Here is a 55619-nt window from a genome sequence, read left to right as displayed (position 1 = left end):
CCGCATCCTGAAGGTGACCCGATGAGAAGGCAGCTGCGCCCCACCGACGTCAAGCGGCTCAACCGCACCTGGCGCAGGAACACCGGTAACCGCCTCGGCCTGATCATCGAGTCGGTCACCGGCCCGTTCAACATCGGCTCGATCTTCCGCAGCGCCGCCGCGTTCGGCGTCGACCAGATCTGGCTGGCCGGCAACGCCACCCCGCCCACCAACCCCAAGGCGGGCAAGACCGCCCTCGGCACCGAGCGGCTGGTCACCTGGCACGAGCCGATGCCGGCCACCGAGGCCGTCAAGGCCGCCAGGGAGGACGGCTACGCGGTGCTGGCCATCGAGCTGACCGCCGAGGCCGTGCCGCTGCACCGGGCCGGCCTGGCGCGCGACGTGTGCCTGGTGGTCGGCAGTGAGGACCACGGCTGCTCCCCCGCCCTGCTCGACGCCGTCGACGGCGCCTGCTACATCCCGCAGGTCGGCCGGGTGGGCTCGTTCAACGTCGCCGTGGCGGCGGCCATCGCGCTGGCGGAGGCGCGCCGTCAGGAATGGCAGAATCTCCCCGATTCGTAACCTCACCGTTCACCCGGGAAGGGCATACTTCCTGTCGTGCCGATCCGCCGATTCGCCTTCCTCGACCATCCGGCTCCGCTGGCCTTCGCCCACCGCGGAGGGGCGCTGGAAGGAGCGGAGAACTCCATGGCCGCCTTCGAGCGGGCGGTCGAGCTCGGGTACGTCTATCTGGAGACCGACGCGCACGCCACCGCCGACGGCGTGCTGCTGGCCTTCCACGACCACACGCTCGACCGGGTGACCGACCGGCGCGGCCGCATCTCCGAGCTTCCCTACCGGGAGGTCAGGCACGCCCGCATCGGCGGGGTGCACGAGATCCCGCTGCTGGAGGACCTCCTCGGCACCTGGCCGGAGGCACGCTTCAACATCGACGTCAAGGAGGCGGCCGCCATCGCGCCGCTGGCCGAGGCGGTGCGCCGCACCAACGCCTACGACCGCATCTGCCTGACCTCGTTCTCCGACGAGCGCCTGGTGCTGGCCAGGGCGGCGCTGGGCCGTGAGGTGTGCTCGGCGCTCGGGCCGCGCGGCGTCGCCGCGCTGCGCGCCGCCGCGACCACCTCCGGCTACGGCCGCCTGCTGGCGAGCCTGTCGCGCGCCGGGGTGCCCTGCGCGCAGGTGCCGATCGGCTTCCGCGGGCTGCGCGTCACCACGCGCGCCCTGGTCCGCACCGCCCACGCCATCGGCATGCAGGTGCACGTGTGGACCATCAACGACAGCGCGCGGATGGAGCGCCTGCTCGACCTCGGGGTCGACGGCATCATGACCGACGACCTCACCGGCCTGCGCGACGTGCTGCGACGGCGCGGCGTGTGGCATCCCGGCCGCCAGGTCGCCTGAGGGCGCGACACCCTTCTCCGTAGACCCCCACCGGGCGGCCGCCTCCCCGGCCGCAGAGAGCGACACCAACGATGCCCGAACCCGCACCCCCAGCCGCTCTTGACGACTCCCCCACGGCGCGCCGGCGCGAGCAGCGCGGCTGGTACGTCTACGACTGGGCCAACTCCGCCTTCTACACCACGGTCATCTCGGTCTTCCTGGGCCCGTACCTGATCCCGGTGGCCAAGATGGCGGCCTGCGCGCAGGACTTCCCGTCGGTGGCCTCCGCCACGTGCGTGGACACCTTCGACCAGCTGGCCGCCGCCAACCCCGGCCTCGGGTACGTCGACGTCTTCGGCGCCGACATCCGGCCGGCCGCGTTCTTCGGCCTGATCACGACGGTCGCGGTGTTCCTGCAGATCCTGTGGCTGCCCATCGTGGGCGCGCTGGCCGACCACACCGGCCGCAAGCGGGAGATGCTCGGCGGGTTCGCCTACCTCGGCGCGCTGGCCACGATGGGGCTGTTCTTCGTCGAGGGCGACCGCTACATGCTGGGCGGCGTGCTGTTCGTGCTGGCCAACCTGGCCTACGGCTCCTCGATCGTGGTCTACGACTCGTTCCTGCCGCAGATCTCCAGCGCGCAGGAGCGCGACGCGGTCTCCTCGCGCGGGTGGGCCATCGGCTACCTCGGCGGCGGCCTGCTGCTGGCGCTCAACCTCGTGCTGTTCCTGCAGCACGAGAGCCTCGGCCTGGACGAGGGCATGGCGGTGCGCATCTGCATGATGTCGGCGGGCCTGTGGTGGGCCACGTTCACGATCGTGCCGCTGCTGCGGCTGCGCAACCGGCCCGTGCCCCGGCACGAGACCACGGCGCTGGCCTCGGTCGGCGGCAGCTTCCGCCAGCTGTGGCGGACGCTGTCCGGGCTGCGCCAGTATCCGCTGACGCTGCTGTTCCTGGTGGCGTACCTGGTCTACAACGACGGCGTGCAGACGGTCATCGGCAACAGCGCGGCCTTCGCCTCCGAGGCGCTCAAGCTGGACCAGACCGTGCAGATCACCGCGATCCTGATGGTGCAGTTCGTCGCGTTCTTCGGCGCGCTGCTGCTCGGCCGGCTGGCCCGTACGTACGGCACCAAGCGGACGGTGCTGGCCAGCCTGGTGCTGTGGACGGCGATCGTGGCCATGGGCCTGTTCGTGGCCGAGGGGCAGGCGCTGCAGTTCTACCTGATGGCGTTCGCGATCGCGATCGTGCTGGGCGGCACGCAGGCGTTGTCGCGGTCGCTGTTCTCGCTGGTGATCCCGAAGGGGCGGGAGGCCGAGTACTTCAGCCTGCTGCAGATCAGCGACAAGGGGTCGGCGTTCATCGGCTCGTTGACGGTCACGATCGCGCTCCAGCTGACCAACAGCTACCGCATCGCCATCGTGTCGATGGTCATCTTCTTCGTCGTCGGTTTCGTGCTGCTGGCCCTGACGAACCTGCCCAAGGCCATCCGGGCGGCCGGCAACGAGGTGCCCGACCGCGTCTGACCGCGAGACACTCCGCGGCCCGGAAGAACGCCCGGAAGAACGCCCGGAAGAACACGGTCACCGATCCATGGCGAGAGCACCGCTCTTGACACGAGCGTGCCGAACGGAGAGCATTGCTCTCGTATTGGAGCGATGACCTCTTCAAGGAGCGCCGATGGCCACCCGACCCGCACCCTTGCTCACCGCCGCGGCCTTCGCCGTCGGCGGTGTGCTCTTCTTCCTCTATCCGGCGATCCGTCCCTCAGGCGACGACGCCGTGGCGATGGCCTCCACCGGCTGGGTGGCCGGGCACGCCGCCGCCATGGCCGGGTTCGTGCTGCTCGGCCTGGCCGTGCTCGGGCTGCACCAGCTGCTCGGCGACCGCCTGTCACTGCGGGCGGCGGCGATGACCTGGGCGGGCGCGGGCCTGACGCTGCCGTACTACGGGGCCGAGGACTTCGGCCTGAACGTCATCGCCCAGCGCTCCCTGCGCGACGGCACGCCCGCGCTGATGGAGCTGGCCGAGCAGTTCAGGTACGGGCCCGTCGCGATGCCCATGTTCGCCGCCGGGCTGCTGCTGCTGGCCGCCGGAACCGTCATGGCGGCGGTCGCCGTGTGGCGCTCCGACGTGCTGCCGAAGTGGAGCGGGACGGCGCTCGCGGTGGCCTTCGTGCTGTTCGTCCCGCAGTTCTTCGGGCCGTACCCGCTGCGCGTGGCCCACGGCGCCCTCGTCATGGTCGCCGGCCTCTGGATGGCGGCCGTCGTGGCCCGCTTCCGCGGATCGCCGGGCCCGTCGGCCCGCGTAACCCCTGTACGGGCGGCCCATCGGTGATCTCGTGAAGAACCGAGGCCCCAAGCGCGATTGGATCACCTCACGGATGGGAATCCCATCACGGTACCAAGCGTTAACCACCGTGGGAGACAGACCCCCCACGCAAGGGGGCCCTGTAGGAGGCATTTAAACATGGGCGAGCGCGCGCTTCGTGGCACCCGGCTCGGGGCAACCAGCTACGAGAACGACCGTAACACGGATCTGGCCCCACGCCAGGAGGTGTCTTACACCTGTCCCAAGGGCCATCGCTTCGAGGTTCCGCTTGCCGCTGAGGCTGAGATCCCCGCGACGTGGGAGTGCCGCATGTGCGGCGCCACCGCGGTACGCGTGGACGGCGAGCAGCCGGAGTCGAAGAAGACCAAGCCCCCGCGGACGCACTGGGACATGCTCCTGGAGCGGCGGTCCATCGAAGACCTCGAGGAGGTGCTCAACGAGCGGCTCGCAGTCCTGCGGGCCCAGCGTCGCAAGAGCGCCTGATTTCCTCTCACGGTGAAACCCCCGGGCAGCCCGCCCGGGGGTTCTGCTTTTCTCTCAGCTGACCTCTCATTCTCAGCTGACCTCTCAGCTGACCAGGGCCTGCGTCGCCGACTCCTTCAGCCGCGCGTTGGCCCACCGCGCCTGGCGCAGCGTCTGCGGATGGCAGCGCTGGGCGAGCGCGAGCAGTTCGGCCTGCCGGGCGCCCTGCGCGGCCTGCGCCAGCAGCTCCCAGTCCAGCGACACCCCGGACGCCACCCTGTACAGGTGCCGCAGGTCGGCCAGCAGGAGCAGCGCGGGCTCGGGGCGGCGGCCCAGCCACTCCGCGGCTTTCTCCCGCAGCCGGTCCACCGGCCCGTGGTCGCCGGACGGCGACGGGTCGAGGTCGAGCCCGTAGGCGCGGCCGATCTCGGCGAGGTCGCGTACGTGGTCGGCGCACCAGCGGGCGAGGTCGCGGGCGACGTGATACGTCTCGTGGTCGGCCTTGTGCCGCTCCGACATCCGCAGCAGCACCTGCCGCAGCTCGTTCTCGGAGCGATGGAGTTCGCGCACCACCAGGTCGAGCTTCACGCCGCGCCTCCTTCCCGCACTCGGCCCGACACGCGGCCGGCTCCCGGTTCCTGTCCCGACTCCCCCGCCAGCGCCTGCGGGCCGCCGGTCGTGGCCGGCACGCCGGTGCCGGCGGGCCGGGCGGCCGCGGTCGTCGGCGCCGCGGACGGCCCGCCGGCGCCCCGCTCCACCAGCGTGACCCGGGCCGCGGCGGTCTTGAAGAGCGGCTGCTTGGAGACCGGGTCCCAGTCGGTGGTCGTCAGTTCGTTAGCCGCCCTGCCGGACCGCTCGTCCTCGGGCCGGTGCCCGCCGGGCCGGTCCCAGTAGCCGTAGTGGAAGGGCAGGAACACCACCCCGTCGCGCATGCCGGTCACCCGCAGCCGCGCCCGCACGGCGCCGCGCGACGTCGCCACCTCCACCAGGTCGCCCTCCGCGAGGCCGAGGCGGCGCGCGTCCGCGGGCGACAGCTCGACCCACGGCTCCGGGGCCGCCCGCTGGAGCTGGGGCACGCGCGCGGTCTTCGTCCGGGTGTGGAAGTGGTAGACGGTGCGGCCGGTGATGAGCCAGAAGGGGTGCTCGCCGCCGGCCTCCTCGTGCGCAGGCAGGTACTCGGCGGCCTTGATGATCGCCCTGCCGCCGGGGTTGAGCGCGCGGTACTCGGTGTCCGACAGCGGTGCGCCGGTGACGAGATCGTGCCCGAAGTCCTCGCAGTCGCCGGGCGCGCTGCGGAACCGGCCGTCCGCGTACAGGCGCTCGGTGCCGTCCGGGTTCCGCGCATCGCACGGCCACTGCACACCGCCGCCGCGGAGCAGCTCGTACGTCAGCCCGCTGTAGTCGCACGGCCGGCCCCGCGAGCACTCCTTCCACGCCTCGAACGCGCCCTCGGCGTCGTGCCACTTCACCAGCGGCGCGCCGTCCTTGTCCGTCAGCTCCAGGCGGCGGGCGAGATCGAGGAGGATGTCGAGGTCCGGACGGGCCTCGCCGGGCGGATCGACGGCCTTGTCCGACAGGTGGACCGTGCGGTCGGCGTTCGTCAGCGTGCCGGTCTTCTCGCCCCACGTCGCGGCGGGGAGCACCACGTCGGCCATGAGCGCGGTCTCCGACGGGAAGATATCCTGGACGACGAGGAACAACCGCTCCTGCTCCAGGATCGACCGCACGCGGGCCAGCTCGGGCAGCGACACGGCCGGGTTGGTGCCGGTCACGTACAGGAACCGCAGCGACCCCTCCTCGGCGTAGCGGAGCATCTGCATGACGTGCGTGGGCGGCGCGTAGTGCGGGATGACCAGCGGGTCGACGTTCCAGACGCGGGCCAGGTCGCGTACGTGGTCGTCGTTCGACCAGTTCCTGAAGCCCGGCAGGTCGCCGTCGGCGCCGCACTCGCGGGTGTTCTGGGCGCTCGGCTGGCCGTTCATCTGCAGCACCCCGCAGCCGGGACGGCCGAGCATGCCGCGTACGAGGTGGATGTTGTTGACCTGGACGGCGGCGGCCGTGGCCTGGTGGGACTGGTAGAAGCCCTGCAGGACGGTGGACAGCAGCCGGTCGGCGGTGCCGATGATCCGGGCGGCCTCGCGCAGGTCGTCCACCGGCACGTCGCAGAGGCGGGCGGCCTCCTCGGCCGGAAAGTCGCGCACCCGCTCGCGCAGTTCCCCGAAGCCGACCGTGTGCTCACGGATGTAGCGCTCGTCGATCCAGCCGTTGGCGATGATCTCGTGCAGCAGGCCGTTCATCAGAGGCACGTTGGTGCCGGGCCGGTTGGCCAGGTGCACCGCCGCCGCGCGGGCCACGGCGGTCTCGCGGGGGTCCACGCAGACGAGCCTGGGCGGGTTCGGGCCCGCCAGCCGGTCGAGGACCCGGCTCCACAGCACGCTCTGGGTCTCGGCCATGTTGTGGCCGTACAGGGCGATGACGTCGGCGTGGTCGACGTCGGTGTACGAGCCGGGCTGCCCGTCACAGCCGAAGGACTCCTTCAGCGCGGCCGCCGCCGTGGCCGTGCACAACCGGGTGTTGCCGTCGACGTGGTTGGTGCCGATGCCGCCGTGGGCGATGAGGGCCAGCGTGTAGTACTCCTCCAGGAACAGCTGGCCGGTGGTGTAGAAGCCGATGGCGCTGGGCCCCTGCTCGGCCAGGAGTTCTCTGGCGCGGCCGGCCACACGGTCCATCGCGGTGTCCCAGTCCGTCTCGACCAGGCGGCCGTGCTCGCGGATCAGCGGGCGGCGCAACCGGTCGGGGGACTGACCGGCCTGCCACCCGTACAGATCCTTCGGGCCGAGACGGCCGCGGTTGACACGGTCCCCGGCGCGCCCGCGGACCCCGGCGATGCGGCCATCCTTGACGGCGATGTCGAGAGCGTCGCCGTTGCTGTGCAGGATGGTCGCGCTCGGCACCCAGCGATCCACGTCATGCTCGGCGAGCCCCTGTTCGAGGAAGGAGTCGACGCGCACCGGCCAGGTGTCGCCCGGCCCGTACGGCGTCCGCGTCCCCCATGGCTCGGCGATCCTGTCGACCTGTGGCATGCGTCCTCCCGGGAGTCGTAGATCCCGGATCGCATGCCCGCGGACACCGGCCCCATACGTACGCGGGGCGCGAGAAACCGGAGGAAAGGCGTCAGGAGTCGCGGTCCTCGCGGATCACTTCACCGTGCACCACGCGCCCGCCCTGCGGCGCGCCCGCGTCCGGGGAGCCCGCGGAGGGCGGGAAGCCCGCGGACGGCGGGAACATCCCGGCGTACGGGGAGGCGGCCGCCATGCGCTTGACGCGGCGCTGGAAGAACCACGCGCCCAGGCGGCGCATCGCCGGCCGGGTGAACGGCAGCACGCACAGGAACCCGAAGATGTCGGTGAAGAAGCCCGGCGTCAGCAGCAGCGCGCCGCCCACGAGCACGAGCCCTCCGTCGGCCAGCTCGCGGTCGGGCATGCGCCCGGTCTGCAGCGCGCTCTGAAGGGCGCGCCAGGCCCTGCGGCCCTCGCGCCGCACGATCCAGGCGCCCAGGAGGCTGTCGGCGATGAGCAGGGCGACGGTGAGCGGCCCGCCGATCACCGAGCCGATCTGGATGAGCAGCCAGACCTCCAGGACGGGGACGACCAGGAAGGCCAGGAAGAGCAGCAGCCGCATCATTTCCTCGTTTCCGCACGCGCGTGTCATGGACAACAACGCGCGGACGCCCCGATGCGTTCCGGCGGCGAGGCCGTCGGTCAGTGGCGGTTGGCGCCTTTGATACGCCCGGGCAGGCCCGTGACGCCCCACAGGCCGATCCGCCACAACGCCTCGGACATGACCTTGCCGCTCATCTTGCTCTTGCCGACCGTCCGCTCCACGAACGTGATCGGCACCTCCACCACCCGCAGCCCGTGACGGGACGTCCGCAGCGTGAGGTCGACCTGGAAACAGTAGCCCTGCGACTCGACCCCGGCCAGGCCGACCTTCTCCAGGGTGGCGGCGCGGTAGGCGCGGAAGCCGGCGGTCGCGTCGCGCACCGGCAGGCCGAGCATGACGCGGGTGTAGATGTTGGCGCCCTTGGACAGCAGCTCGCGCCGCTGCGGCCAGTTGACGACCCGGCCGCCGGGCACGTAGCGGGAGCCGATCGCCAGGTCGGCGCCCTCGGCCACCGCCTGCAGCAGCTTGGGCAGCTCCTCGGGCTGGTGGGAGCCGTCGGCGTCCATCTCCACCAGCACGTCGAAGCCCTCGCCGAGGCCCCAGCGGAAGCCGGCGATGTAGGCGGCGCCGAGCCCCTGCTTTCCGGGCCGGTGCAGGACGTGCACCTGGTCGTCGTCGCCGGCGAGCCGGTCGGCCACCTCGCCGGTGCCGTCGGGGCTGTTGTCGTCGGCGATCAGCACGTGGGCGCCGGGCACCGCGGCCCGCACCCGCTCGACGATCGCCGGCAGATTGTCACGCTCGTTGTAGGTGGGCACGACGACGAGCACCCGGCCGAGAGTCTCCATCATCCGTCGTTCCTCATATCCGGTCGCCTCGCCGCCTGCCACGCCACACGGCGGCTCCCACCGCCGCCGCTCCCATCACCATCAATGCCCATTCGGGAAGGGCGCCCACCTTCGTGGCGATCGTTTCCTTCGTGCGCACCGGAACCGTCACCACGTTCATGTCCGCGACCAGCTCCTCGGTCTGCCAGGAGACCTTACCGTCAGGCGTGACGTACGCCGAGATCCCCGTCGTGGCGGCGGTCACCACGGCCCGGTTGTGCTCGACGGCGCGCAGTTTCGACATGGCCAGCTGCTGGGACGGCAGGTTGGACAGCGCGTAGCTGGCGTTGTTGGTCTGCACCACCAGCGGGGTGCCGCCGGCCCGCACGGTGCCGCGCACGGTGTCGTCGTAGGCGACCTCGTAGCAGTTGACCGCGCCGATCGTGACCGGGCCCAGCTTCAGGTCGCCCGGCCGGTTCCCCGGCACCGACTGCCGGCCCACCAGGTTGGCCCGCTCCGACAGCGCCAGCACGATGTCCTTGAACGGGGTGTACTCCCCGAACGGCACGAGGTGCTGCTTGTCGTAGTAGGCGCCCGGCCCGGTCACCGGGTCCCACACCAGGCTGCGGGTGGCGCGGTTCTCCTCGCCGATCGCCACGACGGCGCCGACGAGCGTGGGCACGCCGACGTCGCTCACGGAGTCCTGGATGATGGCTCGGGCGACCGGGTCGCGGTAGGGGTCGATGTCGGTGGAGTTCTCCGGCAGCACGACCAGGTCGGGCTTGGGCAGCTTGCCCTCGCGTACGGCCTGGGCCAGGCGCTTGGTCTCGTTGGCGTGGTTCTTCAGCACGACGGCCGGCTCGTCGCCGAGCGCGTACATGCCGCGGCCGGGGACGTTGCCCTGCACGATGCCGATGTTGACGCTGCGGCCCTCGTCGCCGTATGCGGGGATGGCGAGCCCCAGCACGGGCACGGCCAGGGCGAGCGCCAGCGGCACGGCCCTGCGCACCGCCCGGCCCCGGGACAGGACGGCCATGGCCAGCAGCGCGCCGCTCAGGGCGACGGCGAACGACACCAGCGGCACGCCGCCGAGCGCGGCGTACGGGGTGAACATCGACTCGCCCTGGCTGAAGGCCGCCCGCGCCCACGGGAAGCCGCCGATCGGCACGAGACTCCTGGCCCACTCCATGGCGACCCACAGGCAGCCGTACCACAGCGGCCAGGCCCGCAGCCGGAACACGAGCGCGGCCAGGGGCGCCATGGCGGCGTAGAAGACGCTCTCGATGCCGACCAGCATGAACCAGACGTCGTCGCCGATCGAGCGCACCCACGCGAGGGTGGGGAAGAGGAAGACGGCGGCGGCCAGGTAGCCGAGCCAGGCGGCCCGCTTCGGGCGGGTGCCGTACAGGCAGGCCGCGATGAGGCCGATGCCGAGCGGGGCGCACGGCCACCAGTCGAGCGGCGGGAAGGCCGTGAAGAGCGCCAGCCCTCCGGCGACGGCCGCCGCGATCCTGCCGGGCAGCACCCACCGCGACTCCCGCTCCCCCGCACCGGCCGAAGTACCGCCCTGACCGGTGTCGCGGGACACGGGAGACGGCGTGTCGTCCTGGGCGCCGGCCGGGGGTGCGGGAGTGTCGCCCGCCGGGTCCGGCCCGGCCGCGGGGGGAAGGCTCGTGCTGTCCTGAACCACTCCGGGGTCTCCTCGCCACTTCGCAACGCCTGCTTGCGAAAACGCTACCGCCCCGCGGCGGCGCTCAGGTCGGCGCCCGCGCCGGATGATCGGACGGGAATCGGGCGGGAACAGGCGGCAGGGTGATCCCGCTGCTGACGGGACCACCCGGCGCACAGGCGGGTCCTGCGCACGAGAACGGGAAGAGGGCCCGGAAACCCTTCGGACCGGACCCGTCTCGTCGGCGGCGAGCGCGGAATTCCGTTGTCTACTGGGCTCCCGGGCCCGTCCCGGGTCCAACCCCCCGCCCGGTTGGGGTGCCCCGACTCGACGGACCGACGGCCCTGCACCTGGCTGTGTGGACGAAGTCACGCTCCGTCACGGACGCAGGATCCGGCGATGTCAGAGACGGCCAACCGGCCAAGTCCCGTGCTGGACTGCGCAGCAAACTACCGACTCCACCTCAGATGTCAACCGTGTCCCGATCAGCAGAAACATCAAGTTTTCGCAGGTAGGACATGTTCGGCCGGTGGCTTTAAACCCGGTCAAACCCCATTTGCGGACAGCGTCGAACGGCTTGGCAAGTCCCGCAGAGCGTCCGACAGCGGCTCCTCGTGGACCACCCCGAGCCGCTGTGTCGCGCGCGTGAGGGCGACGTACAGGTCGCTCGGTCCGCGCGGCGACTGGGCGGCGATGAGGCCGGGCTCGGCCACGACCACCGAGTCGAACTCCAGACCCTTGGCGTCGGCCACGCCGAGGACGGCGACCGGCGCGTCGAGGGCCTCCGCTCCCCCGGCCCGGCCCGCGCCCGGTCGTACGACCACGGCGCCGGGCACCGCGCCGGCGACCTGCTCGCCCAGGTCGGGCAGCAGCGCGTCGGGCACCACGACGGCGACCTTGCCGCCCTCGCCGACCTCGGCCTTGACGATCTCGGGCAGCGCCGCCAGCGGCGCCGACCAGGGCCGCGCGCCGGACTCGCGCACCGACGTGGGCGCTTCCAGCGCGGGGTCGACGGTGGCCAGGACGCGGGCGGCCACCTCCATGAGCTCGACCGGCGTGCGGTAGTTGACCGTCAGCCGCTCCTGCCTCCAGCGCCCGGCGACGTACGGGTCGAGGACCTCGCCCCACGAGCGGGCCCCGGCCGCCGAGCCGGTCTGCGCGATGTCGCCGACGATCGTCATCGACCGGGTGGGGCAGCGCCGCATGACCGCCCGCCACGCCATGGGCGACAACTCCTGGGCCTCGTCCACGATCACGTGCCCGTACGCCCAGGTGCGGTCGGCGGCGGCGCGCTCGGCGGTCGTCAGGCGGGGGCCCTCGCCGCGCTGGCGCTCGGCCAGCCGTTCGGCCTCCATGACGTCGGACAGCCCGGTCAGCTCCAGGACCTCGCGGGCGTAGGCGAGCTCGGCCTCACGCTCATGCTCCTCGGCCTGCCGGGCGGCGGCCAGCTCCTCCTCGGCCTGGAGCGCGGTGGCGCGCAGCACCTGCTCGTCGATCTCGCCGAGCAGATCGGCGGCCTCGTCGAGCAGCGGCACGTCCGAGTCGGTCCACGGGCCGCCGTCGCGGCGCAGCAGGGCGCGTTCGGCGGGGGTCAGTGCGGCGGCCGCGTGGTCGAGGCGCTCCTGGGAGCCGTACAGACCGAGCAGGAGACGCTGGGGCGTCAGGTACGGCCACAGCCGGTTGAGCGCCGCCTTGACGACCGGCTCGGTACGCAGGTCCTCGCGCAGGTCGGCGAGGTCGTCCTCGTCGAGCAGCCCCTTGCCTATCTTGCGGGCCTGCTGCCTGGCCAGGGCGTTCAGCAGCGAGCGCACGAACACGGCGCGGGCCTGGTTGTGCGGCCGGCGCGACCGGGTGGCCTTGCTCTTCGCGGCGTCCAGCATGGCGCGGTCGATGGTGAGCGTGACGCGGCCGAGGGGCAGCTCGATCGGCTTGCGCGGCACCCGCTGCCGGTCGCGGACGGCCTTGGCGATCACGCCGGTCATCCGCAGGTCGCCCTTGAGCGCGGCCACCTCGGGGCGTTCGCGGGCGGTGGCCGTCACGCCCGGGTAGAGCTCGCCGACGGTGGACAGCAGCACGTCGGTCTCGCCGAGCGAGGGCAGCACCTGCTCGATGTAGCGCAGGAACGTGAGGTTGGGGCCGAGGATGAGCACGCCGCGGCGCTCCAGCCGCTCCCGGTGGGTGTAGAGCAGGTACGCCGCCCGGTGCAGGGCCACGACGGTCTTGCCGGTGCCGGGGCCGCCCTGCACCACGAGCACGCCGTTCAGGTCGCTGCGGATGACGCGGTCCTGCTCGGCCTGGATGGTGGCGACGATGTCGCGCATGCGGCCGGTGCGGCGCTCGTCGAGCGCGGCCAGCAGCGCGGCCTCGCCGTTGAGCGTGGCGCGGTCGTCGTCGGTGAGTGAGTCGAGGTCGAGCAGGTCGTCGTCGACGCCCACGACGCTGCGGCCCTTGGTCTGCAGGTGCCGGCGCCTGGTCACGCCCATCGGAGCGGCCGGCGTGGCTCGGTAGAAGGGCTGCGCCACCGGCGCCCGCCAGTCGATGAGCAGGCGCTGCTGGTCGTCGTCGGTGAGGCCGAGCTTGCCGATGTAGAGGCGGCCCTCGTCGGCGTGGTCGAGCCTGCCGAAGACCAGGCCGCGCTCGACCGCCCACAGCCGGGCGAGGCGGGTGGCGTACATCTCGGCGAACGTGTCGCGCTCCGACCTGTTCTGCATCGTGCCGACGGCGCCGGTGGCCAGCACCTCCTTGAGCTGACTCTGGGTGCGCTCGCGCAACGTGTCGAGCCGCTCATAGAGGCGGGTGACATACTCCTGCTCTCGGGCGAGCTCGGTTTGACGAGCCGCCACCTGACCATTAATGTGGTTAATGGGACACTCCGGGCCATTCTGCTTGTTGTTACGACAAACGATGACATTAGCATGCCCGTCGCGGCACTCCCATCACTTTCCCCTTTCCGGACGAGCGCTCGCACCCCTTGACCGGCCCGCACGGATCTTTTTATGGTCGTCTCCCGTATGAGGAAAGTTTCCTCATACTGACCCGACAGAGAGACGCCGTGACCGTACCGGTTCCGGGGACCCCCAGTCTGCTACGCGCCATCAATGATCGCGCCGCCCTGCGGGCCCTGCTCGAACGCGGCCCCCTGACCCGTCCCGAGATCGGCGCACTCACGGGGCTGTCCAAGCCGACGGCGTCCCAGCTGCTGCTCCGGCTGCGGTCGGCCGGGCTGGTGGTGCTCGACGGCGTGCGGGAGGGCCTGCCTGGCCGTACGGCGGAGGTCTACCGGATCAACCCGGCGGCGGCCTACGCCGGCGCGCTCGACGTCACCCCCGGCCGCATCGAGGCCCGGGTGGCCGACATCACCGGCACGGTCGTCGGCGAGCACACGCTGCCCACCCCGCATCCGCCACGGGGCACGCTGGTCGACCGGCTCGCCGCGGCCCTGCGCGGCGCCCGCCCGCCGGACCGCCTGCGCCGCGTCGTGATCGGCGTGCAGGCCGCGATCGACCCCTCTACCGGCGCCCTGGGTACGCCGCCGCCGAGGACGTGCCCGGCTGGCAGATCCCCGGCCTGGTTCCGGCGCTGAGCGCGGGGCTCGGCGTCCCGGTGGACGTGGAGAACGACGTCAACCTCGCCGCCGTGGCCGAGCGGGCGCACGGCGCCGCCCGCGGCCGGGCGGACTTCGTGCTGCTCTGGGCCGACCAGGGCATCGGCTCGGCGATCGTGCTGGGCGGGCGGATGCACCGGGGCGCGACCGGCGGCGCGGGCGAGGTCGGCTACATGCCCGCCCCTGGCGCGCCGACGGCCCGCGAGACCGGCCGTTACGGCCGCCATGGCCTGCAGGCGCTGACCGGCGGGGCCGCGGTGCTGGCGGTGCTGCGCTCGTACGGCGTGCCGGGCGCGGACTTCCGCCAGGCCGTCGCCAACGCCGCACGGGAGGCCGAGGGCAGGTCGCTGGCGGGGTTGCGGGACGTGGCCGCCCGGCTGGCCGTGGGGCTGGCCGCGATCACCTCGGTCGTCGATCCCGCGCTGATCGTGCTGACCGGCGGCGTCCCGCTGGCGGGCGGGGAGCTGCTGCGCCGGCTGGTCGAGGAGGAGCTGCACGCGCTCACCATCCCGCGGCCGCCGGTCCGGCTGTCCGCCGTCGGCGGCAATCCCGTCCTCGCCGGGGCCCTCAGTGTCGCACTGGACGCCGTGCGGGAGGAGGTGTTCGGCTCGCCGGTCCCCGCGTGAGGAGTCCTAGGCACGCAGACCACGCCCAGGCCACGACCAGGGCGACGGCCGTCCAGGAGGAACGCCGCGCCGGTCAGCGTCGGCGCACCCCGCCACGGCCGCTGGGGTCGCCGTTCCACAGGACGTGGGACAGCACGGCCGCGAGGAGCAGGTAGCCGAGCACGACCCCCTCATCCGGCGTCCTGGTCTACAAGGTCGACTCGGCCGCGTGGACCGGCTCCGGGCCCTTACGGGTCGTGCACGCCGGACCTGATCACCCTCGGGGCCCGGTCAGGCGATGCCGTCCTGCCGGGCCTCCGGCTCGCCGGCCTCCTCGGAGGGGGCCAGCTCAGGGGCGCGGTGCTCGTACGGGGTGCTCAGCACGACGGTCGTGCGGGTCGAGACGTTGGCGGAGGCCCTGATCTGCTGCAGCAGGTCCTCCAGCGCCACCGGCGAGGCCACGCGCACCTTGAGGATGTAGCTCTCGTCGCCGGCCACGCTGTGGCAGGCCTCGATCGCCGACAGGTGCGCCAGCCGTTCCGGGGCGTCGTCGGGCGCCGCGGGGTCGATCGGCTTGATGGACACGAACGCGGTCAGTGGCAGCCCCACCGCGTCGTGGTCGATGATCGCGGCGTAGCCGCGGACGACTCCGCGCTTCTCCAGGCGGCGTACGCGCTGGTGGACGGCCGACACCGACAGCCCGGTCTCCCTGGCCAGGTCGGTGAAGCTCATGCGGCCGTCGCGGGCCAGCAGCGTGACGATCCGGCGGTCGATCTCCTCCATCGGTCAAAGGTAGCCGGTCATGGTCATGACATGGTCCCGACCGGGGCGACGCCCCTGCGCATCGCGTGCTCCATCAGCGTGATGAGCACCTCTCTGCCGGAGTCGCGGCGGCGGGCGTCGCAGCGCACGACAGGGATGCCGGGCTCCAGGCCGAGCGCCGAGCGCACCTGCCCGACCGTGAACGGGTCGCTGCCCTCGAAGCAGTTGAGCGCCACGATGAACGGCTGGTCACGCTTCTCGAAGTAGTCGACCGACGGGAAGCAGTCTTCCAGGCGGCGGGTGTCGGCCAGCACGACGGCGCCGAGCGCGCCCAGCGCCAGCTCGTCCCAGACGAACCAGAAGCGCTCCTGGCCCGGGGTGCCGAACAGGTACAGCATGTAGTCGTTGCGCAGCGTGATGCGGCCGAAGTCCATGGCCACGGTGGTGGCGAGCTTCCGCTCGACTCCGGACAGGTCGTCGACCTGGGCGCCGGCCTGGGTCAGAGCCTCCTCCGTGCGCAGGGGACGGGTCTCGGAGACCGCGCCCACCATGGTGGTCTTGCCGGCGCCGAACCCTCCCGCGATCAAGACTTTGATGGCGGTCGGCAGCCGCCAACGGTCATGACGACCGAATTCCATTCAGCACCGCCCGTACATTTCCGCGCATGTACAACCCCACCCCTGAGGTGCCGTGGTCAGTGGTACGTGTCAAGGCGCGTCGAGATCCACTTGCCTGGCACCGAGACACCCTAGCAACGCCACATTTCCCACTCAAGCCGCATTTCTTTACAAGAATGAAATGTCCCTATTTGTCGGTTTAAGCGTGGCAGTTGAACGTACCAAGAAGTTAAAAGTCAAGAGAGCCTGTCAAGCTAGGACCACCGCAAACCGGAAATTCCGGTGAACCCGGCACTGAACCCCATCTGCCGCTGCAAGTAGGCGGCCGTCCGAGGGCTGTGCTCGCGGATCTGCCCGACGAGGGCGTCCGCCTCGCGGGCCAGCCGCTCCATCTCCGCGGTCACCTCGCCGCGGCTCACGCCCAGCGCCAGCACGTTCAGGTCGCCCCAGCTGACGTCCCTGCGATAGGAGGCCACGTCGCCGAGCAGGAGCAGGTAGCGCTGCACGTGGCCGCTGACGGCGCGCAGCTCGTCCAGGTGGGCCCTGGCCCAGTCGTCGGCGGTGTAGATCCAGTGCGAGACGTCCACGAAGCACGATCCCCGGCTGTCCGCGTTCTCCAGGAAGCGGTCCAGCGTCGGCAGGGCGCCCGTGTCGCGCCACACCCACGCCCTGGCCATGCCCGCCAGCGTCCGGGCGAGCTGGTCGCGCCAGAGCCCCCGCAGGTCGTGGAAGGCCTTGACGGTGGCCAGCTCGTCGCGCAGGTCGGCGAGGAAACGGGTGATCGCCGAGCGCGGCACCGCCCCGTCCGCGACCGACAGGCACTCGCGGGTCAGCCGGTTGACCTGCTCCCGGGTGGTGGCCGTGTGGTCGACCAGCCGGTCGAGGGCGGCGACCCACAGGGCGGTCCGGTTGAGGATCTTCAGGCGGTCGGCGGCGGCCCAGGGGGCGCTGAAAGCGGAGGCCAGCGTGAGGGCGGTGAAGAAGTCGCTGCGGAAGGCCGCCACGGGGAACAGCCCGCCGTACATCTGGGCGCAGCGCCGCAGGTCCCTGCCGCACTCGGCGGCCAGCGCGCACGTCCGCCCGAGCGCGTACGCCTCGCCCAGCTCGTCGTCCGGCATCTAGGGCCGCTCGATCTGCTCGCGGATCATGGGCGAACGACCCCCCATAAACGGATATACACCTGTGGCGGGAATTGTTTCATGATCACGTACTATCGATCAAGGTATCAGCAGCGTGACTGATCAGTCCGTTTCGCTCCCCGTGACCGACAGCTCCGCGCCGAGGCGGCCCCAGACGGCCGTGGCGTCGTCGTGCGGCTTGCCCTGCACCGGCCCCCTGGCCGTCTCCAGCTCGCGCACGGAGCCGATCACGGCCGCCGGCCCCCGCTCCGCCAGCAGCGCCAGGACGGACGCCCAGCTCCACCCGTACCACTCGACCAGCCGGGACACCCCGTCGGTGAAGACTCCGGCACCGCGCAGCGCGCCGGCGTCCACCTCGCCGGTGACCGCCTCGCGGGCGGCCTCCGGGCGGGCCGCCGCCACCCAGAACCCGCCGGGCGCGTTGCGCATCCGGCGTACCAGCTCCACGCTGTACGGCCGCCCGCCCGGCAGCCGTTCCAGCCGGTCGTCGGCCACCACCCGCAGCCCGCCGTCCGCGAACGCCAGCACCACCGGCGAGTCGCCCAGCACGAGGTACTCCACCCGCCCGGAACGTACGCGCACCATGGCCACGGTCGCGGACGGCGAGTCGGGGTTGCCCAGGTCGCAGGTGCCGGCGTGGGCCCGCGCCGTGCGTTCGATGGCCGCCTCCAGGATCGCCGCCGGCGACCCGCCGTCACCGACCGACAGCGCGGCCGCCAGCTCGCCCCCGAGCCGCCCCACGAGCCACGCGACGTCGTGGACGCACCCGGACTCGACCCCGCCGGCCGCCGTGGCCCCGTCGAGCACGACGATCCAGGACGGCCCGGCTACCACCAGGTCCTCGTTGGGCCGCCCGGACCCGGGCCGGGTGGCGTACGTGATCTCCGCGAACATGACAGCGACTCTGCCACGGCGCCTAGGGTGGCGGCGTGACAGCCCTCCAGCGCGCCCTCACCGACCCGCCCCTGCGCCCGCTCCCGCCCGAGGCGGCCGGACTGCTGCGCGACCTGGACGCCCCGCCCCGCCTGGCGGCCCACCTGCGCGCCGTCCACGACGCCGCCTGCGAGATCCTCACCTGGCTGACGGCCCGCCATCCGGAGGCCGCCGTGGACGGCGACGCCGTGCGCTACGGCGCCGCCACCCACGACATCGGCAAGTGCCTGCACCCGGGCGAGCTGACCCGCCCCGGCTCGGCGCACGAACGCGCCGGCCACCGCCTCCTGCTGGCCCGGGGCGTCCCGGAACGGCTGGCCCGCTTCGCCCGCACCCACGCCGCGTGGACCGAGCCGGACGCGACGTTCGAGGACCACCTGGTCAGTCTGGCCGACAAGGTGTGGAAGGCGAAGCGCGAGCCCGGCCTGGAGCGGCTGGTCGTCGACCGGCTGGCCGGCCGTGAAGCCGGCCCTGAAGCCGGCCCTGAAGCCGGCCCTGAAGCCGGCGCTGCCCCGGCCTGGCAGGTGTTCATGGAGTTGGACGACCTGCTCACCGGCATCGCCGGCCGCGCCGACGCCCGGCTCGCCTTCCAGAACGGCTATCCCGTCAGATGACCACCAGCTCGCGCGTGGTGTTGTTGAGGCGCTCGACGCCGTCCTCGGTGCACACGACGATGTCCTCGATGCGGGCGCCGTGCCGGCCGGCCAGGTAGATGCCCGGCTCCACCGAGAACGCGAACCCGGCCTCCAGCGGCTCGCCGTTGCCCGCCACGATGTACGGGTCCTCGTGCCCCTCGATGCCGATGCCGTGGCCGGTGCGGTGGATGAAGTACTCGCCGTACCCGGCCTCGGCGATGACGTCGCGCGCGGCGGCGTCGATCGACTCGCAGGACACCCCCGGCCGCACGGCCGCGCAGGAGGCCTCCTGGGCACGGTGCAGCACCTCGTAGTACGCGGTGAACTCCGCGGGCGGCTCGCCCACGCTGTAGGTGCGCGTGGAGTCGGAGCAGTAGCCGTTGGGCAGGTGGCCGCCGATGTCGACCACGACCGGCTCACCGGCCTGGATGACGCGGTCGGAGACGTCGTGGTGCGGGCTCGCGCCGTTGGGCCCGGAGGCGACGATCACGAAGTCGGCGGCGGCGTGCCCGGAGGCCAGGATCGCCTCGGCGATGTCGCGGGCCACCTCCCGCTCGGTGCGCCCGGCCCGCAGGAACTCCGGCACCCGCCGGTGCACGGAGTCGATCGCCTCCCCCGCCTCGCGCAACGCGGCCACCTCGGCGGGCGACTTGCGCATGCGCAGCTCGCGCAGCACGCTGCCGGCCAGCACCTGCTCGGCGCCCGGCAGGGCGTCGCGGAAGCGCAGCGACGCCATCGCCCACATGCGGTCGGCCAGGCCGACCTTGGCCGCCCTGCCCAGCCGCGCCGCGGCGATCGCGTACGGGTCGTCGGTCTCGTCCCACGCCACGAACTCCAGCCCCAGACGGGAGGCCGGCGAGGCCTGCGCGGCGGGCAGCTCCAGCCGGGGCACCATCATGTACGCCTCGCCGGAGGCGGGCACCACGAGGCACGTCAGCCGCTCCAGCTGCTTGGCGTCGTAACCGCTGACGTAGCGAAGGTCGGGACCGGGCGTCAGCAGCAGGGCGTCGAGGCCGGCCTTGGCGGTGGCCTCCTGCACGGCGGCCAGACGGGACACGGGATACAGGTCTGAGGACGTCACAGGCTCAATCTACTCGTAATCGCGCCGCCTAAAATCCGCGAAAAGGACTCACAACACGGCCGCCCATCACCACGCTCCGCACATCATCGACCACGTATTGTGGGGCCAATTGTCCAGTTCCACTGCGCTTTGAGAGTGAGACATGGTCGACGTCATTGGCGCGGCGGGGCTGCTCGGGGCCGAGACCGACGCCGAGATGCTCGCCGTACGGCTGGCGCACGCCCAACGGCTCGGCAACATGGGCTGGGCGGAGTGGCACCTGCACACCGGCGAGACCACCTGGTCGGAGCAGGTGTACGCCATCTTCGGTCGCGACCCGGGCCAGGGCCCGATCGCCTTGCCCGACCTGGCCGAGCACGTCGAGCCCGGCGACGCGGCCACGCTCGACCGGCTGCTCTGGTCGGTGCTGCAGGGAGAGGAGCAGGTGCAGGCGGAGTTCCGCATCCGGCGCCGCCCCGGAGACCTGCGCGACCTACGGGTGGTGCTGGAGCCGCTGGCCGGCCCGGGGGGCCCGGTCGGCATGCACGGCGTCATCCAGGACATCACCGGCCGCCGCCGCGCCGAGCGCATGGTCTCGGAGTCGCGCCGCCAGCTTCTGGAGGCCCGCGAGCAGGCGGCCGAGGAACGCCACGTCATGCTCGCCCTGCGCGAGGCCATCCTGCCCGCGCCCGCCGGCTGCCTCGACCTGCCGAACACCGGCATCGCGGTGCGCTACGTGCCCGCGGAGAAGACCGCGAACCTCGGCGGCGACTGGTTCGAGGCCGCCCAGGCCGCCGACGGCCGCCTGCTGCTGGCCATCGGCGACGTCTCCGGCCACGGCCTGCCCGCGATCGCCCGCATGGCCCAGCTGCGCCACGCCCTGGTGGGCCTGGCCATGACCGGGCAGGCCGCCAACCGACTGCTCGACTGGCTGAACGAGCTCGTCCTGCACCAGCTCACCGACACCACCGCCACGGCCGTCATCGGCCACCTCGACCCGGAGACCCGGGTGTTCGCCTGGGCCCAGGCCGGCAACCTGGCGCCCATCCTGGTGCGCGACGGCGCGGCCGCCCATCTCGGCCAGCCGCGCGGCGTGCTGCTCGGCGCCGTCTCCGGGCGGCCGTACGAGCTGGCCACGACGCGGTTGCTGCCCGGCGACGTGCTGCTGATGTTCACCGACGGGCTGGTCGAGCGGCGCACCCGCGACATCGAGGCCGGTCTCGCGCTGGCTCTGGCCGCCGCCCGCCGGATCCGGGGCGAGGACCTCGACGGCGGGCTCGACCGCCTGCTCGCCGACATCGGCGGCCCCAACCCGGAAGACGACGCGTGCCTGCTCGGGGTGGGCATACTGGGCTAGTGCTGATGCTTCTGGACACCCCGTCCCTCTACTTCCGCGCCTTCTACGGAGTCCCGGAGTCGATCAAGGCTCCGGACGGCTCCCCCGTCAACGCGGTACGCGGCCTCATCGACATGATCGCCACCCTCGTGCGCACCCACTCCCCCACCGAGCTCGTGGCCACCATGGACGCCGACTGGCGGCCGGCGTTCCGGGTCGCGGCGATCCCGACGTACAAGGCGCACCGGGTGGCCGAGGGCGACGCCGAGGAGGTGCCCGACGCGCTCGTGCCGCAGATCGCGGTGATCCAGGAGGTGCTCGACGCCGTCGGCATCGCCCGCCTGGAGTCGCCCGGCTACGAGGCCGACGACGTGATCGGCACGCTCACCCACCAGGCCTCCGGCGCGGTCGACATCGTCACCGGCGACCGCGACCTGTTCCAGCTCGTCGACGACTCGCGGCCGGTGCGCGTGCTCTACACCGCGCGCGGCATCCGCAACCTGCAGATCGTCGACGAGGCGTTCGTCACCGCCAAGTACGGCATCCCCGGCCGTTCGTACGCCGACTTCGCCACGCTGCGCGGCGACCCCAGCGACGGCCTGCCCGGCGTGCCCGGCGTCGGCGACAAGACGGCCGCCGCCCTGATCACCCGCTTCGGCACGCTGGAGGCGCTGCTCGACGCCCTCGACGCGGGCTCGGCCGACGGCTTCCCGGCCGGCGGCCGCACCCGCCTGGCCGCCGCCCGCGACTACCTGCGGGCCGCCCCCGCCGTCGTCGCGGTGGCCCGCGACGCGCCGCTGCCCGCCGCCGACCTGACGCTGCCGGCCAAGCCGCGCGACCCGGAGGCGCTCGTCCGCCTGGCCGACCGTCACGGTCTCGACAGCCCGCTCAACCGCCTGCTCGACGCCCTGGGCGGCTGAGACTCAGCCCGCCAGGAACGCGCGCACGGCCTGCTGCGCGGCCTCGGTGAGGCGGGCGTGCACGAGCGCGTTCTCCTCGCGGTCCGTACGCACCTCCACCACCCGCGGCCCCTCGCCGCGCAGCGCCTTGGGCAGCTCGCTGACGTCGCCCACCAGCGTGTACGGCGTGCCCGTCGCCGCGGCGACGTATCCGAGGTCCACGCCGTGCGGCGTGCCGAAGACCCGCTCGAACGGGTCGCGCACGGCCGCCTGCGGCAGCAGCGAGAAGATGCCGCCTCCGTCGTTGTTGACCACCACGAGGCACAGGTCGGGCCGCGGCTCGCGGGGCCCGAGCACGAGCCCGTTCTGGTCGTGCAGGAACGACAGGTCGCCCATCAGCGCGTACGACGGCCCGTTGTGGGCCAGCGCCGCCCCCATCGCGGTGGACACCAGCCCGTCGATGCCGGAGGCGCCCCGGTTGGCCATGAGCCGCAGGCCGCGCCGGGGCCGCATGGCCTGGTCGAGGTCGCGGATCGGCATCGAGGAGCCGCAGAACAGCAGCGAACCGTTCGGCAGCGCGTCCGCCAGGTCGCGGGCGATGCGCGGCTCGCTGGTGCCCGACAGGCCGAGCACCTCGTCCACCGCCCCTCTGGCCGCCCGGTCGGCCTGCCGCCAGGCGTTCAGCCAGCTGTCGTCGCCCGCGGCGACCGGGATCTCCACGGCCTGCGCCACCTGCGTGGCCGAGCGGGTCGGGTCGGGCCAGCGGTCGAGGCCGGGCGCCACCACGATGTGCTCGCCGGCCTGCCGCAGCCAGGCCAGCAGCGGCTTCGACAGCCCCGGGCGGCCCAGCGTGACGACCACGTCGGGCCGGTAGGCGCCGGCGAACTCCGGCGTGCCGAGCAGGTGGTGGTAGGTGGAGATGGCGTGGTCGCCGTAGCGCCCGCCGCCGTTCGGCTCCGACAGCACCGGCCAGCCGGCCATGCCGGCCGCCGCGACGTAGCGGCGCACGTTGGCGGCGCCGTCGCCGACCACGAGCACGCCGCGCCGGGTGGGCGGGAGGTGCAGGGCGACGGGCGGCGGCGCGACCCGGGCGCGCACCCACGGCCCGCCCGCCGCGCCTTCGAGCGGCTCGCACCAGCTCGGGTCGCCGTCGGGGACGAGCGGGTCCCTGAAGGCCAGGTTGAGGTGGACCGGTCCCGGGTCGTACGGGCCGGCGGCGCGCTGGTAGGCGCGGCAGGCCAGCGACCGCCAGTAGGCCACCTGGCCGGGCCGGTCCTCCGGCACGCCGACCTCGGCGAACCAGCGGGCCGCGGCGCCGTACAGCTTGAGCTGGTCGATCGTCTGGTTGGCGCCGGTGCCGCGCAGCTCGGGCGGGCGGTCGGCGGTCAGCACAAGCAGCGGCACGCCGGACTCGGCGGCCTCGATCACGGCCGGGTGGAAGTTGGCGGCGGCGGTGCCGGAGGAGCAGATCAGCGCGACCGGCCGCTCGGAGCGCCTGGCCAGCCCCAGCGCCAGGAACGACGCCGAGCGCTCGTCGATGCGGACGTGCAGCCGCACCCGCGACTCGGCGTGCAGCGCCATGGCCAGCGGGGCGGAGCGGGAGCCGGGCGCCAGCACCACATCGGTCAGGCCGCAGCGCACCAGCTCGTCGATCAGCACCGTGGCGAGCGCGGTGGCGGGGTTCAACGTGACGCCTCCTGCATCCGGCGAAGCCACTGGGGAGATTCGATCTCAAATGCCGACAAATGCTGAAAATTCACCGGGGGACGGCGGACCGCCAGCTCACCGTTCACCGGCACCAGCGAGTCCTCCACGACGTCGCCCGCAAGCAGGGACATCGTGCCGAGCCCGCACGCGTACGGCAACGACGGCAGCGCCGCCGCCAGCGCCACCCCTGCGGCCAGCCCCACGGACGTCTCCACGGCGCTGGAGACGACCGCGGGCAGCCCGCACGCCTCCACCACCCGCAGCGCGTCGCGCACCCCGCCGAGCGGCTGCACCTTGACCACGGCGATGTCGGCGGCCTCGGCCGCCCGCACCCGCAGCGGATCCTCCGCCCTGCGGATGGACTCGTCGGCCGCGATCGGCACGTCGCACGCCCGGCGCACCGCCGCCAGCTCCTCCAGCGTGGCGCACGGCTGCTCGGCGTATTCCAGGTCGAAGCGGTCGAGCCGCTTGAGGCGCCGCACGGCCTCGTCGACCTCCCAGGCGCCGTTGACGTCGACGCGCAGCTTGCCCGAGGGGCCCAGCGCGTCGCGTACGGCCTCCACCCGGGCCACGTCGTCGTCGAACGTCTGACCGCGCTCGGCCACCTTCACCTTGGCCGTGCCGCACCCGGAACGGCGCACGATGTCGTAGGCCTGCTCGGGGTCGACCGCGGGTACGGTCGCGTTGACCGGCACGCGGTCGCGCACCGGCTCCGGCCAGCCCTCGAAGGCCGCCTCACGGGCGCACGCCAGCCAGCGGGCGCACTCGCGCGGGCCGTACTCGGGGAACGGCGAGAACTCGCCCCACCCCGCCGGGCCGTGCAGCAGCACCCCTTCCCTGACGGTCTGCCCCCGGAACCGCGTACGCATCGGGATGCGGAAGACCACGGGAGAACGCGTCACGACCCTCCCTGCGCCTGTGTTCGAAACTGTCGCCACTAACCTTACGAGCATGTGGAGGAACCCGTCGCATCCGGACCGCCCGCTGCACGCCCTCGTGCAGCCTCCGGGCCCCGCCCTCTTCACGGCGATCCGCGAAGCGCTCGACGGCGACGGCCCGGCCGTGCTCCCGCTGTCACCCGGCCACTCCACCGGCGCGATCGCCTCGCTGCGCCCCACCCACGCCGACGGGCAGCCGCTCGACGGCGGGGCCGGCGTCCCCGATGACGTCGCGGTCGTCATCGCCACCAGCGGCAGCACCGGCGCCCCCAAGGGCGTGATGCTGTCGGCCACGGCGCTGCGGGCCTCAGCGGCGGCCTCGCTGCGCCGCGTCGAGGCCTCGAAGGGCGATCGCTGGCTGTGCTGCCTGCCCGTCGCCCACGTCTCCGGCCTCCAGATCCTCGTCCGGGCCCTGCTGTCAGGGAGCGAGCCGATCATCCACTCCGGCTTCGACCCGCACGCGGTGCTGTCCTCGGGCGCCGACCACGTCTCGCTCGTGCCGACCCAGCTCCACCGGCTGGTCGAGCTCGGAGCCGACCTGTCGGTGTTCAGGACGATCCTGCTCGGCGGCGCCACGCCCCGTGCGGGGCTGCTCGATCAGGCCCGCGACCTCGGCGCACGGATCGTCACGACGTACGGGATGAGCGAGACGTGCGGCGGCTGCGTGTACGACGGCCTGCCCCTTTACGGCGTAGATCTCAAAATCGGCGACGACGGCCTGATCAGGATCTCCGGGGCGGTGCTGTTCTCCGGCTACCGCTTCGCCGACCCGCCCATGCCGCTGGACGGCGGCTGGTTCGTCACCTCCGACCTGGGCGAGCTCCACGGCGGCCGGCTGCGCGTGCTGGGCCGGGCCGACGACGTCATCAACACCGGCGGCGAGAAGGTCGTGGCCGGCGCCGTGACCGCCGTCCTCGCCACCCACCCCGAGGTGGCCGACGTGGCCGTGATCGGCACGCCCGACCCCGAATGGGGCGAGGCGGTCACCGCCGTCGTGGTCCCCGTCAGCCCCGACACGCCCCCCACGCTTTCGCAATTGCGGGCATATTGCCGCGATAGGCTTCCCCCGCATGCGGCGCCCCGCGGCCTGCGGCTGGTTCCCCAGCTGCCCCTGCTGCCCAACGGCAAAACCGACCTGATGCGCCTGAGGGCAGGAACCTGACGAGTTGCGGCTGCGTCATAGAGGGAGAAGGAGGGAGCCTTTTATGGACGAGACCCGCAAGATGTGGGCATCCGCGGCCATCGTCGGCGTGATCGTCGTCGGGGGAGCCTCAGTCGCGGCGGCCGCTTCGGCGGGCAAGCTCGACCAGGTGGCAAGGGAGACCCGGGCCGTGGTGGAGAAGGCCCCGCAGGGCTCGACGACCCCGTCCGCAGGGCCGTCGGAGGACGACATCGTCGTCTCGACGGAGGTCAACCCCAACCCCGGCGAGGTCCTCGAACACTGGACCGACGAGCGCATGGAGCACGCCGAGCCCATGCCGATGCCGGTGATCACCTTGGACGAGGAGCAGCTCGCGGAATAACTCCGGGCCGCGCACGGTTGGCACAGTGGGCGTTCTGTCCCTTTTTTACCCTGCAACGTGCGCACGGGAACAAATGACGGCGATTGGCGTTATTGCTACTGGTGCGCCGTGCGAGCAACGAAGCCGCCCCACCACAACAAGCCTGATCGCTTCGACTCCGTACGGAGGAGGTGTCCTCATGCCCAGAACCGCCGTGGCGACCCCACCAGTAACTCTCGACCAGCTCCTTGAACGAGGGCGAGCCCAGGGTCACCTTTCTCTGGCGGAGCTGCGTGACGCGTTCGCGAAGACAGGCATCAGCCCCTCTGAAGGCCGCACCATCCTGCGGGAACTGTCAGAGGCCGGCGTGAGCCTGGCCGCCGAGAACGAGGCGTCCCCCAGCACTGCCCCCAGGAAGACCAGCCAGAAGAACACGGCGACGACCAAGAAGACCTCGCGCTCGAAGACTACCGGCCGCAAGGCCGCGGAGGCAAAACCCGCCGACGCCGCCAAGGGCGTCACCCCATCGGAGCCCAAGCCCGAGCACCTGGAGGACGTCCCCGACGACGTGGCGCTCACCGAGGACGTCGACAACGAGCAGATGGACCTCGACGACACCCAGTCCGTCATGGGCGACTCGGTGCACACCTACCTGAAGTCCATCGGCCGCCGCACGCTGCTCACCGCGGCTCAGGAGGTCGAGCTGGCCCGCCGGATCGAGGCAGGCCTGTACGCCGAGTACAAGCTGGAGACCCAGCCCGACCTGCCGGAGTCCCTCAAGGGCGACCTGTACATGGTCGTGGAGGACGGCAAGGAGGCCAAGGACCACATGCTGGAGGCCAACCTCCGCCTGGTGGTCTCGGTGGCCAAGAAGTACACCGACCGCGGCATGTCCCTGCTGGACGTCGTCCAGGAAGGCAACCTGGGGCTGATCAGGGCGGTGGAGAAGTTCGACTACACCAAGGGCTTCAAGTTCTCCACGTACGCCATGTGGTGGATCAGGCAGGCCATCCAGCGCGGCTTCGCCGACTCGGCGCGGACGATCCGGCTGCCCGTGCACGTGCTGGAGATGCTGTCGAAGCTGTCGCGGATCGAGCGTGACATGCACCAGCGCCTGGGCCGTGAGCCCACGCCCGAGGAGCTGGCCGTCGAGCTCGACAAGACCCCCGACCAGATCGAGGAGCTGCTGCGCACGAGCCGCCAGCCGATCTCGCTGAACGCCACGATCGGCGAGGACGGCGAGACCACGATCGGCGACCTCATCGAGGACGTCGACTCGCCCGAGGCGTCGGAGATCGTCGACCGCCAGCTGCTGGGCGACCAGCTGCGGGGCGTGCTCGACAACCTCTCGCCGCGCGAGTCGAAGATCATGGCCCTGCGCTTCGGCCTGGTGGACGGCAAGCCGCACACCCTCGACGAGATCGGCAAGCACCTGGGCCTGACCCGGGAGCGGATCCGCCAGCTGGAGAAGGAGTCGCTCTCCAAGCTGCGCCACCCGAGCAACACGCGCCCGCTGCTCGACTGGGCCAGCTGAGACACCGAAGAGCCCCGGCCTCCCCGGCCGGGGCTCTTTCACGTCCTGGGACGCTAGCGGGTGGCGGGGACCGGGCGCGGGATCCTCGGGATGCCCCACATCCGGTTCTCCTCGCGCAGCGTGCGCAGCCGCTCGACCTCGGAGGTCCACATGGCCCCGGCCGGCGTGGCCTTGGCCTTGCGGCGCGCGATGCGGTCGTCGTAGGACTTCACGCCGAACGTGGCCCGCTGGCCCGCCTCCGCCGCCCGCAGCGCCTCGGTCAGCGCCTTGTCGAAGGCGATGCCGGCGGCCATCAGCTCGAGGTCGTCGGCCCCGGCCGCACGCAGCTCACGCAGCGTCGCCTCGGCCTCGCGGGCCTTGTCGAGCAGCTCGGGGAACCCCTTGGAGATCTCCTGGTCCGCGTGGTAGCGGACCTCTGCCTCCCGGCTCACCCGCGGACGGAAAAACGCCATCGAACCGGCCCCTTCACGCTGTACGTTCACTCGTTCACCGGCAAGGGTACGCCGTCGCGCGACACGGGCGGAAATCGCCCCGGAGCGACCGCCTTTACATAGTAAGATGATCACCATGCCCGCCAAACGACCGTCCGTCCCCCTCTCCCGCGAGCGCATCATCGAGGCCGCGCTCCACATCGCCGACAGCCAGGGCCTGCGCCGGCTCACCATGCGCCGCCTGGGCGACGCCCTGGAGGTGGAGGCCATGGCGATCTACCACCACCTCCCCCGGGGCAAGGAGGCGCTGATGGACGCCCTGGCCGAGCACGTCACGGCCGTCCACGTCGAGCCGGGCCCCACCTGGCAGGAGACGGCCAAGGCGTGGTGCAGGGCGGGCCGTGAGCTGCTGCGCGAGCATCCGGGCGTGCTCGCGCTGGCGCTGACCAAACCGCCCAAGGGCGCCACCGCCGTGGCCGTCAGGGAGCAGACCGAGCAACTGGCCGAGGCTGGCCTGGACAACGCCGCCGAGGCCGTACGCGCGCTGCGGGCGTTCGTGTTCGGCAGCGTGGCCGTCGAGGTGCAGCAGTCCGGCTGGGCCGACCCCGAGGTCGACCAGTGGGTCAGGCGGGACGAAAGAGCCGATATGGACTTCGAGCGCGGACTCGACGCTTTGCTCAAGGGATTGCAAACGTGATGCGCGTGTCGCGCTTGGCCCGTTATCCTGCATAAGGCACGCTGTGTCAAAGGTCACACGTTCCGGGGATCCTCCTGTAACAGTCAAAAGGGGCTATGTCCGAACGCGTGGCACGCGTCGCACACTTGCCAGGAACAACCCGAGCCAGGCTCCCACCCCAGGTCACCGGGAGCACCCACGAGATATCCGGAGGCACGATGATGTGCCCGCACGACCCACCCTGTCCGGACGCCGAGGCACCGGACCGCGAGGCGGCACGCACCCTCGCCTGCCACCCCGAGCAGGGGTGGAGCCTTCTCTGCAACGGCGTCGTCCTGTTCGAGGACACCGGTGAGCTGCTGCCCAGCGGCATCGTCATCGCGCCGCACCGGCCCGTGGCCGGCGCGGTCTGATCCACCCGGAGGCGATCCCGGCTACGCGTAGCGGGTGATCCACTCCGCCACGATCTCACCCACCCGGGCGGGGTCACGCTTCAGGTCGTGCCCCTCCCCCGGCAGCACCACCAGGCGCGCGGCGTCCTCGGCGTCCGGCACGCCGAACGGGTCACGGTCCCCGTTGACGACCAGCACGTCCACTCCGGCGCCACGCAGCTCGCCGGCCCGGGAGCGATCCGGCTTCCCCGGCGGGTGCAGCGGGAAGGCCAGCGCCACGACCGCCACCGCGCCGACCGCCTTCGCCGTACGGCAGGCGACCCGCGCCCCGTTGCTCCGCCCGCCCTGCACGACGGGCAAACCGGGCAGGCGCGTACGCAACTCGTCCAGGACGGCCTCCCACGCCTCGTCCTGCCGCGCCGGCGAGCCGGGCGCCCGCGCACCCGCCACCCGGAACGCCTGGGTCACCCTGGCCACACTGGCGCCCACGGCGAGCGCGGCGTCGCGGACGGCCAGCAGGTCGGGAGCGTCGACGCCGCCGGCCGACCCGTGGGTCAGCACCAGCAGCAGCCGCGGCCGCGCGGCCTCGTCGATCTCGACCAGCGCCGGCCCCCGCGGCGTCATCACCTGCATGCCAGCACCGTACCTGGGGAGGATGCCAAGTTGGCTCTCAGGTCTGATGACGGCGAGGCTCCCAGGCTGGATGATGCACTCATGCCAGACACACGCCCGCTACGGGACGAGCTGCAAGCCACTCTCGACGCGCGCCGCGACCTCGGCCCCGACTACGAGCCCGCGCTCATCGACTCATTCGTCGACCGCATCGACGCGACGATCACCGCCCGCGTACGCGCGGAGCTCGACCACCACGGGGGCGCCCCGCGCAGGAAGCCGCCGGCCTCGCAGCTGATCCCGCTCGCGCTGGGCTCGATGGGCCTCGGCATCCCGCTGACGGCCATCGGGGCGGCGCAGGCAGGGGGGGTCGGCCTGTTCATCGTGTGGCTGGCGATCGTGGTCATCAACGTGGCCGCCGCGGTGGCGATCATCCGCCGCACCTGAGACCGGTCAGGCGTCGCGCTGGTAACGCAGCCGCACCTCCGCGGCCAGCGTCTCGTCCTCGTGCTCCAGCCCGTACGTCCAGACCCGGTCGGCGTCGTCGGCGCGCCCGCGCAGCGGAAGCGTGCGCGCCAGCAGCTCGATCGCCAGGGCGCCCGTGCGCGGGTCGGCGCCGTCCTCCAGGCTCTCGGCGAACTCGGCGCAGGCCAGCTCCAGATGCGCGATACCGAGCTGGACGCGCAGCCCCGGCATCTCGTCCGCGGGCGCGAACTCCAGGGCGTCCAGCAGCACCTCGGCGGCCGCCCCCGGCTCGCCGTGCTCCATCATCAGGTCGGCGAGCTGCTGCGCCGCGTGAGCGCCGACCCCCTCGTCACCTGCCTCCATGCTCGTCTCCATGGCGGCGCGGAACTCCCGCTCGGCCTCCTCCAGGTTCTGCGCCCGCACGGCCAGCCGGGCCAGCGCGAGGTGGGCCAGCGGCACGTACGCGGCCGTGCCGACGCCCAGCACGGCCTGCCAGGCGGCCCTGGCCTGGTCGTCGCGCCCCTCGCGTTCGAAGCCCTGGGCGAGGTGGCAGGCGGCCTGGGCGGCGAACTCGGGATGCCCGGTGGCCAGCGCGGTGCGGGCGGCGGCCCTGGCGGCCTCGACCTCGCCGCGTTGCTCCAGCACCACGGCCAGCCCGACGGCGGCCTGCGCCCGGTCGGGCTCCTCGTGGTCGGCGGCGAGCTCGGACAGGATGGCGGCGGCGCCCTCGAGGTCTCCGCGTTCGGCGAGCAGGCGGGCGGTGTCGAGGGGCGAGGTCTGCAGCTCTGATGACGTCAAGGAGGCTCCTCGGGGCGACGGTCGCCCCGAGCCTAACGATTTCCGGCGATCATGTCTGCCCACTTGCCGCCGAAGGACTGGCCGGATCGGTCGCCCCGGCCGGTCCTTCGGCGCGCGGGCTCAGTCCTCGTACGCCTCGAGGGGCGGGCAGGAGCAGACCAGGTTGCGGTCGCCGTAGGCCTGGTCGATGCGGCGCACCGGCACCCAGTACTTCCCGTCGCGCAGCGACGGCACCGGGTAGGCCGCCTCGCTGCGCGTGTACGGGTGCGGCCACTCGTCAGCGGTGACCGCCGCGGCCGTGTGCGGGGCGTTGCGCAGCGGGTTGTCGCTCTTGTCGTAGTCGCCGGAGGCCACCTTGGCGATCTCGCCGCGGATGGCGATCATGGCGTCGACGAACCGGTCGAGCTCGCCGAGGTCCTCGCTCTCGGTCGGCTCGATCATGAGCGTGCCGGCCACCGGGAACGACATGGTCGGCGCGTGGAAGCCGTAGTCGATGAGCCGCTTGGCCACGTCGTCCACGGTGACGCCGGTCTCCTTGGTGATCTGGCGCAGGTCGACGATACACTCGTGCGCCACCAGGCCGCCGCGGCCGGTGTAGAGCACCGGGTAGTGCGGGGCCAGGCGCCTGGCCAGGTAGTTGGCCGACAGGATGGCCTGCTCGGTGGCCGCCTTGAGGCCCTCGCCGCCCATCATCCTGGCGTACGCCCACGAGATCGGCAGGATGCCCGCCGATCCGTACGGGGCCGCCGAGACCGGACCGACCGGGGCGCCGTCACGCAGCGGGTGGCCGGGCAGGTAGTCGGCCAGGTGCGCGCGCACCGCGACCGGGCCGACGCCGGGGCCTCCGCCGCCGTGCGGGATGCAGAAGGTCTTGTGCAGGTTGAGGTGGGACACGTCGGCGCCGAACGCGCCCGGCTTGGCCAGGCCGACCAGGGCGTTGAGGTTGGCGCCGTCGACGTACACCTGGCCGCCGGCCTCGTGCACCTTCTCGCAGATCTCGGTGATGGTCTCCTCGTACACGCCGTGCGTCGACGGGTACGTCACCATGATCGCCGCGAGGGCGTCACGGTGCTTGGCGATCTTGGCGTCGAGGTCGGCGAGGTCGACGTTGCCGTTGTCGTCGCAGGCCACGACGACGACCCGCATGCCGGCCATGACGGCGCTGGCGGCGTTCGTGCCGTGGGCGGAGGACGGGATGAGGCAGACGTCGCGCTCACCCTGGCCGCCCGCGCGGTGGTAGGCGCGGATGGCCAGCAGGCCGGCGAACTCGCCCTGGGAGCCGGCGTTCGGCTGGATGGAGACGGCGTCGTAGCCGGTCACCTCGGCCAGCCAGCTCTCCAGCGTGCCGATCAGCTCCCGGTAGCCCTCGGACTGCTCCTCCGGCGCGTACGGGTGGATCGCGGCGAACTCCGGCCAGGTGATGGGCTCCATCTCGGTGGTCGCGTTCAGCTTCATCGTGCAGGAGCCGAGCGGGATCATGGAGCGGTCGAGGGCGATGTCCTTGTCCTGGAGCTTGCGCAGGTAGCGCAGCATCGCCGTCTCGGAGCGGTACTGGTGGAAGACGGGGTGGGTGAGGTAGTCGCTCTCGCGCAGCAGCGTGTGAGGCAGCGCGTCGGCGGCGCCCTCGATGTCCACACCGGCGGCGGGCGCGCCGAAGGCGGCCCACACCTCGGCGATCTCGGCGGCGCCGGTCTTCTCGTCGCAGGAGACGGAGACGTGGTCGGCGCCGGCCTGCCAGAGGTTGACGCCCCGCTCGGCGGCGGCGGCCACGACCTCAGCGGCCCGGCCGGGCACGCGGGCCAGCACGGTGTCGAAGAACTCGTCGTGCACGACCTCGACCCCGGCCCGGCGCAGCCCGTCGGCCAGGACGACGGCGTACCGGTGCACCCGGTGGGCGATGCGGCGCAGGCCCTCGGGGCCGTGGTAGACGGCGTACATGCTCGCGATGACGGCGAGCAGGACCTGGGCGGTGCAGATGTTGCTGGTGGCCTTCTCGCGGCGGATGTGCTGCTCGCGGGTCTGCAGGGCCAGCCGGTAGGCGGGGCCGCCGTCGGCGTCCACCGACACGCCGACCAGGCGGCCTGGCAGCTGCCGCTGCAGCCCCTCGCGTACGGACATGTAGGCGGCGTGCGGCCCGCCGAACCCGAACGGCACGCCGAACCGCTGCGAGGAGCCGATCGCGATGTCGGCGCCCAGCTCCCCTGGGGCGGCCACGAGCGTCAGGGCCAGCAGGTCGGCGGCGGCCACGACGAGCGCGCCCGCCTCGTGCGCGGCTGCGGCCACGGCGCGGAAGTCGCGCACCCGCCCGGAGGCGCCCGGATACTGGACGAGCACGCCGAAGCACTCGGGCAGCTCGCCGTCCAGCGCGTGCTCCACGATGGTGATGCCGAGCGGCTCGGCGCGGGTGGCCAGCACGGCCTTGGTCTGCGGCAGCGCGTCGGCGTCGATCACGAACACCGAGCTCTTCGACTTGCCCGCCCGGCGGGCCAGCGTCATGGCCTCGGCGGCGGCCGTGCCCTCGTCGAGCAGGGACGCGCCGGCCACCGGCAGGCCGGTGAGGTCGGAGACGACGGTCTGGAAGTTCAGCAGCGCCTCGAGACGGCCCTGCGAGATCTCCGGCTGGTACGGCGTGTACGCGGTGTACCAGCCCGGGTTCTCCAGCAGGTTGCGCCGGATGACGGCGGGCGTGACGGTGTCGTAGTAGCCCAGGCCGATCATGGAGGTGAGCACGCGGTTGCGCCCGGCCAGGGCGCGCAGCTCGGCGATGGCCTCGGCCTCGCCGATCGCGGCGGGCAGCTTGAGGCTGTCCTTGGCCCTGATGGCCTCGGGCACGGCCACCGCCACCAGGTCCGCCACGGACTCGAAGCCGACGGCCTCGAGCATGCGCTGCTGCTCGGACTCCGAGGGCCCGATGTGCCGGGACGAGAAGGGCGGTGCGGTCAGGTCGGTCATGGAGGTGCCTCCCGAGGCTATGGAGACCGGCGCCAGGGCGCGGGCGAGTGCCGGATCTCCCCCTCTGTCAACGGGACCTGAGAGCTTCACCCCGGTGGGGCTTGCACCGTCGGTGAGGCGCGTCTGGCGGACGCGCCTGCTTTCCAGAGTTGCCTCGCCCAGCGGTACCGGATGCCTGAGAGATTCCGGGGAGGGTTGCTCCTTCGGCGCCCCGGGATCAGTGCCCGGGGACTCTCCCGCACGGGGTCGTCAGCCTTACCCGTCCTAGATTACTACGGTGCGCCGGGATAGTGAGGATCGGCCGGGTTCGCCGGCCTGTCGCGGGAGCCCGGATCAGCCGATGCGGCGAGCGCGGCGCCGGCGGGCGAGTTCGTCAGCGGGGTGGTCGGCCGGGACGGTGTCCTCGACCGCCGCGCGTTCCCCCGGCAGCTCCGCGAGGGAGCCCTCGACCTCTCGCCAGACCCGGCCGAGCGCGATGCCGAACACGCCCTGGCCGCCCTGGAGCAGGTCGATCACCTCGTCTGCGGAGGTGCACTCGTAGACGCTGACACCGTCGCTCATGAGGGTGATCTGCGCGAGGTCGGCGACGCCGCGGTCACGCAGGTGCTGCACGGCCGTGCGGATCTGCTGCAGCGACACTCCTGTGTCGAGGAGCCGCTTGACGACCTTGAGCACCAGGATGTCGCGGAAGCTGTAGAGGCGCTGCGAGCCCGAGCCCTGTGCGGCCCTTATCGTGGGCTCGACCAGGCCCGTGCGCGCCCAGTAGTCGAGCTGCCTGTAAGTGATGCCGGCCGCCGCGCAGGCCGTCGGCCCGCGGTATCCGATGTCGTCCGGCAGCGTCGCCGGCTGCTCGTCGAAGAGCAGGCCCTGCTCCCCGGCACGCTGCCGCGCACTCTCGCGCCGCACCGGATCTTCCTGGCCGGCCGTCTTACCCTCGCCGCTGCTGACCGCCACGCGGACCTCCGGCTTTCTCTCATCCCGTGGCCTGATCTGGGGGTTTGTAAAGTGCGGCCACGGGTTTCACTTGCACCGTAGGACCGTGACCATGCTCAGTCAACGATCCGGCTCGGCGCGTCGTGAAGCGTAAATGCACTGAAATACCTACCCCGCGCGGCCGAAGTCCTCGGGAGTGATCGTGTCAAGGAACTCCCTGAACTTCTCCACCTCGTCCTCCTGGTCGTCGGGGATGATCACACCCGCCTCCTGGACGACCTCCTCGCTGGCGAAGATGCGCGCCCCCGTGCGCAGGGCGAGCGCGATGGAGTCGGACGGCCGGGCGCTGACCTCCACGCCGTTGGAGAAGACGAGATCGGCGAAGAAGATGCCGTCGCGCAGCGCGACGATGTTGACCGCCCGCAGGCCGACGCCGAGGGCGCTCAGCACGTCGCGGAACAGGTCATGAGTGAGTGGCCGCGGCGGCGGCTCCTCCGCCTGGGCGAGGGCGATGGCCGTGGCTTCGGTCATGCCGATCCAGATGGGCAGGAACCGTTCCCCGTGTGCCTCCTTGAGCAAGACGATCGGCTGATTTGTGGGCATCTCAACTCTTACGCCCACGACCTCCATCTGCAACACGGGCTGCTCCGTAATCCTGACCGGTCACCCGGCACAGCTCTTCGAACATCGCTTCTGGCTGATTGGCTCTTCGTTTCAACGTAACACCCGCAGGGCCCGGAATGTGCCCCCGCCTCCCAGCTCGCCCCGGCCTCAACCTCCGAGGACCGACCGGACTCCCGTGCGCACAAGGGACGCGTGCAGATCGAGCAGGAGCGTGGACAGCTCCCTCGCCGCCTCGTCGGCCTCGCCGATGGCGCCGGGGGCGCGCCGCTTGAGTATGGGGGCGACGGTCTGCTCGACCAGGCCGCACTCGCGCTCGGCCGCCGCCTTGACCGCGCGCAGATGACGGGCGTGCAGGCCGAAGCGGGACAACGAGCCGACGGTTCGGGCCACGGTGAGGGCCTCCTCGTCGTAGCGGCGGGCCACCGGGGCGAGCAGGCCGTAGTCTTCGAGCTCCCCGAGGGTCTCCTCGTCGATGCCGGCGGCCTCCAGCAGCTCGGCCCGGCTGAGCCTGACCTCCTGCTTGTCCTGCAGCACGCGGGGGCGGCCGAAGCTCTCGGCCATCTTGTCCTTGATCACCCGCAGCGGCAGGTAGTTGTCGCGCTGCTCGGTGAGGATGAAGCGGAGCTGCTCGACGTGCAGGTGGGTGAACTTGCGGAAGCCGGACGGGCTGCGCTCGGGCTCGATCAGGCCCTCACCCTCGAGGAACCGGATCTTGGAGACGGTGACATCGGGGAACTCGCCCTGCAGCAGGGCGAGCACCTCCCCGATGCTCATGTGCGAGCGTGCGGCCTGTGAGCTCATGCCGCCTCCCGCAACGGCTCCCCCACTGGGGACGTCTCCATGGGTCGCTCACTCCGCCCGCTCATGCGCCTGGGTTGCCGCGCATCAGGAAGAGAAGGCGGAACTTGCCGATCTGCACCTCGTCTCCGGAGTGCAGCGGAACCTCCTCGATCCGCTCGCGGTTGACGTAGGTGCCGTTGAGGCTGCCCACGTCGCGCACGGAGAACTGGCCCCCGCGGTGCCGGTAGAACTCGACGTGGCGGCGGGAGACCGTGATGTCGTCGAGGAAGATGTCGCTCTCCGGGTGGCGCCCGGTCGTGGTCAGGTCTTTGTCCAGCCTGAAACGGCTGCCCTGGTTGGGGCCCCTGGTCACCGTGAGCAACGCCGCGCCGGGCGGGAGCTGCTCGACGAGCGCCCGCTCGGCCAGCAGCATGTCGCCTGTCTCAGCCTCGTACGCCTCGATTCCCGCGACGGAGATCGTCGACGTGGTGTCCCCGGAGACCTCGGGTCTGGTCAGCGGTGACCCACAGCGGGAACAGAAACGGGCATCCTCGGGGTTGGCGTGCCCGCACTGCGTGCAGTAGACGCTCGGCATCGATCGGCTCGGCCTCCTACCGCGAAGACACGGTGCTTTCGGGCGCGCCTGCCTTCGCTCTTTCACGTTTGCGAATGCCGCAACTTACGCTGATCAGCGGCAAAGGTCAAGGCGGGGCGCTGGACTCGGGTGTCGGACGCAGACAAAGTTACCGCTGCGCCCGCCCCGTGGTCCATGCCGCCGCGCGTTTCAACATTACGATCTTGCGGCACTCCGCGCGCACGTCGCGGGCATGGATTTTTCCGGGATCAGGTGGCGGCCTGCTCGACGATGCGGGCCCAGCGTTCGAGCAGGGTCTGGGCGGCGTCCACGTCCCACGCCTCGGCCCACAGGTCGGTGACCGGCTCGGCGGCGGCGGGCAGCACGAGCACCCAGCTGCCGTCGTCGCGGGCCACCCGGACGCCGTCGGTGGTGTCGATGCGGCAGCCGTCGGGCTCGGCCTCGGCGGCCTCCATGACCGAGCGCATGACGGCGCCCTTGGCCGCCCACGGCGTCGGCACGGCGCGTTTGAGCAGCTTGACCTCGGGGATCCGCGCGTCGATCTGGCTGAGCGACAACCGGGTGCGGGCGACCAGGCCGAGCAGCCGCATGAACGCGGCCAGCCCGTCGATGGCGGGGCTGAACTCCGGGACCACGAAGCCGCCGCGCCCGTCAGCGGCGAAGATCATGTCAGGGCCGGCGGCGGCCGAGGTGAGGGCGTCGAGCGAGGTGGTGGTCCACTGCACCTGGACGCCGTGGAAGCGGCAGACCTGCTCGGCGACCCGGGTCGTGGTGACCGGCAGGGCCACCCGGCCGCCCTGGCGTTCGGCGGCGACCAGGTCGAGCACGACGAGCAGGGCGCGTTCCTCGCTGATCAGCTGGCCCTTCTCGTCGACGAGGGCGATGCGCTCACCGACCGGGTCGAACCGCACGCCGAACGCCGCCCGCGAGGAGCTGACCAGCTCCGACAGGCGTTGCAGGTCGCGGCGGCGGCCGGCCAGCGTCTCGGTGGGCGAGACGTCGTCGAGGCGGGCGTTGACGGTGAGCACCTCGACGCCGACCCGCCCGAGCAGCGTGGGCAGCACGAGCGAGGAGGTGCCGCCGGCACAGTCGACGACCACCTTCATGTCGCGCACGCCGCTCACGCCGACGTGGGTGAGCAGCTCGTGGGTGTAGTCCTCGACGGCCCTGGACGGGTAGGTGAGCTCGGCGATCTCGCCGGGGAAGGCGCGGCGGAACTCCTGGCGGGAGAAGACCCGCTCCAGCTTGCGCTGGGCGGCCGGCGGCAGGTCGGCGCCGCGGCCGTCCATGATGACGATGTCCACGCTCTGCGGGTCGCCCGGGGTGGTGCGCAGGGCGATGCCGCCGGCCGCCGACTCCCTGGCGGTGTGGAAGCGGGTGACGGGCATCGGGGCGGCCTCGAGGTCGAGCACGTTGATGGCGCTGGCGGTCAGCGCGGCGTTGACGGCCCGCTTCAGCGCCCTGGCGGCCAGCGAGCAGTCGCGGGAGGTGACGACGTGGGCGCCCTTGCGCAGGGTGGTGGCGTACGCGCTGGCCAGGCGGACGCAGAGCTCGGTGGTGATCTCGACGTTGACCAGGCCGCTGACGCCGCGCGGGCCGAACAGGTTGCGCTGGCCGCGCGACTCCCAGATGACGCTGGTGTTGACGACCGCGCCGGCCTCGATGGTCTTGAACGGGTAGACCTTGACGCCGCTGGAGACGTACGCCTCGGCCTCGATGACGCACTCGTCACCGATGACGGCGTTCTCCTCGATGCGGGCGCCGGCCATCACGTCGGTGCTCTTGCCGATGACGCAGCCGCGCAGGTGGGCGCCGGGGCCGAGGTAGACGTTGTCGTGGACGACCGCGCGGTGCAGGAAGGCGCCCTCGCGGACGACCGCGTTGTTGCCGAGCACGGTGTACTCGCGCAGCTCGGCGCCCGCCTCCACCTTGGCGTAGTCGCCGACGAGCAGCGGGCCCTTGAGCACGGCGTCGGGGTCGACCGAGGCCGAGTCGGCCACCCAGACGCCCGGGGAGACCTCGAAGCCGCCGATGTCGAGCTGGACCTTGCCCGACAGGGCGTCGGCCTGGGCCTTGAGGTAGCTCTCGTGGGTGCCGACGTCCTCCCAGTAGCCGTCGGCCACGTAGCCGTAGATGGCGGCGCCGCCGGCGAGCAGGGCGGGGAAGACGTCGGCGGACCAGTCGACCGGTACGCCCTCGGCGACGGCGTCGAGGACCTCGGGCTCCATGACGTAGATGCCGGTGTTGACGGTGTCGGAGAAGACCTGGCCCCACGTGGGCTTCTCCAGGAAGCGCTGCACGCGGCCGGACTCGTCGACGATGATGATCCCGAATTCGAGCGGGTTGGGGACGCGTTTCAGGCCGATCGTCACCAGCGCCCCATTTTCCCGGTGAAAACGGATCATGTCGGACAAATCAATATCCGTCAGGGCGTCGCCGGAGATGACGAGGAATCGGTCGTCGCGGAGCCGGGCGGCGGCGTTCTTGACGCTTCCCGCGGTGCCGAGGGGGACGTCCTCGGTGGCGTACTGGAGGTGCATGCCGAGCTCGTCGCCGTCGCCGAAGTAGTTGCGCACGAGGGCGGCGAGGAACTGCAGCGTCACCACGGTCTCGGTCACGCCGTGCCGCTTGAGCAGGCGTAACACGTGTTCCATGATCGGGCGGTTGGCCACGGGGAGCAGGGGCTTGGGCTGGTTGGCGGTCATCGGACGCAGCCGAGTGCCCTCCCCGCCCGCCATGACGACCGCCTTCACCCGATCACTCCTTCTTGGCCGCGATTACGAGTTGTCGCACCTGTACCACATACAGCACCCCCGCCCACCAGTACAGGCCCGTTCCCCAGAGTGCGAATGCCCACCCGACGATCTGGGCTATATCGGCATACCACCCAGCATGGGAGGCAAGGAAGAGGAGCGGGAAGGCGTACATGAGGTTGAACATGGCCGCCTTGCCCAAAAAATGCACCTGAAGTGCCCTATATCCGTATTTGCGGAGTACGAGGATGGAACATCCGACGAAGGCCTCGCGCAGGAGGATGGCGGCGACGAGCCACCAGGGGATGATCTCGCGCACCAGCAGCGCGAAGATCGTGGAGAACACGTAGAGCTTGTCGGCGGCCGGGTCGATGAGCCGGCCCAGACGGCTGGTCTGGTTGAACGCGCGGGCGATCTTCCCGTCGAGCCAGTCGGTGAAACCCGCCACCGCGAGCACGCCGATGGCCCAGCCGTCCTCCCTGGGCCCGAGCACGAGCCAGAGGAACACGGGCACACCAAGCAGGCGCAGGAAGCTCAGCAGGTTGGGGACCGTCCAGATACGGTCCTCGGCGGAAGTTTCACTCACGCAGCAGACCCTACTGCGTGGAACTCGGTCTCAGCGGTCTCGGATGGGCACATCTGTTCCATCCGTTTCCGCTGGTGATGTCCGGTTTCTTGACCGGAACGGGTCAGGCGGAGCCCGGCGGAGCTCGCTCAGCCGCGTACGGCCTCCAGGAACGCCCGGATCAGGGCGGAGTCCTTGACCCCTGGCGCGGTCTCCACACCGCTGGAGACGTCGACGCCCCACGGGCCGGCGGCGGCGATGGCCTCGCGGACGTTGGCCGGGTCGAGGCCGCCGGCCAGCATCCACTGCCCCGAGGGGCGGCCGCGCACCGCGGCCCAGTCCCACGGCTGACCGGAGCCTGCGTGGGGGGCGTCGACGATGAGCAGGTCTTCGTCGTAGGCTCCGCAGCGCAGCTCGGCCTGGGCGTCCACGGCCCGCACGAGGCGGACGCCGAGGTCCTTGAGCGCGGTGAAGTCGCCGTGGGGATGGCGGCCGTGCAGCTGGACGCCTCGCACCCCGGAGGCCAGCACCGCCGCGCGCACGGCCGTGGGGTCCTCCCCGCGGAACACGCCGACGGTGAGGACGTGTGCGGGCACGAGGGCGGCCAGCTCGGCGGCCCGCTCGGGCGTGACGCGGCGCGGGCTGCGGGTCATGACGAACCCGATGGCGTCGGCTCCGGCCTCGACGGCGGCGGCGACGTGTTCCGGCTCGCTCAGGCCGCAGATCTTCACATACACGCCTCCGACCTTAGCGGCGGCGGGCGGCCGCCGGTGACCACGCCCAGATCAGCACCGCGGTGATGAGGCCGAACAGCGCCACCCCGTTGGGCACGTGCGCGCCGAGCCACATCCAGGTGACGTGCTGGGCGCCGCCGATGAGGAACAGCGCGACGCTGGCCAGCGCCGGCCAGCCCGCCCCGCGTCCGGGACGCCAGACGAGCACCGCCAGCACGGTCTGGACGAGGGCCAGCAGGTGCACGACCATGCCGGCCATGAGGTGGCTCTCGAGCATCGAGTCGGACTCCACCGACTGGCCGGCGAACGAGGCGGCCACCAGCAGCGCCGCCGCGTGGGCGGTGACGGCGACGCGCAGGCCGTAGAGCAGCCCGGAGGAGGCCTGGCCGCCCGGCTCGGTGCGGGGGGCGGCGGCTGTTTCTCGCATGATGATCCTTTCGGGGACTGTCAAGGACCACATGGTCGCCGCGCGGACCCCGGCCGGTCGTCAGCCTGGGGGATGACCCGCCGCTACACCTCCGGGCGGACCCGCCCCGATCAGCCGCCGCGCCTGGGACGTACGGGGCGGAAGGAGGCGTCGACGAGGCCGGTGCGGTGGGCGACGACGGCGGCCTGGATGCGATTGCGCAGGCCCAGTTTCTCCATGGCCGCGGCGATGTGGGTCTTGACCGTGGTGACGCCGACGTGCAGCTCCTCGGCGATCTCCGCGTTGGACAGGCCCGTGCCGACCAGGGCGAGCACCTCCAGCTCGCGCTCGGTCAGCCCCGGGGGCGCCGACGGGGCGGCGGCCTGCTCCTCCGCGTCGAGGAAGCGCTCCACGACGCGGCGCAGCACTGACGGGGCGAGCAACTGCTCGCCGGCCGCGGCCCTGCGGACGGCGTCGACCATGCGCTCGGGGTCGTCGTCCTTGACCAGGAAGCCCACGGCGCCGGCGCGCAGCGCGGCGTAGACGTTGCCGTCCTCGGCGAACGTGGTCAGCACCACGATCCTGACGCCGGGCCGGGCGGCGAGCACCCGCCTGATCGCCTCCAGGCCGTCGACCCGCGGCATGCGCAGGTCCATGAGGATCACGTCGGGCAGGTGGCGCTCGGCCAGGCGCACGGCCTCGGCGCCGTCCTCGGCCTCGGCCACGACCTCCATGTCGCCGGTGGCCTGCAGCAGCATGCGCACGCCCGCGCGGACGAGCGCCTGGTCGTCGGCCACGAGCACCCGGATCACGCGGCGCTCCCCGAGGGCAGCCGGCTGGGCAGGTGGGCGGCCAGCAGCCAGCCGCCCTCGCCGTCGGGGCCGGCGCTGAGGGTGCCGCCGAGGGCGCGCACCCGCTCCCGCATCCCGGCCAGACCGCGCCCGGAGGAGGGCAGCCGCTCGACGACCGTGGGTGGGCGGCCGTTGCGGATCTCGACCTCCAGCCCCTCCTGCGTGGGGACGACGGAGACGCGGACCCGGGTGCCGGGGCCTGCGTGTTTGAGCACGTTCGTGAGTCCTTCCTGGACGATGCGGGCCGCGGAGGCGCGGGCGATGAGCGGGGCCTGGTCGGCGGCCGGGTCGAGATCGAGGTCCACGACGAGGCCGGCGGAGGCCATGCGCTCGGCGGACTCGCGTACGACGTCGGCGGGGTTGGCCGGCAGGTCGGGCTGACGGTCGGGGTCGCGCAGCAGATCGAGCAGGTCACGCAGGTCCTGCAGGACCTGGTGGCCGGTCTCGCGGATGTCGTTGAGCGCGTCGGCGACGGGGCCGTCGGGGGCGGTGTAGCGGGCGGCGCCGGCGCGCAGCACCATCGCGCCGACGTGGTGGGCGACGATGTCGTGCACGTCGCGGGCGATGCGTTCGCGTTCGGCGAGCTGGTCGGCCCGCACCTGGGCGACGGCGGCGCGCGCGGCCTCCTCGGCGCGCAGCCGCTCTGCGGCCACCGCGGCCCGGCGCACGCCGAGGTAGCGGCCGATCGCGATGGGCGTGGCGACCAGCGACATCAGCACGCCGACGCGGAAGGCGGTGATCTCGGTGTCGTCGCCGACCACGGCGATGGCGGTCAGCAGGCAGCCGGTCAGGTACGCCGCGACCGTCCACGGCCACGACTGCACCCGCATGGCGAACACGCCGATCGCGATGAGCGTCAGGATCACGCACGTGTTGACGGCGTCGTCCAGATAGGTGTCGGCGCAGACCAGCAGCACGCCCTGCAGCAGGAAGACCAGGCCGGGCAGCCGGCGGGCGATGCCCAGCGACAGGCCGCCGACGACGGCGAGCAGGCCGACCACCCAGACGGGCAGGCTGCCGGAGTGCCAGGTGGTCCACGTGCTGAGCACGGTGATGGCCACGCCGCCGGCCGCCAGCAGCGCGTCGGGGGTGACATCGCGCTCGTCGAGGCGTTCGGCGGAGCTGCGCAGGTACGCGCCGAGCACGGCGGGGAAGACGGGCAGCAGCACGGAGTACACCCACATGTTGCCGGTGGGCGCGGCGCCGGGGTCGGCGACGTTGAGCGCGGTCGCGACGATCGTGGCGACGACGGCGAGCACGGTGGCCCGCGCCTTCGAGCGGAATCCGGCCACGCCGAGCGCCACGCACACGAGGATCTGCGCGGTGTTGGAGGTGAACGAGCCGATCTGGTCGGTGAGGGCGAGAAAGGCGGCGAGGTAGAGGGTGACCGGGACCGGCCAGCGGCGTACGAGACCCATGGGCAGGCCGACCAGCAGCGCCATCGGGATGTTCGCCTCGGCGGGCAGGAATGAGGTGTCGCCCGCGTTCGCCGTGGTCAGCAGGTCGAGGCTCATTCCCGAGGCCGCGAGCAGGACGTCCAGCGGCACACCACGCCAACGCATGGACACAAGGTATCCGCCGGGCGTGACCGGCTGATCCCCCGCGCGGAGGACCCCGCCTCCTCCAAGTGGCCGGACATCCGCCCGGAGGGTGGAGCGATCTACCCCGATCTTGCTCTACGTTCGGGTCATGTCGAACGACACCGCAGTTTTCCTCGGACAGTTCCTGCGCTCCCCCGGCACCATCGGCGCGGTCGCTCCCAGCTCCCGGCGCCTGGCCGCGGCCGTCTGCGCGCCGATCCCCGAACGCGGCGAGCCTGTCGTGGTCGAGCTCGGGCCCGGCACGGGCTCGTTCACCTCCGAGATCCAGCGGCGGCTGGGCGGGCGGGGCCACCACCTGGCCGTTGAGCTCAACGACAAGATGGCGCGCCTGCTGTCCGAGCGTTTTCCGGCCGTTGACGTCGCGCACGCTGACGCGGCGAAACTGAGCCAGTTGCTCGGTGAGCGCGGGCTGCGCTCGGCCGACGTGGTGGTGAGCGGGCTGCCTTGGGCGGCGTTCCCCGACGGGTTGCAGCGGGATCTGCTGACGGCGGTGACGACGTCCATGACGCCGGGAGCGGCGTTCACGACGTTCTCCTACATCCACGCCATCCCGCTCAGCTCTGCGCGGCGTTTCCGTGCGCTGCTGGCCGAGCGGTTCGAGGAGGTCGTGCACGGGCGTACGGTCTGGCGCAACACTCCCCCGGCCTTCGTCTTCACCGCACGTCGTCCCCGCTGACGGCACTGGATGGGGGTCCGGCCGCCCGATCGGCGCCTGGATCGGGTGGCCGTACCATCGCCGGGAAGCTCCCTGCTCAACTCCCTGGCGGGTCTTGTCCCGGGTGTCGCGGCGGGCTCATGCGCCCTCTCGTGCCCCCGGGCGTTCGGGTGGCTGACCTCCTCCTCGGCCGTCTCAGCGGATCCACCGTCATGAGGGCTCGCCTACCCGGGTGCGGGGGAAGCACACGCGCCGCTCAGCCGAACGACGGGGGCCGCTTCTCGCGCAGCGCGCGCACGCCTTCGGCCACGTCAGGGCCGGTGAAGCCGAGGAACTCCATCGCCAGGGAGGCGTCGAACGACGGGCCGGCCAGGCGCAGCCAGTTGTTCAGCGAGTATTTCGTCAGCCGGATGGCCTCCTGCGCGCCCGCGGCCAGCCTGACGGCGATCTCCATCGCCTTGGCGGGCACCTCGTCGTCGTCGACGCACAAACTGACCAGCCCCATGCGCTCGGCTTCCTCGCCGGTGACGGGCTCGCACAGCAGCAGGTGGTATTTCGCCTTGGCCAGGCCGCACAGCAGCGGCCAGACGATCGCGGCGTGGTCGCCCGCCGCCACCCCGAGGCGGGTGTGGCCGTCGATGATGCGGGCGGTGCGGCCGGCGACGGAGATGTCGGCGAGCAGCGCGACGGCCAGGCCCGCGCCGACGGCCGGGCCCTGGATGGCGGAGACGATCGGCTTGGAGCAGTTGAGTACGTTGTAGACGAGGTCGCGGGCCTCGGCGAACACGCGCAGCCGGGTGGCGTGGTCGCGGGTCATCTCCTCGATCATCGACAGGTCACCGCCGGCCGAGAACGCCCGCCCCTCCCCCGTGACGAGGATCACCCGGACGGAGTCGTCGCGGTCGGCGTCGCGCCAGACCTCGCTCAGCTCGCGGTGGGCGGTGGCGTCGACGGCGTTGAGCCGGCCCGGCTCGCTGATCGTCACCCGCAGCACGCCCTCGGCCGGGGTGTCGGTCCTGAGCTTGGCGTACGGGCCCGTCACCACGCCTCCCGCAGCCGGCGGGCGACGTAGTCGCGGGCCTCGGTCGCCTGGTCGAACAGGCCGGGCAGGACGAAGAAGCTGTGCACCGCGCCGTCGAACCTGCGCAGCTCGGCAGGCACCCCCGCCTCGGTCAGCCGGTGGGCGTAGCGCTCGCCCTCGTCGCGCAGCACGTCGTATTCGGCCGTCACGACGGTGGCCGGGGCCAGGCCGGACGCGTCGGGCAGGCGCAGCGGCGACAGGCGCGGGTCGGCCGGGTCGGCGCCGGGGGCGTACTGGCGGGCGAACCAGGCCATCTCCTCGGCGTCGAGGCCGTAGCCCTTGGCGAACTCGGCGTAGCTCGGCGTGTCCATCGCCACGTCGAGCACCGGGTAGACGAGCACCTGGTGGGCCAGGCGCAGCCCGGCGTCGCGGGCCTGCCAGGCGGCCACGGCGGCCAGGTTTCCGCCGGCGCTGTCGCCGATCACGGCCACGCTGCCGTTGCTCTGGTAGAAGGCGGGCCGGGCGAAGATGTCGCGCACGACCGTCCAGGCGTCGTCGGCGGCGGCCGGGAACGGGTCTTCGGGGGCCAGGCGGTAGTCGACCGACACGACGACCGCGCCGGTGCGGATGGCGAGGTCGCGCCCGGCGGCGTCGTTGCGCTGGACGCTGCCGAAGACCCAGCCGCCGCCGTGGAAGTAGACCACGACGGGCAGCGGCCCGTCGCCGGGGTCGGCGCGGTAGATGCGGACCGGGACGCCCTCGGCCAGCTCGTCGCGGACGAGCGGCAGCTTGGTCAGCGGGCCACGGTGGAGCGCCAGGGCGTCGCGCGCGCGCATCTCCCGGATGGCGGCCAGGTCGAGCGTGGCCAGGTCGGCGTTGAGATCCGACGGATACCGGGCGAGGTGATCGCGCGCCTGGGGGTGCAGCGGCATGATCGAAGCCTATCGGGCCGCCTCGACGAACGCATCGAAGAGCCGATTGTCGTCACCGCGCTCAGGGTGCCACTGGACGCCCACGCCGAAGCGGTGGCCCTGCAGTTCGACGCCCTCGACGATCTGGTCGTCGGCCCAGGCCACGGCCAGCAGGCCGCTGCCGAGGCGGCGTACGGACTGGTGGTGCGGCGTGGTGACCTCGACCTTGTCGCCGACGGCCTTGCCGAGCTTGCTGGAGACGCTGACCTGGATGGTGTGGCCGCCGCCGGGCTCGGCGTGGCGGTCGTCGCCGAGCACCTCGGGCAGCCACGGGATGAGCGTGCCGCCCTGAGCGACGTTGAGGACGTGCATGCCGCGGGCGATGGCCAGGATCGGCACGTCGGCGCGGACGGCGGCCCTGGCCAGGGCCAGCTCGAACCGGTCGCGGTGGGCCTGGGGCTCGGGCACCCGCTCGTCGGGCTCGCCGTTGTAGGTGTCGGCCCCGACCTCGACGCCGCCGGCCAGGACGACGCCCCGCAGGCCGCGTACGTAGTCGTCGACGGCGTGCGTGCCGAGCGGTGGCAGGACCACGGGCGCGCCCCCGGCACGCGAGACCGCCTTGGCGTAGGAGGGCGGAGAGAGCACGGCCTCGCGGACCCAGTCTCCCCAGCGGGCGGCTTCGAAGTAGGCGGTGATACCGATCAGGGGTCGGGACATGCGGTCTCCAGGGGGCATGGTGGAGTTCGCGCCGTCACCGGCCGGACCGGGGCGGCGGGCACACGCCCCATCATGGCGCACTCTCTTTCCCGATGGTCACCCCTCCCAAAGATCCCTTGGCTCCCGCAGGGCACTACTTCCGGCTTTCGTCCCTTTCTTCCCCTGAGCGCGAAGATCCCGCTCAGGGAAGGCGGGCGGCGGTCTCGGCGATCAGGTGAGTGAGGATCGAGGCGCCCCGAGGCGGTGACCGAGGGCGTCGGCTAGCCACCAGGAGGCGTCCGTGCGCGGCGAGGGCGAAGAGTCGCGCGCCCACCGAGGCGACCCGCCGGGAATGCAGGATCAATCGCTGGGCGGACGGGTCGTGGAAACCGCTTTCACGCGACATTTCCGCTTGTCGGCCCATGTTTCGACCAATGCGATGGTCATTCACATTCGCCGGTGACAAACGTCCGAAGGGCGGCTGCGGATAATCACAGCACCACTACGGATAGTTCGGCTTCGCACCTTATTGGGGTGAAACGGTTGTGACGCGCCATCAGTGGTGTAACACTCACTTTCGAGCGCAGGGCATATGCCGGGGTGGGGCCCGGCGCTCACGACCCGGAGCCGTCAGGGAGGTGGAACGACAAGACCGGAACGCGTTTCCGGTCAAGGGGTGGGATTGGAAATATGTCGTTGAATCCGCGCCTGGTAAAGGAGAGTTTCTCCGTCGTCGAGCCGCAGGCCGCCAAGGCCACGGCCTACTTCTACGGCCGGTTGTTCGCTGAGAGTCCGCATCTGCGTGGCATGTTCCCGCCGGCGATGGACATCCAGCGCGACCGGTTGTTCAGCGCGCTGACGCGCATCGTGTGGAGCGTGGACAGCCCGGACGGCATGGCGGCCTATCTCGGGCAACTCGGCCGGGACCACCGCAAGTACGGCGTGGTCGCCGACCACTACACGGCCGTCGGCAACGCGCTGCTCGCCACGATCCGCCGCTTCGCCGCCGACGTGTGGACGGACGAGATCGAGGCTGCCTGGGTGTCGGCGTTCGCGGCGGCGGCCGACGCCATGATCCGCTCGGCCGAGCAGGACGCCGGGGTCTCCCCCGCCTGGTGGCTGGCCGAGGTCGTCGACCACGAGCCGCGCCACCGCGACATCGCCGTCCTCACGCTGCGGCCGACGCAGCAGCTGCCGTACACGCCGGGGCAGTACGTCAACGTGCAGACCGCGCGCTGGCCCCGGGTCTGGCGGACGTTCTCCATCGCGAACGCGCCGCGCCCGGACAACACGATCAGGCTGCACGTACGCGCCGTACCGGGGGGCTGGGTCTCCACGGCGCTGGCCCGGCACACCCGCATCGGCGACACGGTCATGCTCGGGCCGCCGATGGGCACGATGGCGCCGCGCGAGAACAGCGAGCGCGACGTGTTGTGCGTGGCCGGTGGCACCGGGCTGGCCCCGCTGAAGGCGATCATCGAGGGGATCATCGACTCCGGCCGCCGGCCCAACATCCACCTGCTGTACGGCGCCCGCACCGCCGACGAGCTGTACGACCTGCCCGACCTGATCAGGATGGAGTCGTCGTTCCCCTGGCTGCGGGTGCTGCCGGTGGTGTCGGACGAGCCCTCCTACGACGGCATGCGCGGCCATCTGCCGGAGGTGACCCAGCGCTTCCACTCGTGGGCCGAACACGACGTGTACGTGTGCGGCCCGACCGCCATGGTCAACGAGACCGTACGCCGGCTGCAGTCGGACGGCGTGCCGCTGTCGCGCATCCACCGCGACGTCGTCCCTGACGAGCGCGCCGTGTAGCCCGCCTTCGCACGAGGAGGTCGCCGCTAGCTCCTGCGGAACGCCTGGGCGGTCTCCTCGTCGTTCGGCCAGAAGGTCTCGATCGCCAGCTCGGAGACGGTCACGTCCACCGGAACGCCGAACGTCGCGATCGTCGTGAACATGGACAGCACCCGGTCGCCGGCCGCGATCCGCAGCGGCACCAGGATGTCGCCGGGGCCGGGCACGTGCGCCACGTTCAGGTCCACCCCGGGGTAGGTGTACGAGGCCAGCTCGTCGTGCAGCTCGGCCAGCCGCCCGTCGCCCGACACCTCGGCCTGGCGGCGCAGCTGGGGCAGCAGGTGGGCGCGCACCTCGGCCAGGTTGAGCAACCTTCCGCCCATCGCCTCCGGGTGCAGCGACAGGCGCATCACGTTGACCGGCTCCTCCAGCAGCTCGGCCGGCACGCCCTCCATGAACATGGCCGCCGCACCGTTGGCCGCCACCAGGTTCCACGCCGCGTCCACCACGAGCGCCGGGTAGGGCTCGTGCCCGGCCAGGATCTTGTCGAGCGCCTCGCGGACGACGCGCATCTCGCGTACCTCGTGTTCGGGATAGACGGGGGCGAACCCGGCGGCCACCAGCAGCCTGTTGCGGTGCCGCAGCGGCACCTCCAGCTCCTCGGCCAGCTTCACCACCATCTCGCGGCTCGGCCGGGCGCGGCCGGTCTCCAGGAAACTGATGTGGCGGGCCGACACGCCCGCCTCGATGCCCAGGTCCAGCTGGCTCACCCGCCGCCGTTGCCGCCACGACCGCAGCAACGCACCGAACGACTCCTCTTCCACGGCGACAGCACTCATGCCAGGCACGCTATCGGCCCGCGGGGAAGGGCCGCGATTACCTCACAGGTCATGCCGCCTCGTTCTCCGGGCGGTGCGGAATCGCCCAGTCCTCGGTTACTGTCGGTGGCGCGTGGCACGATGGCCGCAACCGAACATGGGAGCGTGCTATGAGTGACGCAGTGCTCGCGATCGGCACCAGAAAGGGCCTGTTCCTGGCCCGCTCGACGGGCGGCGGTCCCTTCGAGGTCCAGCCGATCCAGTTCTCCACGGTCGCGGTGCCCTCGGTGGCGATCGACACCCGCGGCGCCACCCCCCCGGCTCCTGGCCGGCATCGAATACGGCCACTTCGGTCCGTCGGTCATGTATTCGGACGACCTCGGCCAGACCTGGCAGGAGGCGGAGCGCCCGCCGATCGCCTTCCCCGAGAAGACCGAGACGACGCTCACGCGGGTCTGGCAGATCACGCCCTCGCCGTCGGAGCCCGACGTGGTGTGGGCGGGCGTCGAGCCGGCCGCCCTGTTCCGCTCCGAGGACCGCGGCGTCACCTACGAGCTCGTCGAGGGCCTGTGGGAGCACCCGCACCGCGAGCGGTGGGAGCCGGGCGGCGGCGGCCTGTGCCTGCACACGATCGTCCCCCACCCCACCGACCCGCGCAGCATCGGCATCGCGGTCTCGGCCGCGGGCTTCTACCGCTCCTTCGACGGCGGCGTGTCGTGGGAGGCGGCCAACCAGAACATCCGGGCCCCGTTCATGCCGGAGGGGCAGCAGTACCCCGAGTTCGGGCAGTGCGTGCACAAGGTGTGCCTGCACCCGTCCCGGCCCGACCGTCTCTACCTGCAGCACCACTTCGGCGTCTACCGCAGCGACGACTTCGGCGGCACCTGGAAGGACGTCGGCGCGAGCCTGCCGTCCGACTTCGGCTTCCCGATCGTCGTCCACCCGTCGCGGCCCGGCACCGTCTACGTGCTGCCGCTCCACGCCGACATGGACCGCACGCCGGTGGGCCACCGCTACCGCGTGTACCGCAGCGACGACGAGGGCGAGACCTGGCAGCCGCTCGCCAAGGGCCTGCCCGATGAGCCGGTCTACGCGACGGTGCTGCGCGACGCGATGACCGCCTCGGAGGCGGGGGTGTTCTTCGGCACGCGCGACGGCGAGGTCTACTGCTCGCGCGACGACGGCGACACCTGGTCCCAGGTCGCCCGCCACCTGCCCGACGTCCTCACGGTCCGCGCGGCGGTCCTCTAGCCGTTGCCTTCCTCCTCGGGGGAGTCCGTCCCACGCCACCCTCCGCCCCGCCCACAGGGCTCCTCCTCCGGGGCAGAGGAATGCCTGTGGGCCGGGCTCTCTTCCGTACGGCTGCCGGTCCGGATCCGACGGCGAAGGCCGGTGTGCCACGCCGAGGGCCGGTGTTCCCGGCTGGTCCGACCGCGCCGGCCGATGTACCCAGCTGGGCCCGCGGTTGGGGCTGGTGTGCCAGACCGCAGCGACGATGTGGGCCGGTGTGCGGCTCGCGCGTTCGGCGGCACTGTCGGTGATGGGCTCGGGCGGCGTCAGCGTTGGCCGTGCTGCTCCGCAGGTGTCCGATTCCTTCCTGGCCTGTCGAGGGCCGGGGTTCCACGGAGGTGTTCGATGACGGGACCGGTCACGATGGTGGTCTTCGTGCTGCCGAGCGTGCTGCGGCGGTGGGTGAGCGGGCACACCGAGGTCAAGGTCTTCGCCGTGAGCGCCGACCGCGACTCCCCGCCCACCCTGGGCTCGGCCCTCGACACGCTCCGCCGTACGCACCCTCTGCTGGAGGAGCGGCTGCGCGACGAGTACGGCCGCATCCGCCGCCACATCAGCATGATCGTGTGCGGCGAGAACACCCGCGGCGTCGGCGGCCTCGACTGCGCCCTTCCCCCGGGCGCCGAGGTCTACGTCCTGCCCGCCCTCGCCTAGGAAAGCGCCCAGGAGCAGCGCCCACGACCGGCGCCTGAGACCGGCGCGCCGAGACCGTCAGACCTTGCGCCAGCCCGGGATCCAGGCGCCGTCCTCGACGACGTAGTCGCCGAAGAGGGCGGGCGCCTCCACGCGCATGAGCTCGCCGATGCGCTGGAAGAGCATCCGGATCTCCTCTTCGGCGCCGGCGGCGGTGCGGGCCTCGATCGTGTGCCGCAGCGTGCGCACGTTGGCGGTCCACACGAGCCCGGTCGCCACGCCCTCGGGGGCGAAACGGCGCATGAACGACGTGCGGTGCTTCTTCTCGGAGAAGTTCACGCCCTCCTCGTCAAGCCCGAAGTGCTCGGCCATCCACAGCTGGAACTGCTCCAGCTGCTCCAGCACGGCGGAGGCCCGCTTCATCAGCTCGTCGTCGGCCTGCGCCCACTCGGGGAACCAGAACGGCAGCTCCTCCAGCCGGACGAAACGCATCGACTCCTGCGAAATGGCCACCCCTGGGCGGTGACGGACCAGTTCGTGCGTCAGCACGCGGCTCACGTTGTGGAGCACGAAGCTGAAGCTGATGTGCTCCAGCACGGAGCCGTGTGCGCTGGCGAGGATGTTACGCAGGTAGTCGTCCTGGTTGTCCCTGATCCTGACCACGTTGGGGTTGAGGCCGGGCTCGAAGGAGCGGTAGCAGAGCCGGCCGGCGAACTCGGCGAGGTTCTGCGCGTCGAGATCACCGCGGTCGAGCCGCTCGAGCCAGCTCTCTCCCCCGACCTCGCGGAGGTAGCGGGCCAGCTCGTCGTAGTCGAGCGCCGGACGGGCGACGATGAAGACCTCGGGTTCGACAGTGCGCATTGGGGAGCCCCCGCTCGGATCGGCAGTGTGACGGCCCAAGCAAACCAGGTCACGGCCATGAGCGCGACTCAGGCGCCCGGCGCACACACCAGCGTACCGGGGCAGGCGGGCGGCGGCGCGGGCCAGGTCACAGGCGGTAGACGCGGCGGGCGTTGGCGGAGCCGATCATGTGGGCGACGCGGGCGGCGTCCGCGGCGCTCCATTCGCCCTGGGCGAGCCGGGAGCCGAGGGCGGCGGCCAGGGCGCGGCGGTGGGACAGGGCGGCGAGGTAGGCGGTCTCGGCCAGGCCCCGGCAGCCCGAGCTGAACAGCTGCTTGTGGAACGGCGCCAGCTCCAGCAGCTCGTCCATGACCCGGGCCGAGGCGGCGGCGGTGTGGGGCAGGGCGAGGCCGACATCGACGTACACGTGGGGCAGCGCGCCGGCGAGGTAGGCGGCCTGGCGGTGGTACGGGTAGCAGTGCAGCAGGATGATCGGCACGCCGAGCGGTTGCAGCTGCCGGGCGAACGCGCCCAGCCGGGCGGGGTCGGCGCGGTGCGGCTCGGCCGGCGCCCGCCCGCCGAAGCCGGTGTCGAACTGGACCGGCAGCCCGCGTTCCCTGGCCACGTCGATCGCGCACCACAGCAGGTGGCGCAGCAGGACGGGGTCGGTGAGCGGCTCCTTGGGGTCGGCCAGGCGCCGGTTGGCGGCCGCGATGACCGCTCCCCTGGTGGGCCTCGCGGGGTCGAAGTCGAGGCCGTGCAGGGCGCCGATGACGGTCTTGAGCCCGACCGCGCGGGCGGCCCGCGCGGTGAGCTCGTCGCCGAGTCCGTCGAGGTAGTCGACGGCGATCTGGGCGGTCTCGGCCACGTCGCGTTCGATGCGTTCGATGCGGACGAGCTCGTCGGCGGCGGCCCCGCCGTGGCGGCCCATCTCGGCGGCGGTCAGCGTCTCGACGTCGTCGGCGGCGGTGTCGATGAGGAACGCCACCACCCCCGCCTCGCCGAGCAGGCGCCGGTTGACCTCAACGGCGCCGAGCTCGGCCCGGCGGGCGAGGTAGACGGCGGGCGGCGCGTGCGGATCGAGGTCGAGCACGGGCGCGCACCAGCGCCGTACGGCCACGCCGAACGGGGTGTCGAAGCGGGTGGTGCCGGGCGGCGCAGAGGCGGCGCCGTCGCCGATGAGCAGCTCGAACTGCGCCCGGCTCAGGTCGTCGCGCCGCACCCCGTGACAGTGGTGGTCGACGAGCGGGGCGAGCAGCGCGTCACGCACCGTGCCGGGCAGGTCTACGGGGAGCATGCGGAGACTCTAGGGGAGCTCCGCACGCCCCCGCCCGCGTTTTACCTACCTGCGGGACAGACGCAGCACGTTCGCGATGATCTTCGCTCCGGCGCCGCCCTCCTGGGTCAGGATCGACTCCGGGTGGAACTGCACGGCGTAGCGGCGGCGCCGGACGTCCTCGATGGCCATGACGTTGCCGTCGGGGGTGAGGGCGGTCGGAGTGAAGCCGACCACGCCGGGCCGCTTGGTGTGCAGCGAGTGGTAGCGGGCCGCGGTGAACTCCGGCGGCAGCCCGTCGAGCAGCGCGCTGTCGCCGAGCCGCGCGACCCGGCCGCGCTTGCCGTGCTCGGGGTAGTCGAGCAGCTCGAGCGTGCCACCGGCGTGCTCGACCATGGCCTGCAGGCCCAGGCAGACGCCGAACACCGGCAGGTCGCGGGCGTAGATCTGGTCGAGCAGGGCGGAGATGCCGAAGTCGGTCGGCCAGCCGGGGCCGGGCGAGAGCACCACGAGGTCGGGCGCGATCTCGTCGAGCATGTGGACGGGGAAGCCGTGGCGCAGCGTCACGACGTCGGCGCCCTCCTGGCGGAAGTAGTCGGCCAGGGTGTTGACGAAGGAGTCCTCGTGGTCGACCAGGAGCACCTTCAGGCCCAGGCCGGGCTGCTCGCGGGGCTCGGCCACCGGCACGGAGTCGGGCCGGCCGACCGCCGCGAGGGCACCGAGCAGGGCGCTGGCCTTGAGCTCGGTCTCGCGCTCCTCGGCCTCGGGGTCGGAGTCGAACAGCAGCGTCGCCCCGGCTCTGACGGTCGCCACGCCGTTCTTGACCTGCGCGGTACGCAGGGTCAGGCCGGTGTTCATGGAGCCGTCGAAGCCGATGAAGCCGATGGCGCCGCCGTACCAGCGGCGGGTGGTGGCCTCGTGGTCCTCGATGAACTGCATGGCCCACGTCTTGGGGGCGCCGGTGACGGTGACGGCCCACATGTGGGTGAGGAAGGCGTCGAGCGCGTCGAACTCGGGGCGCAGCCGGCCCTCGATGTGGTCGACGGTGTGGATGAGCCGGGAGTAGAGCTCGATCTGGCGGCGGCCGATGACCTTGACCGTGCCGGGGACGCAGATGCGCGACTTGTCGTTGCGGTCGACGTCGGTGCACATGGTCAGCTCCGACTCCTCCTTCACGCTGGACAGGAGGGTGCGGATGGCCTCGGCGTCCTCGACCGGGTTGCTGCCGCGGGCGATGGTGCCGGAGATGGGGCAGGTCTCGACGCGGTCGCCGGTGACCCGGACGTACATCTCGGGTGAGGCGCCGACCAGGTGCTCGCCTTCGCCGAGGCTGATGATGAACTCGTACGGGGCCGGGTTGCTCCTGCGCAGGCTGCGGTAGAAGGCGGACGGGTCGGCGCAGGGGGCGTGGAAGACCTGGCCGGGCACGACCTCGAACAGGTCGCCGCGCTTGAACTTCTCCTTGGCCGCGGCGACGACCTTGGCGTATTCGCCTCTCTCCGGGTTCTTCGGCAGCTCGCCGGTGGCCGCCTGGGGCAGGGTCTCGCCGGTACGCTCCAGGCCGCGCGTGCTGACGCCGTCGACGGTGAACTCGTAGCGGAACTCGAGGCTGGTCTCGCGCTGCCGGTCGATCACCACCAGCCGGTCGGGCAGGTGGAGCACGAGGTCGCGCTGGCCGTCGGGGCGCAGGAGCTCCTGCCGGATGGGCTCGAACTGGAAGGCCAGGTCGTAGCCGAAGGCGCCGTAGAGGCCGAGGTGGGGGTCGTCGCCCTTGAAGGCGGCGATGACCTCGCGGATCGCGGTGAACACGGTAGGCCGGCGGCTGCGCATCTCCTCCGGCAGCAGGTCCTCCGACTCGGGCACGTGCACCTCGACGCGGTCGGCCGTGGGCTCGGTGAGCGGCTTGCCCGCGGCCAGGAG

At 72.1% G+C, this 55619-nt stretch carries 56 protein-coding genes and 2 riboswitches (2 of these 58 cut by a window edge); of the genes, 22 read left to right on the top strand and 34 right to left on the bottom strand.

Translation table 11 applies throughout. From position 1 onward, the window contains the following. From E1286_RS04265 to E1286_RS04240, 6 genes are all read left to right on the top strand, one after another. Positions 1-25: the final stretch of a class I SAM-dependent methyltransferase gene (locus E1286_RS04265; RefSeq protein ID WP_132608951.1), read on the top strand. 566 nt of this gene lie to the left of the window's left edge; the window shows 25 of its 591 coding nt (coding positions 567-591); its start codon lies beyond the left edge, outside the window; its stop codon occupies positions 23-25. After that, on the top strand, positions 22-561 hold the full coding sequence (locus E1286_RS04260) for a TrmH family RNA methyltransferase (RefSeq protein WP_132608950.1): 540 nt from the start codon (positions 22-24) through the stop codon (positions 559-561). The genes E1286_RS04265 and E1286_RS04260 overlap by 4 nt, the downstream gene beginning before the upstream one ends. 36 nt (positions 562-597) lie before the next feature. Further along, the gene (locus E1286_RS04255; protein ID WP_132608949.1) at positions 598-1398 is read left to right on the top strand and encodes a glycerophosphodiester phosphodiesterase family protein; all 801 of its coding nucleotides are present in this window, start codon (positions 598-600) and stop codon (positions 1396-1398) included. Between the two features lie 71 nt (positions 1399-1469). Continuing rightward, complete coding sequence (locus E1286_RS04250; RefSeq protein ID WP_132608948.1) at positions 1470-2903, top strand: MFS transporter; 1434 nt, start codon at positions 1470-1472, stop codon at positions 2901-2903. Positions 2904-3057: 154 nt separating this feature from the next. Continuing rightward, a complete protein-coding gene (locus tag E1286_RS04245) occupies positions 3058-3714 on the top strand; it encodes a hypothetical protein (protein WP_132608947.1) in 657 nt (218 codons plus the stop codon). A 132-nt stretch (positions 3715-3846) separates the two neighbouring features. Beyond that, positions 3847-4191 carry an RNA polymerase-binding protein RbpA gene (locus E1286_RS04240; RefSeq protein ID WP_043625492.1) on the top strand — a complete coding sequence of 115 codons (345 nt, stop codon included), beginning with the start codon at positions 3847-3849 and terminating at the stop codon, positions 4189-4191. 84 nt (positions 4192-4275) lie between these two features. Here the strand turns inward: E1286_RS04240 and E1286_RS04235 are convergent, their stop codons facing one another. The 6 genes from E1286_RS04235 to E1286_RS04210 form a co-directional block, all read right to left on the bottom strand. Next, positions 4276-4758 carry a hypothetical protein gene (locus E1286_RS04235; RefSeq protein WP_132608946.1) on the bottom strand — a complete coding sequence of 161 codons (483 nt, stop codon included), beginning with the start codon at positions 4756-4758 and terminating at the stop codon, positions 4276-4278. Continuing rightward, on the bottom strand, positions 4755-7253 hold the full coding sequence (locus E1286_RS04230; RefSeq protein WP_132608945.1) for a molybdopterin oxidoreductase family protein: 2499 nt from the start codon (positions 7251-7253) through the stop codon (positions 4755-4757). Before E1286_RS04230 ends, E1286_RS04235 begins: the two co-directional genes overlap by 4 nt. Before the next feature lie 91 nt (positions 7254-7344). Beyond that, positions 7345-7851, bottom strand: coding sequence for an FxsA family protein (locus E1286_RS04225; protein WP_132608944.1), 507 nt, complete (start codon positions 7849-7851; stop codon positions 7345-7347). Positions 7852-7931: 80 nt separating this feature from the next. Beyond that, complete coding sequence (locus E1286_RS04220; RefSeq protein WP_132608943.1) at positions 7932-8681, bottom strand: polyprenol monophosphomannose synthase; 750 nt, start codon at positions 8679-8681, stop codon at positions 7932-7934. A gap of 10 nt (positions 8682-8691) precedes the next feature. Further along, positions 8692-10347, bottom strand: a complete 1656-nt coding sequence (gene lnt, locus E1286_RS04215; RefSeq protein WP_246074428.1) for an apolipoprotein N-acyltransferase — start codon at positions 10345-10347, stop codon at positions 8692-8694. A gap of 524 nt (positions 10348-10871) precedes the next feature. Beyond that, positions 10872-13037: a HelD family protein gene (locus tag E1286_RS04210; RefSeq protein WP_246074434.1), complete on the bottom strand. Its 2166-nt coding sequence runs from the start codon at positions 13035-13037 to the stop codon at positions 10872-10874. Between the two features lie 341 nt (positions 13038-13378). On the opposite strand from E1286_RS04210, the gene E1286_RS49845 reads away from it, so the two are divergent. Together E1286_RS49845 and E1286_RS49840 are read left to right on the top strand one after the other, a co-directional pair. Next, entirely contained in the window at positions 13379-13909 is a 531-nt protein-coding gene (locus tag E1286_RS49845) for an ROK family transcriptional regulator (RefSeq protein WP_246074425.1), read from the top strand. Continuing rightward, positions 13870-14556 (top strand): ROK family protein, encoded by a 687-nt coding sequence (locus E1286_RS49840; protein ID WP_246074423.1) that lies wholly within the window; start codon positions 13870-13872, stop codon positions 14554-14556. The genes E1286_RS49845 and E1286_RS49840 overlap by 40 nt, the downstream gene beginning before the upstream one ends. 270 nt (positions 14557-14826) lie before the next feature. On the opposite strand, the gene E1286_RS04200 is transcribed toward E1286_RS49840, so the two are convergent. From E1286_RS04200 to E1286_RS04185, 4 genes are all read right to left on the bottom strand, one after another. Next, a complete protein-coding gene (locus E1286_RS04200) occupies positions 14827-15318 on the bottom strand; it encodes an Lrp/AsnC family transcriptional regulator (RefSeq protein WP_132608941.1) in 492 nt (163 codons plus the stop codon). 23 nt (positions 15319-15341) lie between these two features. Continuing rightward, the gene (locus tag E1286_RS04195) at positions 15342-15935 is read right to left on the bottom strand and encodes a GTP-binding protein (RefSeq protein ID WP_132608940.1); all 594 of its coding nucleotides are present in this window, start codon (positions 15933-15935) and stop codon (positions 15342-15344) included. Between the two features lie 233 nt (positions 15936-16168). Continuing rightward, a complete protein-coding gene (locus E1286_RS04190; RefSeq protein WP_132608939.1) occupies positions 16169-17032 on the bottom strand; it encodes a terpene synthase family protein in 864 nt (287 codons plus the stop codon). Between the two features lie 123 nt (positions 17033-17155). After that, positions 17156-17947, bottom strand: coding sequence for a protein phosphatase 2C domain-containing protein (locus E1286_RS04185; protein WP_132608938.1), 792 nt, complete (start codon positions 17945-17947; stop codon positions 17156-17158). 35 nt (positions 17948-17982) lie between these two features. Between E1286_RS04185 and E1286_RS04180 the strand changes: the two genes are divergently transcribed. Next, a complete protein-coding gene (locus tag E1286_RS04180; protein WP_132608937.1) occupies positions 17983-18600 on the top strand; it encodes an HD domain-containing protein in 618 nt (205 codons plus the stop codon). Here E1286_RS04180 and E1286_RS04175 read toward each other — a convergent pair. Further along, entirely contained in the window at positions 18593-19702 is a 1110-nt protein-coding gene (locus E1286_RS04175) for a M24 family metallopeptidase (RefSeq protein WP_246074421.1), read from the bottom strand. The two genes, E1286_RS04180 and E1286_RS04175, sit on opposite strands and share 8 nt — an antisense overlap. Positions 19703-19844: 142 nt before the next feature. Here E1286_RS04175 and E1286_RS04170 point away from each other — a divergent pair, with 142 nt between their 5' ends. Next, entirely contained in the window at positions 19845-21038 is a 1194-nt protein-coding gene (locus E1286_RS04170; protein WP_132608936.1) for a PP2C family protein-serine/threonine phosphatase, read from the top strand. A gap of 5 nt (positions 21039-21043) precedes the next feature. After that, entirely contained in the window at positions 21044-21937 is an 894-nt protein-coding gene (locus E1286_RS04165) for a 5'-3' exonuclease (RefSeq protein WP_132608964.1), read from the top strand. Positions 21938-21940: 3 nt separating this feature from the next. Here E1286_RS04165 and menD read toward each other — a convergent pair whose 3' ends face one another. Both menD and E1286_RS04155 read right to left on the bottom strand, forming a co-directional pair. Continuing rightward, positions 21941-23602 (bottom strand): 2-succinyl-5-enolpyruvyl-6-hydroxy-3-cyclohexene-1-carboxylic-acid synthase, encoded by a 1662-nt coding sequence (gene menD, locus E1286_RS04160; protein ID WP_132608935.1) that lies wholly within the window; start codon positions 23600-23602, stop codon positions 21941-21943. Next, the gene (locus tag E1286_RS04155; protein WP_246074432.1) at positions 23599-24492 is read right to left on the bottom strand and encodes an o-succinylbenzoate synthase; all 894 of its coding nucleotides are present in this window, start codon (positions 24490-24492) and stop codon (positions 23599-23601) included. The genes menD and E1286_RS04155 overlap by 4 nt, the downstream gene beginning before the upstream one ends. Positions 24493-24574: 82 nt before the next feature. Here E1286_RS04155 and E1286_RS04150 point away from each other — a divergent pair, with 82 nt between their 5' ends. From E1286_RS04150 to E1286_RS04140, 3 genes are all read left to right on the top strand, one after another. Next, complete coding sequence (locus E1286_RS04150; protein WP_132608934.1) at positions 24575-25723, top strand: AMP-binding protein; 1149 nt, start codon at positions 24575-24577, stop codon at positions 25721-25723. Positions 25724-25766: 43 nt separating this feature from the next. After that, positions 25767-26084: a hypothetical protein gene (locus E1286_RS04145; RefSeq protein WP_132608933.1), complete on the top strand. Its 318-nt coding sequence runs from the start codon at positions 25767-25769 to the stop codon at positions 26082-26084. Between the two features lie 178 nt (positions 26085-26262). Next, positions 26263-27597 carry an RNA polymerase sigma factor gene (locus tag E1286_RS04140; protein WP_132608932.1) on the top strand — a complete coding sequence of 445 codons (1335 nt, stop codon included), beginning with the start codon at positions 26263-26265 and terminating at the stop codon, positions 27595-27597. Between the two features lie 53 nt (positions 27598-27650). On the opposite strand, the gene E1286_RS04135 is transcribed toward E1286_RS04140, so the two are convergent. Further along, positions 27651-28049, bottom strand: a complete 399-nt coding sequence (locus E1286_RS04135) for a hypothetical protein (RefSeq protein WP_132608931.1) — start codon at positions 28047-28049, stop codon at positions 27651-27653. Positions 28050-28164: 115 nt separating this feature from the next. Here E1286_RS04135 and E1286_RS04130 point away from each other — a divergent pair, with 115 nt between their 5' ends. Further along, on the top strand, positions 28165-28725 hold the full coding sequence (locus E1286_RS04130) for a TetR/AcrR family transcriptional regulator C-terminal domain-containing protein (RefSeq protein ID WP_165969556.1): 561 nt from the start codon (positions 28165-28167) through the stop codon (positions 28723-28725). Between the two features lie 200 nt (positions 28726-28925). After that, entirely contained in the window at positions 28926-29117 is a 192-nt protein-coding gene (locus tag E1286_RS04125) for a DUF5999 family protein (RefSeq protein ID WP_132608962.1), read from the top strand. Positions 29118-29138: 21 nt separating this feature from the next. Here E1286_RS04125 and E1286_RS04120 read toward each other — a convergent pair whose 3' ends face one another. Then, positions 29139-29729, bottom strand: a complete 591-nt coding sequence (locus E1286_RS04120; protein ID WP_132608929.1) for an alpha/beta hydrolase family protein — start codon at positions 29727-29729, stop codon at positions 29139-29141. A gap of 81 nt (positions 29730-29810) precedes the next feature. Between E1286_RS04120 and E1286_RS04115 the strand changes: the two genes are divergently transcribed. Beyond that, complete coding sequence (locus E1286_RS04115; protein ID WP_132608928.1) at positions 29811-30155, top strand: hypothetical protein; 345 nt, start codon at positions 29811-29813, stop codon at positions 30153-30155. Positions 30156-30161: 6 nt separating this feature from the next. Here E1286_RS04115 and E1286_RS04110 read toward each other — a convergent pair whose 3' ends face one another. The 12 genes from E1286_RS04110 to E1286_RS04055 all read right to left on the bottom strand — a co-directional run bounded on the left by E1286_RS04110 (position 30162) and on the right by E1286_RS04055 (position 43726). Next, complete coding sequence (locus tag E1286_RS04110; protein ID WP_132608927.1) at positions 30162-30971, bottom strand: tetratricopeptide repeat protein; 810 nt, start codon at positions 30969-30971, stop codon at positions 30162-30164. Between the two features lie 120 nt (positions 30972-31091). Continuing rightward, positions 31092-33923 (bottom strand): aminomethyl-transferring glycine dehydrogenase, encoded by a 2832-nt coding sequence (gene gcvP / locus E1286_RS04105; RefSeq protein ID WP_132608926.1) that lies wholly within the window; start codon positions 33921-33923, stop codon positions 31092-31094. 57 nt (positions 33924-33980) lie between these two features. Next, a riboswitch (glycine riboswitch) is annotated at positions 33981-34075 on the bottom strand. Then, positions 34076-34172: riboswitch (glycine riboswitch) on the bottom strand. An 84-nt stretch (positions 34173-34256) separates the two neighbouring features. Continuing rightward, positions 34257-34877 (bottom strand): MerR family transcriptional regulator, encoded by a 621-nt coding sequence (locus tag E1286_RS04100; protein WP_111175690.1) that lies wholly within the window; start codon positions 34875-34877, stop codon positions 34257-34259. A 147-nt stretch (positions 34878-35024) separates the two neighbouring features. Next, a complete protein-coding gene (locus E1286_RS04095) occupies positions 35025-35495 on the bottom strand; it encodes a bifunctional nuclease family protein (protein ID WP_090771501.1) in 471 nt (156 codons plus the stop codon). A 132-nt stretch (positions 35496-35627) separates the two neighbouring features. Next, positions 35628-36281 carry a transcriptional regulator FtsR gene (gene ftsR / locus E1286_RS04090; protein WP_165969555.1) on the bottom strand — a complete coding sequence of 218 codons (654 nt, stop codon included), beginning with the start codon at positions 36279-36281 and terminating at the stop codon, positions 35628-35630. Positions 36282-36342: 61 nt separating this feature from the next. Continuing rightward, positions 36343-36855, bottom strand: a complete 513-nt coding sequence (locus E1286_RS04085) for a double zinc ribbon and FHA domain-containing protein (RefSeq protein WP_132608925.1) — start codon at positions 36853-36855, stop codon at positions 36343-36345. A 248-nt stretch (positions 36856-37103) separates the two neighbouring features. Continuing rightward, complete coding sequence (locus E1286_RS04080) at positions 37104-39608, bottom strand: mannose-1-phosphate guanyltransferase (RefSeq protein WP_132608924.1); 2505 nt, start codon at positions 39606-39608, stop codon at positions 37104-37106. A 4-nt stretch (positions 39609-39612) separates the two neighbouring features. Next, a complete protein-coding gene (gene clsA, locus E1286_RS04075) occupies positions 39613-40194 on the bottom strand; it encodes a cardiolipin synthase ClsA (protein ID WP_132608923.1) in 582 nt (193 codons plus the stop codon). Positions 40195-40322: 128 nt separating this feature from the next. Next, entirely contained in the window at positions 40323-40910 is a 588-nt protein-coding gene (locus tag E1286_RS04070) for a phosphoribosylanthranilate isomerase (RefSeq protein ID WP_132608922.1), read from the bottom strand. Positions 40911-40920: 10 nt separating this feature from the next. After that, positions 40921-41334 carry a hypothetical protein gene (locus E1286_RS04065; RefSeq protein ID WP_132608921.1) on the bottom strand — a complete coding sequence of 138 codons (414 nt, stop codon included), beginning with the start codon at positions 41332-41334 and terminating at the stop codon, positions 40921-40923. 110 nt (positions 41335-41444) lie between these two features. Next, positions 41445-42125: a response regulator gene (locus E1286_RS04060; protein WP_132608920.1), complete on the bottom strand. Its 681-nt coding sequence runs from the start codon at positions 42123-42125 to the stop codon at positions 41445-41447. Next, entirely contained in the window at positions 42122-43726 is a 1605-nt protein-coding gene (locus E1286_RS04055; RefSeq protein ID WP_246074420.1) for a sensor histidine kinase, read from the bottom strand. Before E1286_RS04055 ends, E1286_RS04060 begins: the two co-directional genes overlap by 4 nt. Before the next feature lie 127 nt (positions 43727-43853). Between E1286_RS04055 and E1286_RS04050 the strand changes: the two genes are divergently transcribed. Beyond that, positions 43854-44441, top strand: a complete 588-nt coding sequence (locus E1286_RS04050) for a class I SAM-dependent methyltransferase (RefSeq protein WP_132608919.1) — start codon at positions 43854-43856, stop codon at positions 44439-44441. 235 nt (positions 44442-44676) lie between these two features. Here the strand turns inward: E1286_RS04050 and E1286_RS04045 are convergent, their stop codons facing one another. From E1286_RS04045 to E1286_RS04035, 3 genes are read right to left on the bottom strand one after another with little or no spacing between them, the layout of a single operon-like run. Further along, positions 44677-45462 (bottom strand): enoyl-CoA hydratase/isomerase family protein, encoded by a 786-nt coding sequence (locus tag E1286_RS04045; RefSeq protein ID WP_246074418.1) that lies wholly within the window; start codon positions 45460-45462, stop codon positions 44677-44679. Continuing rightward, a complete protein-coding gene (locus tag E1286_RS04040; protein WP_132608917.1) occupies positions 45459-46373 on the bottom strand; it encodes an alpha/beta hydrolase in 915 nt (304 codons plus the stop codon). The genes E1286_RS04045 and E1286_RS04040 overlap by 4 nt, the downstream gene beginning before the upstream one ends. 9 nt (positions 46374-46382) lie before the next feature. Then, positions 46383-47069 carry a gamma-glutamyl-gamma-aminobutyrate hydrolase family protein gene (locus E1286_RS04035; RefSeq protein ID WP_132608916.1) on the bottom strand — a complete coding sequence of 229 codons (687 nt, stop codon included), beginning with the start codon at positions 47067-47069 and terminating at the stop codon, positions 46383-46385. A gap of 280 nt (positions 47070-47349) precedes the next feature. On the opposite strand from E1286_RS04035, the gene E1286_RS47510 reads away from it, so the two are divergent. Both E1286_RS47510 and E1286_RS04030 read left to right on the top strand, forming a co-directional pair. Beyond that, positions 47350-47511, top strand: a complete 162-nt coding sequence (locus E1286_RS47510; protein ID WP_165969554.1) for a hypothetical protein — start codon at positions 47350-47352, stop codon at positions 47509-47511. Positions 47512-47738: 227 nt separating this feature from the next. Beyond that, complete coding sequence (locus E1286_RS04030; protein WP_132608915.1) at positions 47739-48863, top strand: globin domain-containing protein; 1125 nt, start codon at positions 47739-47741, stop codon at positions 48861-48863. 26 nt (positions 48864-48889) lie between these two features. On the opposite strand, the gene E1286_RS04025 is transcribed toward E1286_RS04030, so the two are convergent. Next, entirely contained in the window at positions 48890-49681 is a 792-nt protein-coding gene (locus tag E1286_RS04025; protein ID WP_132608914.1) for a helix-turn-helix domain-containing protein, read from the bottom strand. A gap of 342 nt (positions 49682-50023) precedes the next feature. On the opposite strand from E1286_RS04025, the gene E1286_RS04020 reads away from it, so the two are divergent. Further along, the gene (locus E1286_RS04020) at positions 50024-50911 is read left to right on the top strand and encodes a WD40/YVTN/BNR-like repeat-containing protein (RefSeq protein WP_246074416.1); all 888 of its coding nucleotides are present in this window, start codon (positions 50024-50026) and stop codon (positions 50909-50911) included. A 384-nt stretch (positions 50912-51295) separates the two neighbouring features. Beyond that, positions 51296-51604, top strand: coding sequence for a ubiquitin family protein (locus E1286_RS04015; protein ID WP_223189528.1), 309 nt, complete (start codon positions 51296-51298; stop codon positions 51602-51604). Positions 51605-51661: 57 nt separating this feature from the next. Here E1286_RS04015 and thyX read toward each other — a convergent pair whose 3' ends face one another. The 3 genes from thyX to E1286_RS04000 all read right to left on the bottom strand — a co-directional run. Next, positions 51662-52444, bottom strand: coding sequence for an FAD-dependent thymidylate synthase (gene thyX / locus E1286_RS04010; protein ID WP_132608913.1), 783 nt, complete (start codon positions 52442-52444; stop codon positions 51662-51664). 127 nt (positions 52445-52571) lie between these two features. After that, entirely contained in the window at positions 52572-53720 is a 1149-nt protein-coding gene (locus tag E1286_RS04005) for an amidohydrolase family protein (protein ID WP_132608912.1), read from the bottom strand. A gap of 45 nt (positions 53721-53765) precedes the next feature. Next, positions 53766-55619 carry the 3' portion of an anthranilate synthase component I gene (locus tag E1286_RS04000; RefSeq protein WP_132608911.1) on the bottom strand. 273 nt of this gene lie beyond the right edge of the window, so the window shows 1854 of its 2127 coding nt (coding positions 274-2127); its start codon lies off the right edge, out of view; its stop codon occupies positions 53766-53768.

Source organism: Nonomuraea terrae (genome assembly GCF_004348995.1).
Taxonomy (GTDB): Bacteria; Actinomycetota; Actinomycetes; order Streptosporangiales; family Streptosporangiaceae; genus Nonomuraea; species Nonomuraea terrae.
Note: the sequence above shows the minus strand (reverse complement) of the source record. Positions and strands in the feature narration are given on the sequence as shown.

Bases quoted from the DNA above. Each gene is read 5' to 3' on its own strand.
- E1286_RS04260 (WP_132608950.1), top strand. From the start codon at position 22: ATGAGAAGGCAGCTGCGCCCCACCGACGTCAAGCGGCTCAACCGCACC.
- E1286_RS04250 (WP_132608948.1), top strand. From the start codon at position 1,470: ATGCCCGAACCCGCACCCCCAGCCGCTCTTGACGACTCCCCCACGGCG.
- E1286_RS04245 (WP_132608947.1), top strand. From the start codon at position 3,058: ATGGCCACCCGACCCGCACCCTTGCTCACCGCCGCGGCCTTCGCCGTC.
- E1286_RS04240 (WP_043625492.1), top strand. From the start codon at position 3,847: ATGGGCGAGCGCGCGCTTCGTGGCACCCGGCTCGGGGCAACCAGCTAC.
- E1286_RS04230 (WP_132608945.1), bottom strand. From the start codon at position 7,253: ATGCCACAGGTCGACAGGATCGCCGAGCCATGGGGGACGCGGACGCCG.
- E1286_RS04225 (WP_132608944.1), bottom strand. From the start codon at position 7,851: ATGCGGCTGCTGCTCTTCCTGGCCTTCCTGGTCGTCCCCGTCCTGGAG.
- E1286_RS04220 (WP_132608943.1), bottom strand. From the start codon at position 8,681: ATGATGGAGACTCTCGGCCGGGTGCTCGTCGTCGTGCCCACCTACAAC.
- E1286_RS04210 (WP_246074434.1), bottom strand. From the start codon at position 13,037: ATGCAGAACAGGTCGGAGCGCGACACGTTCGCCGAGATGTACGCCACC.
- E1286_RS04200 (WP_132608941.1), bottom strand. From the start codon at position 15,318: ATGGAGGAGATCGACCGCCGGATCGTCACGCTGCTGGCCCGCGACGGC.
- E1286_RS04195 (WP_132608940.1), bottom strand. From the start codon at position 15,935: ATGGAATTCGGTCGTCATGACCGTTGGCGGCTGCCGACCGCCATCAAA.
- E1286_RS04190 (WP_132608939.1), bottom strand. From the start codon at position 17,032: ATGCCGGACGACGAGCTGGGCGAGGCGTACGCGCTCGGGCGGACGTGC.
- E1286_RS04185 (WP_132608938.1), bottom strand. From the start codon at position 17,947: ATGTTCGCGGAGATCACGTACGCCACCCGGCCCGGGTCCGGGCGGCCC.
- E1286_RS04170 (WP_132608936.1), top strand. From the start codon at position 19,845: ATGGTCGACGTCATTGGCGCGGCGGGGCTGCTCGGGGCCGAGACCGAC.
- E1286_RS04165 (WP_132608964.1), top strand. From the start codon at position 21,044: ATGCTTCTGGACACCCCGTCCCTCTACTTCCGCGCCTTCTACGGAGTC.
- E1286_RS04155 (WP_246074432.1), bottom strand. From the start codon at position 24,492: ATGCGTACGCGGTTCCGGGGGCAGACCGTCAGGGAAGGGGTGCTGCTG.
- E1286_RS04150 (WP_132608934.1), top strand. From the start codon at position 24,575: ATGTGGAGGAACCCGTCGCATCCGGACCGCCCGCTGCACGCCCTCGTG.
- E1286_RS04145 (WP_132608933.1), top strand. From the start codon at position 25,767: ATGGACGAGACCCGCAAGATGTGGGCATCCGCGGCCATCGTCGGCGTG.
- E1286_RS04140 (WP_132608932.1), top strand. From the start codon at position 26,263: ATGCCCAGAACCGCCGTGGCGACCCCACCAGTAACTCTCGACCAGCTC.
- E1286_RS04135 (WP_132608931.1), bottom strand. From the start codon at position 28,049: ATGGCGTTTTTCCGTCCGCGGGTGAGCCGGGAGGCAGAGGTCCGCTAC.
- E1286_RS04130 (WP_165969556.1), top strand. From the start codon at position 28,165: ATGCCCGCCAAACGACCGTCCGTCCCCCTCTCCCGCGAGCGCATCATC.
- E1286_RS04125 (WP_132608962.1), top strand. From the start codon at position 28,926: ATGTGCCCGCACGACCCACCCTGTCCGGACGCCGAGGCACCGGACCGC.
- E1286_RS04120 (WP_132608929.1), bottom strand. From the start codon at position 29,729: ATGCAGGTGATGACGCCGCGGGGGCCGGCGCTGGTCGAGATCGACGAG.
- E1286_RS04115 (WP_132608928.1), top strand. From the start codon at position 29,811: ATGCCAGACACACGCCCGCTACGGGACGAGCTGCAAGCCACTCTCGAC.
- gcvP (WP_132608926.1), bottom strand. From the start codon at position 33,923: ATGACCGACCTGACCGCACCGCCCTTCTCGTCCCGGCACATCGGGCCC.
- ftsR (WP_165969555.1), bottom strand. From the start codon at position 36,281: ATGAGCTCACAGGCCGCACGCTCGCACATGAGCATCGGGGAGGTGCTC.
- E1286_RS04085 (WP_132608925.1), bottom strand. From the start codon at position 36,855: ATGCCGAGCGTCTACTGCACGCAGTGCGGGCACGCCAACCCCGAGGAT.
- E1286_RS04065 (WP_132608921.1), bottom strand. From the start codon at position 41,334: ATGCGAGAAACAGCCGCCGCCCCCCGCACCGAGCCGGGCGGCCAGGCC.
- E1286_RS04055 (WP_246074420.1), bottom strand. From the start codon at position 43,726: ATGCGTTGGCGTGGTGTGCCGCTGGACGTCCTGCTCGCGGCCTCGGGA.
- E1286_RS04050 (WP_132608919.1), top strand. From the start codon at position 43,854: ATGTCGAACGACACCGCAGTTTTCCTCGGACAGTTCCTGCGCTCCCCC.
- E1286_RS04040 (WP_132608917.1), bottom strand. From the start codon at position 46,373: ATGCCGCTGCACCCCCAGGCGCGCGATCACCTCGCCCGGTATCCGTCG.
- E1286_RS04035 (WP_132608916.1), bottom strand. From the start codon at position 47,069: ATGTCCCGACCCCTGATCGGTATCACCGCCTACTTCGAAGCCGCCCGC.
- E1286_RS04030 (WP_132608915.1), top strand. From the start codon at position 47,739: ATGTCGTTGAATCCGCGCCTGGTAAAGGAGAGTTTCTCCGTCGTCGAG.
- E1286_RS04025 (WP_132608914.1), bottom strand. From the start codon at position 49,681: ATGAGTGCTGTCGCCGTGGAAGAGGAGTCGTTCGGTGCGTTGCTGCGG.
- E1286_RS04020 (WP_246074416.1), top strand. From the start codon at position 50,024: ATGTATTCGGACGACCTCGGCCAGACCTGGCAGGAGGCGGAGCGCCCG.
- E1286_RS04015 (WP_223189528.1), top strand. From the start codon at position 51,296: ATGACGGGACCGGTCACGATGGTGGTCTTCGTGCTGCCGAGCGTGCTG.
- thyX (WP_132608913.1), bottom strand. From the start codon at position 52,444: ATGCGCACTGTCGAACCCGAGGTCTTCATCGTCGCCCGTCCGGCGCTC.
- E1286_RS04005 (WP_132608912.1), bottom strand. From the start codon at position 53,720: ATGCTCCCCGTAGACCTGCCCGGCACGGTGCGTGACGCGCTGCTCGCC.